This window comes from Pseudonocardia sp. 73-21 (assembly GCF_001899645.1).
GTDB lineage: Bacteria > Actinomycetota > Actinomycetes > Mycobacteriales > Pseudonocardiaceae > Pseudonocardia.
Window position 1 is genome coordinate 1 of the sequence record NZ_MKVV01000028.1, and the last position, 44,339, is coordinate 44,339.

At 74.4% G+C, this 44,339-nt stretch carries 49 protein-coding genes, 1 other RNA gene and 4 pseudogenes; 17 read left to right on the forward strand and 37 right to left on the reverse strand.

All coding sequences use genetic code 11. The features are described 5' to 3' along the window. Positions 1-256: chorismate-binding protein (locus BGP03_RS07050; protein WP_299735901.1), on the forward strand; the 256-nt coding region annotated here is incomplete at its 5' end. 30 nt (positions 257-286) lie between these two features. Here the strand turns inward: BGP03_RS07050 and BGP03_RS07055 are convergent. Beyond that, positions 287-1,204: an alpha/beta hydrolase gene (locus tag BGP03_RS07055; RefSeq protein ID WP_296375638.1), complete on the reverse strand. Its 918-nt coding sequence runs from the start codon at positions 1,202-1,204 to the stop codon at positions 287-289. Positions 1,205-1,262: 58 nt separating this feature from the next. Here BGP03_RS07055 and BGP03_RS07060 point away from each other — a divergent pair, with 58 nt between their 5' ends. Further along, the gene (locus BGP03_RS07060; protein WP_296375640.1) at positions 1,263-1,877 is read left to right on the forward strand and encodes a PaaI family thioesterase; all 615 of its coding nucleotides are present in this window, start codon (positions 1,263-1,265) and stop codon (positions 1,875-1,877) included. A gap of 32 nt (positions 1,878-1,909) precedes the next feature. After that, positions 1,910-2,317 carry an MmcQ/YjbR family DNA-binding protein gene (locus tag BGP03_RS07065; protein WP_296375641.1) on the forward strand — a complete coding sequence of 136 codons (408 nt, stop codon included), beginning with the start codon at positions 1,910-1,912 and terminating at the stop codon, positions 2,315-2,317. A 2-nt stretch (positions 2,318-2,319) separates the two neighbouring features. Here the strand turns inward: BGP03_RS07065 and BGP03_RS07070 are convergent, their stop codons facing one another. The 15 genes from BGP03_RS07070 to BGP03_RS07140 all read right to left on the reverse strand — a co-directional run bounded on the left by BGP03_RS07070 (position 2,320) and on the right by BGP03_RS07140 (position 12,773). After that, positions 2,320-2,892 carry a hypothetical protein gene (locus BGP03_RS07070; protein WP_296375643.1) on the reverse strand — a complete coding sequence of 191 codons (573 nt, stop codon included), beginning with the start codon at positions 2,890-2,892 and terminating at the stop codon, positions 2,320-2,322. A 27-nt stretch (positions 2,893-2,919) separates the two neighbouring features. Then, positions 2,920-3,837, reverse strand: coding sequence for a hypothetical protein (locus BGP03_RS07075; protein WP_299735904.1), 918 nt, complete (start codon positions 3,835-3,837; stop codon positions 2,920-2,922). Next, the gene (locus BGP03_RS07080) at positions 3,825-4,535 is read right to left on the reverse strand and encodes a hypothetical protein (RefSeq protein WP_298796670.1); all 711 of its coding nucleotides are present in this window, start codon (positions 4,533-4,535) and stop codon (positions 3,825-3,827) included. The genes BGP03_RS07075 and BGP03_RS07080 overlap by 13 nt, the downstream gene beginning before the upstream one ends. 160 nt (positions 4,536-4,695) lie before the next feature. Beyond that, positions 4,696-5,098: RNase P RNA component class A (gene rnpB / locus BGP03_RS07085), an RNA gene on the reverse strand. A 65-nt stretch (positions 5,099-5,163) separates the two neighbouring features. Continuing rightward, entirely contained in the window at positions 5,164-5,586 is a 423-nt protein-coding gene (locus BGP03_RS07090) for a Rieske (2Fe-2S) protein (protein ID WP_298796672.1), read from the reverse strand. Positions 5,587-5,596: 10 nt separating this feature from the next. Beyond that, on the reverse strand, positions 5,597-6,127 hold the full coding sequence (locus tag BGP03_RS07095) for a DUF6529 family protein (RefSeq protein WP_298796674.1): 531 nt from the start codon (positions 6,125-6,127) through the stop codon (positions 5,597-5,599). Positions 6,128-6,270: 143 nt separating this feature from the next. Next, positions 6,271-6,921, reverse strand: coding sequence for a hypothetical protein (locus BGP03_RS07100; RefSeq protein ID WP_296375650.1), 651 nt, complete (start codon positions 6,919-6,921; stop codon positions 6,271-6,273). Continuing rightward, positions 6,918-7,514, reverse strand: a complete 597-nt coding sequence (locus tag BGP03_RS07105) for a sigma-70 family RNA polymerase sigma factor (protein ID WP_298796676.1) — start codon at positions 7,512-7,514, stop codon at positions 6,918-6,920. The genes BGP03_RS07100 and BGP03_RS07105 overlap by 4 nt, the downstream gene beginning before the upstream one ends. A gap of 76 nt (positions 7,515-7,590) precedes the next feature. Continuing rightward, positions 7,591-9,693 (reverse strand): adenylate/guanylate cyclase domain-containing protein, encoded by a 2,103-nt coding sequence (locus BGP03_RS07110; RefSeq protein WP_298796678.1) that lies wholly within the window; start codon positions 9,691-9,693, stop codon positions 7,591-7,593. After that, positions 9,690-10,364 carry a Crp/Fnr family transcriptional regulator gene (locus BGP03_RS07115; protein ID WP_296375657.1) on the reverse strand — a complete coding sequence of 225 codons (675 nt, stop codon included), beginning with the start codon at positions 10,362-10,364 and terminating at the stop codon, positions 9,690-9,692. Before BGP03_RS07115 ends, BGP03_RS07110 begins: the two co-directional genes overlap by 4 nt. Before the next feature lie 249 nt (positions 10,365-10,613). Then, positions 10,614-10,952: a DNA polymerase ligase N-terminal domain-containing protein gene (locus BGP03_RS07120; RefSeq protein WP_298796680.1), complete on the reverse strand. Its 339-nt coding sequence runs from the start codon at positions 10,950-10,952 to the stop codon at positions 10,614-10,616. 223 nt (positions 10,953-11,175) lie between these two features. Continuing rightward, entirely contained in the window at positions 11,176-11,751 is a 576-nt protein-coding gene (locus tag BGP03_RS07125) for a TIGR03086 family metal-binding protein (protein ID WP_296375661.1), read from the reverse strand. Further along, positions 11,744-12,226 (reverse strand): SRPBCC family protein, encoded by a 483-nt coding sequence (locus BGP03_RS07130; protein ID WP_296375663.1) that lies wholly within the window; start codon positions 12,224-12,226, stop codon positions 11,744-11,746. Before BGP03_RS07130 ends, BGP03_RS07125 begins: the two co-directional genes overlap by 8 nt. Continuing rightward, entirely contained in the window at positions 12,223-12,573 is a 351-nt protein-coding gene (locus BGP03_RS07135) for a metalloregulator ArsR/SmtB family transcription factor (protein WP_296375664.1), read from the reverse strand. Before BGP03_RS07135 ends, BGP03_RS07130 begins: the two co-directional genes overlap by 4 nt. A gap of 2 nt (positions 12,574-12,575) precedes the next feature. Continuing rightward, positions 12,576-12,773, reverse strand: coding sequence for an amidohydrolase family protein (locus tag BGP03_RS07140; RefSeq protein WP_298796683.1), 198 nt, complete (start codon positions 12,771-12,773; stop codon positions 12,576-12,578). 379 nt (positions 12,774-13,152) lie between these two features. On the opposite strand from BGP03_RS07140, the gene BGP03_RS07145 reads away from it, so the two are divergent. Further along, entirely contained in the window at positions 13,153-13,914 is a 762-nt protein-coding gene (locus BGP03_RS07145; protein WP_298796685.1) for a sulfite exporter TauE/SafE family protein, read from the forward strand. A gap of 1 nt (position 13,915) precedes the next feature. After that, a complete protein-coding gene (locus BGP03_RS07150; RefSeq protein WP_298796688.1) occupies positions 13,916-15,142 on the forward strand; it encodes an SLC13 family permease in 1,227 nt (408 codons plus the stop codon). A 10-nt stretch (positions 15,143-15,152) separates the two neighbouring features. Here BGP03_RS07150 and BGP03_RS07155 read toward each other — a convergent pair. From BGP03_RS07155 to BGP03_RS07175, 5 genes and pseudogenes are all read right to left on the reverse strand, one after another. Further along, positions 15,153-16,294, reverse strand: a pseudogene (locus tag BGP03_RS07155) (bifunctional RNase H/acid phosphatase). Positions 16,295-16,296: 2 nt separating this feature from the next. Next, positions 16,297-17,034 (reverse strand): C4-type zinc ribbon domain-containing protein, encoded by a 738-nt coding sequence (locus tag BGP03_RS07160; protein WP_296375670.1) that lies wholly within the window; start codon positions 17,032-17,034, stop codon positions 16,297-16,299. After that, positions 17,034-18,161, reverse strand: coding sequence for a Nif3-like dinuclear metal center hexameric protein (locus tag BGP03_RS07165; RefSeq protein WP_296375672.1), 1,128 nt, complete (start codon positions 18,159-18,161; stop codon positions 17,034-17,036). Before BGP03_RS07165 ends, BGP03_RS07160 begins: the two co-directional genes overlap by 1 nt. Next, the gene (gene cobC, locus BGP03_RS07170; protein WP_296375673.1) at positions 18,158-19,261 is read right to left on the reverse strand and encodes an Rv2231c family pyridoxal phosphate-dependent protein CobC; all 1,104 of its coding nucleotides are present in this window, start codon (positions 19,259-19,261) and stop codon (positions 18,158-18,160) included. The genes BGP03_RS07165 and cobC overlap by 4 nt, the downstream gene beginning before the upstream one ends. A gap of 23 nt (positions 19,262-19,284) precedes the next feature. Beyond that, positions 19,285-20,370 carry a hypothetical protein gene (locus BGP03_RS07175; protein WP_296375675.1) on the reverse strand — a complete coding sequence of 362 codons (1,086 nt, stop codon included), beginning with the start codon at positions 20,368-20,370 and terminating at the stop codon, positions 19,285-19,287. A gap of 150 nt (positions 20,371-20,520) precedes the next feature. On the opposite strand from BGP03_RS07175, the gene BGP03_RS07180 reads away from it, so the two are divergent. Continuing rightward, positions 20,521-20,985, forward strand: a complete 465-nt coding sequence (locus BGP03_RS07180) for a low molecular weight protein-tyrosine-phosphatase (protein ID WP_296375677.1) — start codon at positions 20,521-20,523, stop codon at positions 20,983-20,985. Positions 20,986-20,993: 8 nt separating this feature from the next. Then, positions 20,994-21,740 carry a fructosamine kinase family protein gene (locus BGP03_RS07185; protein WP_296375737.1) on the forward strand — a complete coding sequence of 249 codons (747 nt, stop codon included), beginning with the start codon at positions 20,994-20,996 and terminating at the stop codon, positions 21,738-21,740. A gap of 153 nt (positions 21,741-21,893) precedes the next feature. On the opposite strand, the gene BGP03_RS07190 is transcribed toward BGP03_RS07185, so the two are convergent. The 4 genes from BGP03_RS07190 to BGP03_RS07205 all read right to left on the reverse strand — a co-directional run bounded on the left by BGP03_RS07190 (position 21,894) and on the right by BGP03_RS07205 (position 26,652). Further along, positions 21,894-22,556 carry a GNAT family N-acetyltransferase gene (locus BGP03_RS07190; protein ID WP_296375679.1) on the reverse strand — a complete coding sequence of 221 codons (663 nt, stop codon included), beginning with the start codon at positions 22,554-22,556 and terminating at the stop codon, positions 21,894-21,896. 72 nt (positions 22,557-22,628) lie between these two features. After that, on the reverse strand, positions 22,629-24,017 hold the full coding sequence (locus BGP03_RS07195; RefSeq protein WP_296375680.1) for a wax ester/triacylglycerol synthase family O-acyltransferase: 1,389 nt from the start codon (positions 24,015-24,017) through the stop codon (positions 22,629-22,631). 5 nt (positions 24,018-24,022) lie between these two features. Next, positions 24,023-25,255 (reverse strand): cyclopropane-fatty-acyl-phospholipid synthase family protein, encoded by a 1,233-nt coding sequence (locus BGP03_RS07200; RefSeq protein ID WP_296375682.1) that lies wholly within the window; start codon positions 25,253-25,255, stop codon positions 24,023-24,025. Then, positions 25,255-26,652, reverse strand: a complete 1,398-nt coding sequence (locus BGP03_RS07205) for an FAD-binding oxidoreductase (RefSeq protein WP_298796693.1) — start codon at positions 26,650-26,652, stop codon at positions 25,255-25,257. Before BGP03_RS07205 ends, BGP03_RS07200 begins: the two co-directional genes overlap by 1 nt. Before the next feature lie 149 nt (positions 26,653-26,801). Here BGP03_RS07205 and BGP03_RS07210 point away from each other — a divergent pair, with 149 nt between their 5' ends. Next, positions 26,802-27,500, forward strand: coding sequence for a dienelactone hydrolase family protein (locus tag BGP03_RS07210; protein WP_298796695.1), 699 nt, complete (start codon positions 26,802-26,804; stop codon positions 27,498-27,500). Between the two features lie 65 nt (positions 27,501-27,565). Here BGP03_RS07210 and BGP03_RS07215 read toward each other — a convergent pair whose 3' ends face one another. Both BGP03_RS07215 and BGP03_RS07220 read right to left on the reverse strand, forming a co-directional pair. Then, complete coding sequence (locus tag BGP03_RS07215) at positions 27,566-28,579, reverse strand: aldo/keto reductase (protein WP_296375687.1); 1,014 nt, start codon at positions 28,577-28,579, stop codon at positions 27,566-27,568. A gap of 82 nt (positions 28,580-28,661) precedes the next feature. Next, positions 28,662-29,699: an alpha/beta hydrolase gene (locus BGP03_RS07220; RefSeq protein WP_296375688.1), complete on the reverse strand. Its 1,038-nt coding sequence runs from the start codon at positions 29,697-29,699 to the stop codon at positions 28,662-28,664. A gap of 80 nt (positions 29,700-29,779) precedes the next feature. Here BGP03_RS07220 and BGP03_RS07225 point away from each other — a divergent pair, with 80 nt between their 5' ends. Further along, positions 29,780-30,925, forward strand: a complete 1,146-nt coding sequence (locus BGP03_RS07225; protein ID WP_296375689.1) for an acyl-CoA dehydrogenase family protein — start codon at positions 29,780-29,782, stop codon at positions 30,923-30,925. Positions 30,926-30,931: 6 nt separating this feature from the next. On the opposite strand, the gene BGP03_RS07230 is transcribed toward BGP03_RS07225, so the two are convergent. The 6 genes and pseudogenes from BGP03_RS07230 to BGP03_RS07255 form a co-directional block, all read right to left on the reverse strand. Beyond that, positions 30,932-31,387, reverse strand: coding sequence for a hypothetical protein (locus BGP03_RS07230; protein WP_298796696.1), 456 nt, complete (start codon positions 31,385-31,387; stop codon positions 30,932-30,934). Beyond that, a complete protein-coding gene (locus tag BGP03_RS07235; RefSeq protein WP_296375693.1) occupies positions 31,384-32,229 on the reverse strand; it encodes a PPK2 family polyphosphate kinase in 846 nt (281 codons plus the stop codon). The genes BGP03_RS07230 and BGP03_RS07235 overlap by 4 nt, the downstream gene beginning before the upstream one ends. Before the next feature lie 9 nt (positions 32,230-32,238). Next, complete coding sequence (locus BGP03_RS07240) at positions 32,239-32,853, reverse strand: Uma2 family endonuclease (RefSeq protein WP_298796697.1); 615 nt, start codon at positions 32,851-32,853, stop codon at positions 32,239-32,241. A 100-nt stretch (positions 32,854-32,953) separates the two neighbouring features. Continuing rightward, positions 32,954-33,337, reverse strand: a pseudogene (locus BGP03_RS07245) (ABC transporter ATP-binding protein); the annotation flags it as partial. A 59-nt stretch (positions 33,338-33,396) separates the two neighbouring features. Then, positions 33,397-33,927: pseudogene (locus BGP03_RS07250) on the reverse strand (iron chelate uptake ABC transporter family permease subunit); the annotation flags it as partial. Next, positions 33,927-34,948, reverse strand: a pseudogene (locus BGP03_RS07255) (iron ABC transporter permease). The pseudogenes BGP03_RS07255 and BGP03_RS07250, both read right to left, overlap by 1 nt. 96 nt (positions 34,949-35,044) lie before the next feature. On the opposite strand from BGP03_RS07255, the gene BGP03_RS07260 reads away from it, so the two are divergent. The 8 genes from BGP03_RS07260 (at position 35,045) to BGP03_RS07295 (ending at position 40,400) form a co-directional block, all read left to right on the forward strand. Continuing rightward, positions 35,045-35,758, forward strand: coding sequence for a pyrimidine reductase family protein (locus BGP03_RS07260; protein WP_298796699.1), 714 nt, complete (start codon positions 35,045-35,047; stop codon positions 35,756-35,758). A 76-nt stretch (positions 35,759-35,834) separates the two neighbouring features. Next, the gene (locus tag BGP03_RS07265) at positions 35,835-36,320 is read left to right on the forward strand and encodes an Asp23/Gls24 family envelope stress response protein (protein ID WP_296375698.1); all 486 of its coding nucleotides are present in this window, start codon (positions 35,835-35,837) and stop codon (positions 36,318-36,320) included. 38 nt (positions 36,321-36,358) lie between these two features. Further along, positions 36,359-36,718, forward strand: a complete 360-nt coding sequence (locus BGP03_RS07270) for a hypothetical protein (RefSeq protein WP_296375700.1) — start codon at positions 36,359-36,361, stop codon at positions 36,716-36,718. 277 nt (positions 36,719-36,995) lie between these two features. Continuing rightward, positions 36,996-37,175 carry a hypothetical protein gene (locus BGP03_RS07275; RefSeq protein ID WP_296375704.1) on the forward strand — a complete coding sequence of 60 codons (180 nt, stop codon included), beginning with the start codon at positions 36,996-36,998 and terminating at the stop codon, positions 37,173-37,175. Continuing rightward, positions 37,172-37,552 (forward strand): Asp23/Gls24 family envelope stress response protein, encoded by a 381-nt coding sequence (locus tag BGP03_RS07280; protein ID WP_296375705.1) that lies wholly within the window; start codon positions 37,172-37,174, stop codon positions 37,550-37,552. The genes BGP03_RS07275 and BGP03_RS07280 overlap by 4 nt, the downstream gene beginning before the upstream one ends. Before the next feature lie 27 nt (positions 37,553-37,579). Further along, entirely contained in the window at positions 37,580-38,119 is a 540-nt protein-coding gene (locus BGP03_RS07285; protein ID WP_298796704.1) for a DUF6286 domain-containing protein, read from the forward strand. Further along, on the forward strand, positions 38,116-38,781 hold the full coding sequence (gene amaP / locus BGP03_RS07290; RefSeq protein WP_298796706.1) for an alkaline shock response membrane anchor protein AmaP: 666 nt from the start codon (positions 38,116-38,118) through the stop codon (positions 38,779-38,781). The genes BGP03_RS07285 and amaP overlap by 4 nt, the downstream gene beginning before the upstream one ends. A 47-nt stretch (positions 38,782-38,828) precedes the next feature. Further along, positions 38,829-40,400, forward strand: a complete 1,572-nt coding sequence (locus tag BGP03_RS07295; RefSeq protein WP_298796708.1) for an alpha/beta hydrolase — start codon at positions 38,829-38,831, stop codon at positions 40,398-40,400. A gap of 1 nt (position 40,401) precedes the next feature. On the opposite strand, the gene BGP03_RS07300 is transcribed toward BGP03_RS07295, so the two are convergent. From BGP03_RS07300 to BGP03_RS07315, 4 genes are all read right to left on the reverse strand, one after another. Continuing rightward, positions 40,402-41,565: a DUF732 domain-containing protein gene (locus BGP03_RS07300; RefSeq protein ID WP_296375711.1), complete on the reverse strand. Its 1,164-nt coding sequence runs from the start codon at positions 41,563-41,565 to the stop codon at positions 40,402-40,404. Positions 41,566-41,680: 115 nt separating this feature from the next. Beyond that, complete coding sequence (locus tag BGP03_RS07305) at positions 41,681-42,850, reverse strand: geranylgeranyl reductase family protein (protein WP_296375713.1); 1,170 nt, start codon at positions 42,848-42,850, stop codon at positions 41,681-41,683. A 30-nt stretch (positions 42,851-42,880) separates the two neighbouring features. Next, complete coding sequence (locus BGP03_RS07310) at positions 42,881-43,336, reverse strand: helix-turn-helix transcriptional regulator (RefSeq protein ID WP_296375715.1); 456 nt, start codon at positions 43,334-43,336, stop codon at positions 42,881-42,883. After that, positions 43,333-44,250, reverse strand: a complete 918-nt coding sequence (locus BGP03_RS07315; protein ID WP_298796711.1) for a hypothetical protein — start codon at positions 44,248-44,250, stop codon at positions 43,333-43,335. Before BGP03_RS07315 ends, BGP03_RS07310 begins: the two co-directional genes overlap by 4 nt. Positions 44,251-44,339 lie beyond the last annotated feature (89 nt).

Below are 44,339 nucleotides of genomic sequence, written 5' to 3' on the forward strand. Positions count from 1 at the left end.
CGGCGCGCTGGGCTACCTGTCGCTCACCGGCTCGGTGGACCTCAGCATCGTCATCCGCACGTCCGTGGTGACGGGCGACGAGGTCCGGTTCGGCGTCGGCGGCGCGATCATCGCGCTGAGCGACCCCGACGGCGAGTTCGAGGAGACGCGGGTCAAGGCGCGCAACATGACGCGCCTGCTCGACAGCAGGCGCACGAGCTCGGTCTCGGAAGCCGAGCCGGCGCCCGCACCCACGAACACCTCGGTCACCGCCTGACGACCCGACGAGCGGCTCTCCCGTCGGCACCTATCCGACGAGGGTGCCGCTCGTCGGCGGGACCAGGGGCGTGGAGTGGCGCCAGTCGGCCAACAGCGTGCGCAGGCCCGTCACCAGAGCCAGCGGCTGGTCGAGCATGACGTGGTGCCCGGCCGCCGGGATCTCGACGACGGGCACCACGCGGCCCATCCGGTCGACGATCATGTCGCCCATCTCGGCCGGGACGAGCCCCTGCTCGGCACGGAACAACGCCACCCGGCAGTCGACGGTGGCCAGCTGCGCGGGCTCGAGGCCGATGCCGGCGAAGATCGCCGGGTCGAACTTCCACGCCCAGCCGCCCTCCACCTCCCGCACCGACGTGGCGGCGATGTGCTCCTGCACGAAGGGCAGGGCCCCCAGCTGCTCGGGGACGAGCCGGAAGTGGGCACAGGCCTGCTCGCGGGTCGGGTAGGTGCGCAGCGGGCCGAACGCGCGGCGGTCACGCGCCGCGCGTTCCTCCGGCGGCCGGGCCCGCACCGGGGAGTCGATGGCCACCACCCCGCGTAGGTGCCCGCCGAACCGGAGCGCGGCCGCGAGCGCCACCATGCCGCCCATGCTGTGCCCGACCACCACCGGTTCGTGGCCGATCCCGGTGTGCTCGACCACGGCCTGCACCTCGTCGGCCCAGACGCCGAGCCCGTAGGAGTCGCGGCGGCCGCTGTCGCCGTGCCCCGAGAGGTCGAGCGCCACCACCCGCGGCGCGTCGGTGAGCAGCAGCGGCGCGATGTGGTCCCACCAGCGGCTGTGGGCCGCGCCGCCGTGCACGAGGACGATGCCCTCGCTGCCGCTCCCCCAGGACCGGTAGGTGATCGGCACGCCCGCGATCTCGACCTCACCGACCTCCACCGGCGCGGCGAGCGCCGTCGTGAACCACCCCGGTGTTGCCGATGCCACGTCGTTCGATGCCACGCAGCGGAGGGTAGCCGCGTAGGTTCCGAAAGAAGTCGTCGACACTGGAGGAACGCGCGTGACGGCAGCAGCCGAAGGCGGACTGGCACAGGTCTGGGCGCAGCCCGACCTGGGCGACGACCTGCCCGCCTACCTCGACATGGTCGACGCCCTGCGCACGCTGCAGGAGCGGGTCGCCGTCGCGGCGCCCCCGGCCGCCCTCGTGGCCGACGTCACGGCCGTCGTCCGCGACCTCGCCGCCCGGCTGGAGCCCCACGCCGTTCCCGAGCGCGAACGCGTCTCCGGCCGCCTCGACGTGCCCGGCCGCGGCCAGACCCTCGTGCCGGCGTTCGACCTCCACGACGCGGGCGGGGGCCGGCTCCGCGGCACCACCCGGTTCGGCCAGCAGCACCTCGGCGGCAACGCCGCGGTGCACGGCGGCGTCATCCCGCTGATGTTCGACGAGGTGCTGGGCCGCCTCGCCGGGTCCGGGGACCGCTCCCCCTCGCGCACCGCCTACCTGCACGTCGACTACCGCAACGTCACGCCGCTCGACACCGACCTCGACGTCGAGGCGTGGTTCGTGAGCGAGGAGGGCCGCAAGCGCCTGCTGCGCGCCACGCTGCACCACGGCGACACCCTGTGCGCCGAGATCGAGGGCCTGTTCGTGGCGCTGCTCCCCGGCCAGCCCTGAGCCCCCGGCGCGGGGATCGCTACCCTGCCGTCATGACGGCCCGCCGCGCCCGGATCGAGGACGTGCACGAGCTCGCGCTGGCGATGCCGCACGTCACCGTCTGGCCCGGGTCGCAGGACCGCCCGATCTACCAGGTCGGCGGCAAGTCGTTCGTGTTCTTCCGCAACCCCCGGCCCGACGCCGTCGACCCCGACACCGGCGAGCGCTACGCCGACGTCATCGTGTTCTGGGTGGGGTCGGAGGACGACAAGCAGGCGCTCGTGCAGGACCCGGGCACGCCGTTCTTCACCACCGGGCACTTCGACGGCCACCCGTCGGTCCTGCTGCGGGCGAGTCGGGTCGGCGAGCTGAGCCGCGACGAGCTCGCCGAGATCGTCCAGGACGCCTGGCTCGCGCAGGCCTCCGCCCGGCGGGGAGCGGCCTGGCTCGCGACACGCTGAGCTCAGAGCCGACCCACCACGAGGGTCGCCGCCGTGCGCAGGGGATCGCGGTTCTCGGCCGGGTCGTTGAGCCGCACCAGCCGGACCGCCGCCCAGACGGCACCCTTGCGCACGAAGACGTTGCCGTCCTCCTCGTAGGCCTCGTCGCCGGTGCCCGGGAGCGGGGTGATGGTGTGGTCGAGCTGGCGGTCGATGTCGAGGATCTTCTTGGCGCCGTCGCCCACGTACACCTCCACCTGCGCCGTGGGCCCGGACGTGGGCGCGTTGTACTGGCACAGCGACACGGCCCCGCCCTGGCCCGCACCCGTCGCCGGGTCGAGCGCGGTGCCGGCGAGCGTGGTCGCCTCGGGCAACGTGAGCAGGGTGCAGGCGTCGGGCAAGGCCCCGGGCTGGGCGTCCGCCGGGGTCGCCGCCGCCGACGGGTCGGTCGACGGGTCGGTCGACGGGTCGGTGACGGCGCCGTCCGCGACGGCGGAGGGCCGCCCGGCGACCTGCGTCGAGCAGCCCGTCAGGGCGCCGGTGACGGCCAGGCCGAAGGCCACGGCCGCGACGACGAGCAGGCGGGTGGTGCTCACCGGGTGGTCTCCTTCGCTGCTCACGGTTCAGGCTCGGCACAGGGGCACGTCGGGGAGGACCTGCTCGCGGTGCAGGATCGTCGCGCTCGTCTCGACGCCGACGTCGAGCTTCGTGCCCGGCGGCAGGAAGCCCCGCAGGATCGGCACGACCGACGAGGAGATCGCGATGCCCGCTCCCCCGGCGCCCTTGAGGTCGAGGGTGGCGCCGCGGCAGCGGGCCAGCGCGGCGCCGAGCGCCGACCCGTTCGTGACGCCGACGGCGGCGGTCAGGCTGGTGTACGGCCCGGCGGACAGCGCCGGGGTGCCGAGCCCGACCATGGCCTTGAGACTGACCGCCGTCACGATCCCGCTGGGGCCGAGCGTGATGCCGCTGAGGCTGTCGATGATGCTCGAGACCACGCTGAACCTCGGCGTGGAGATCGTGCCGTCGGCGATGCCGATGGGACCGTCGAGGGCGTACTTTCCGCTGGCCAGCAGCGTGGAGTTCTTGCCGCTCAACGCGGTGGCGACGGAGAACTTGAACGCGAACTTGATGTTCAGCGGCAGGCCCGCGGTGGCCGGGGACGGCGGGATCGGCAGGTTGACCTCGACGGGCACCTCGACCTTCACCTTGGCGTTGTCCAGGGCCCCGTTCGCCGTGCCGGCCGCGATCGAGACGTTCAGCCCGGTGATGCCGGTGATGGTGAAGCCGGATCCGACCCGCCGCCCGGCGACGATCTTGTCGGTACCCCGGATGCGCAGGTCCTTCGTGGTGAACGTCAGTCCCAGGCCGACCTTGAGCGACGGGCTCGCCTTGTACTGGATGCCCAGCCCGAGCTCGCCGGGGCTGTTGGACGGCGTCACCGACCAGTCGCCGACCGGGATCGTGACGCTCTGCTTGGTCGCCGGCGGCAGCGCCCTGGGCGGCGGGGTGCCCTGGGCGGGCCGCAGCATCACGGCGGGCACGACGTAGGCCCCGGGGATCTCGCCCGACGGGGCGTCGGGTGCGGTGGTGGGCTCGGGCGCGGTGGTGGATTCGGGCGGGGCCGTTTCCGGAGCGGGCTGGCCACCCGGATCCGTGCCGGTGCCCCCCGTACCGCTGCCCCGGTGCCGCCGCCCCCCGTGCCGCCGCCCGCGCCCGGCAGTGGGATCGGCGGGTCGTCGGGCCCGGGTTCGGCGAGCGCGCCGGGCTGGTCGGGGATCTCCTGGTAGGCCGTCGCCGCGCTGTCCACGGCCGTGTCGATGTCGATGGTGCCGTCGGTGATCACCTCGGGCAGGTCGACCGGCGCCAGCCGCACCACACGGGTGTCGCCGTCGTCGCGCAGCTCGACGACGCGTCCGGCGGCCTGGCTGGTCAGCAGCATGATCCGGCCGACCGCGAGGTCCCCCGCCCCGCCCGCCGCGGCGTCGATGGTCCAGGTCATGCCGTCCGCGCTCACCGAGCGCACCGCCCCCGGCCCACCCGCGACCACCACCACGTCGGGCTGGTAGGGCACCGACCCCGCGGGCTGCGCCCCGTATCCGTAGTTCAGCACCGGCTGCGTCACCGGTCCGCCGGCGGCCGGATAGGCCGCACCCGTGACCGTCGACGAGCAGCCGACCAGCAGGAGCCCGGTGCACGTCAGAGCCAGGAGCCTCGGCAGCGACCGGCCCGGCACCAGCACGGGGACCTCCTGGGATCCAGACGGCGTAGGACGACGTCGCCGGTCCCGACCCCGGGCGGCCGCAATGATCGCAAGGGATCGGGCCGGGGACAAGGGGCCGCCGCGGCCCGGCCACCGGGCGCCGTACGAGCGGCTCCACAGGTGGCGGTTCGGAAGGGCGCGGACGAGCTGGCCTGTAAGCCGGATCCTGTTCCCGGGCGCCTCACGACGCACCGTTCGGCGACCATCCATCTAGGCCCGCCGTCACCGGCGGGCTCGAGCGGTCTACCCGCAGGCTCGGGCGGGCCGCCCTCGAACGCCTGCGCAGCCGGTCTCTCGACCGGCCTTTTGACCTTGCTCCGGGTGGGGTTTACCGAGCCACCCCGGTCACCCGGGGTGCTGGTGGTCTCTTACACCACCGTTTCACCCTTACCGCCCACTTGCGTGGGAGGCGGTTTGTTCTCTGTGGCACTGTCCCGCGGGTCACCCCGGGTTGCCGTTAGCGAACCACCCTGCCCTACGGAGTCCGGACTTTCCTCGGCGACGACCGATGAGGTCGTCGACGCGGTCGCCCGGCCAGCTCGTCCGCGGACCGAACCCTACGGCCGCGTGACGACCGCCCGCGCACCGCCCCGGCCGGGAACCGCGACTACGCGCCCCGGATCACCGTGCCGTCCACCTTCACCGAGCGTTCCGGCAGCGGCCTCGTCGCGGGGCCGGACACGACCGAGCCATCGGCGACGGCGAACGTGCTGCCGTGACACGGACAGTTGATGGTGCCGCCTGCGACCTCCGCGACCTGGCATCCCTGGTGGGTGCAGGTGCTACTGAAGGCCTTGAACGTCCCGGCGACGGGCTGGGTCAGCACGATCTGCCGGTCGGCCAGCACGACACCGCCGCCGACGGGGACCGACGACACCGGGGCCAGCCCGGGGTCCGGGGCCCCGGGCACCACCGGGACCGGGGCGGCGGCGGGCGCCGGGGTCACGGCGCCATAGGTGGCGCAGCCGCCGAGAGCGGCCGCGCATCCCGCGCCGCAGATCCCGGCCAGCACGATCCGTCGTTCCATCATGATCGACTCCTCAGAAGGTGAGGCCGGTGGTGGCGAAGAACCACACCGACGAGGTCAGCCAGAGTGCGACGAGCGCGGTGAACAGCACGCCGCCGAGCACGGGCAGGCTCCAGCGCGGAGCCCCGGGACGGGTCAGGGCGAGCATCTTCGCGACGAAGGTGCCGTAGAACAGGCAGCCCAGCAGGGAGTGCACGAGCACACGGGGCTGCCCGTACTGGAACCCCAGCGCGTACAGGCAGTGCAGCGCGACGGGGACGGTCAGCAGCACGGCGAGCCGTCCCGACCAGCGGTGCACCGGGCCCGCCCACGACGGAGCGGTGACCCCCGGCAGCCGCCCGTACATCGCCAGCGCGGTGACCAGCTGGACCAGCGCCAGCCCGACGGCCCCGCTGGCGAGCCACGCCTTCGCGGCGAGGCCGCTGGAGAAGCCCGCGACGTTGACGGCGAAGAACGTGGGCTCGTGGAGCCGGCCGTAGACGCCGAGCCCTACCGCGACCGCGGCGCCGGCCGCCAACGCGAACAGGATCCCGCTACGCCCCACCCGCCCCGGATCCACCGGTGCCGGCTGCGGCGCCACCGGATGCCCCGGCATCGTCGCGGGCGGCGGGGACACAGGCGGCGGGGACACAGGCGGCGGGGGCACCGGTGGGCCGACGGGGCGGGGCGGCCCCGGCCACGGCGCGCTCACGACGCCACCAGCTCGGTGCCGCTGCGGACGGTCACCGGGCTGCCGTCGACGACGACGCCGCCGGGGTTCGCGGCGTCGAGCACCGGGGCGGGCGCGACCACGCCGCCGCTGCGGCGCAGCCCCGTCTGCGTGCCCCCGACGACGATCCAGCCGATGCGGGTGGCCACGCCGCGGACGTCGGCGCGCCCCTCGTAGAGACCCTCGGGGGCCTGCACGCCCTTGGCCGTGTAGGGCCAGGACCTCCCGTCGGCCGCGATGGTTCCCGACGCGGTCGCCTCCGACGCCGTGCCGTCGATGCGTGCGCCGTTGGGGCCGGTCAGCGCGAGCTGGTCCCCGGTCAGGGTGCCCTGGAGCCAGGCCTCGACCTTCTTGCCGTCGCAGACGTAGGCGACGGCCCGGCCGCCCTTGACGGCGATGGCGACGGTGACCTCGCGGCCCGTCGAGCGGCCGGCCCAGACCTTCTCGGCCACCACCGGCGGCGGGGCCGGTTCGGGGGCGGCGGTGGTCGCGGGCGCCGCCGCCGCCACGATCGGCCGGGCCGCCGCGGGGGTCCCGGACGTGGGCGTGGCGGCGAGGTTCACCGCCAGCAGTCCGGCGCCGAGGACGACGACCGCCGCCAGCGTCACGACAGGGGCACGGAGCTTCATCGGGTCCTCCGATAGGCCGGGACGGTGCCGGGGCCCGGCGCCGTCAGGTGGGTGCGCATGCCGCGCAGGGCGTGGTGGACCCGGCTCTTGACCGTCCCCACCGGGACGTGCAGCTCGGCGGCGAGGTCCGCGTGGGGCCGGTCGCGCACCACCGCACCGACGAGCACGGCCCGGTGCGCGGTGGTCATCCCCGACAGGGCCTCCAGCAGGTCCACGCGGGTGACGACGGTGTCCGCCGCGTCCGGGGTGACCCGGTCGGCGGCCCGGTCATCCGCCGCGGCGGGGTGCAGCCCGGGACGCACGGCCCGCGCCCGGGCCTGGTCGATCACGACGCGGCGGGTGATCGTCGCCAGCCACGCCGAGACCGGGGGCCCGGCCGCCGGGTCGAACGAGGAGCACGCCGTCCAGGCCCTGGTGAGGACCTCCTGCACGACGTCCTCGGCCAGCTGCGGGTCGTCGAGCAGGCCGCGGGCCCGCGCCAGCAGCCGGGGCCGGTGCTCGCGGTAGGCGGACGCGAAGCCCTGCGGGGTGCAGAGGCCCGCGCACGGTGTGCCGCACGGGGTCGTGCGGGTGGGGTGGACCGCGGTGCTCATGGACGGCAACCGTGCCCGCCGGATGCACCCGGGAGGAGGTCGCCGTACCCGGCGCCAACCGGTAAATCGACACGTATCAGGGCTCGAGCGAACACAGCCGGAACGCCGCCACGGGTTCCTGCCTGCCCTTGAGCACCAGCGGGCCGAGCGCCTCGACGATCGCGTGCGGGGGCAGCCGTGCCCGGGTGGCCCCGCCGATGACGACCTGCCCGGGGCGGGCCTCGGTCTGCAGGCGGGCCGCCACGTTGACGGCGTCGCCCATCGCGTTGAAGTTGCGCAGCGCGGTGCTGCCGATGTTGCCGACGAGCGCGGGCCCGGTGTTGACACCGACCCGAAAGCGGGGCCATCCGGGCCGGTCGGCGGCCACCGTCTCGGCGTGGGTCTGCAGCGCCAGCGCGGCCCGGCCGGCGCGCAGAGGGTGGTCGGGTTGGCGGGCCGGGGCGTTGAACAGCGCCATCAGGGCGTCGCCGACGAACTGCACGACGGTGCCACCCTCCGCGAGGACCGCAGCGGTCGCCACCTCGAAGTAGCGGTTGAGCATCGTCACGATCTCCTCCGGGCTGGAGCGCTCGGAGAAGGTGGTGAACCCGCGCAGGTCGGCGAACACCGCGGTCACCTCCACGACCGCGCCTCCGAGCGCGGCCTGCTCGGGGTCGGCCAGCAGCGCCGTCGCGACGTCCGGCGACATGTACTGGTGGAAGAGCCCGTCGAGCTGGTGGTAGAGACGGGCGTTCTCCAGGCCCATCGACAGCTGGCTGGCCAGCGACGCGAGCAGCGACCGGTCGCGCTCGGAGAAGCCGCCGGGACGGTGGGCGAGCAGCACGCCCGCCGGCCGGTCCTTCACCGTCAGCGGGCAGGCCAACGTGTCGTGGTCGACCTCGGACGCGGCGAGCCCGTGCAGGTCGGCGGCACGCCGGGCGACGTCCGCGCCGACCGTCCAGCCCGGGACGGTGGACAGCTCCTCCGGGAAGTGCAACCGGCCGTCGTGCAGCAGACCGACGCGCACACCGTGCCCGTCGAAGCCGGCGGCGACGCGGCGGACGGCCCGGCGCAGCAGCACGTCCTCGCTCAGGCGCACGCGCGACTCGTGTCCGATCGCGACCAGTACACCGAGCCGGCCGATCTGTTCCCGGTCGGCCCGCAGCGCGGACGCGGCGCGACCGAGCACCGCGGTCTGGCCCTCGCTCAGGCCGAACCGGCCGGCCATCCCTGCGGTGATCAGCCCCATCTCGGACGCCGACAGCTCCCCGGCCTCCTGCCGCTGGACCGCGGTCACCAGCATCTCCAGCGCGGCGCCGTACTCCGCCCGCACGGCCTGCACCGTCTCCTCGGTGCCGATCGCGTCGAACAGGCCTGTCGTGGCGCCTTCGCGCTGGTAGGTGACGTAGACGCTGTAGGCGATGTAGCCGAAGGCGACGGCCATCAGCACGTGCCACAGCCACCAGGTGAGGTGCCAGGTCGTGCCCAGCGTCACCGCGATCATCGACTCGGCGAGCAGCGCGTTGGCCGTGATGATCGACAGCAGCATGACCGAGCGACGCCTGCGGTAGAGCTGCAGGTAGCGCAGGGCCACCACGACGTAGAGCACGACGGCCGTCACGGCCACCGCCACGAGTGGGCCGCTGAGCCGCTCCGCGAGCTGCGGGTCGGCCAGCGGGGGGATCCCCAGCATCGACACGACACCCCACACGGCGGCGACCGCGAGCAGCCCACTGCGCAGCCACGGCGCCAGGCGCAGCACCACGGCCGTGCGCGACGGCGGGAGGTCGGCGGCCGAGGCCGCCGTGAACAGCGCCCCCAGCGCCAGCCCGACGGGCGTGGCCAGCGCGAACCCGCCGTTGCGGCTGCCCAGCAGGACGCCCGGCGTCGCAAGGGCGTGCAGCCCCAGGAACACTGCGGCGGCCAGGAACCCCAGCCCGACCAGCAGCAGCCGGGCGTCCCGGCGGCGGCGGGCCGCCCGGGCCACCATCGTCGCGAGTCCGACGTTCACCGCGGCGCCGAGGAACACCAGCCAGAAGTGGGTGGGATCGTGCTCCAGCCGGACGTCGGCCGCGGGCACCCCGAGCAGCAGCCACAGCCCGGCCAGCGGCAGCGCCAGGTGCAGCACCCACACCGCCAGCCGCACCGGCACGCCCGGCGGGACCCGCACCGCGACCGGGCCCGCCCCGCCGGTGGTCACCGGCTCGCCCGGGCGCGCAGCCCGTCGAGGTCGAGGACCGTCATCGTCCGGCGACCGGTGGTGACGTAGCCGCGGTCGCGCAGCACCCGCAGCGCCTTCGCCACCGCCTCCCGCGAGGCCCCCACCCAGCCGGCCAGCTCGTCCTGCGAGAGAGCGACGTCGATCCGCACGCCCTCCTGCGCCGGTTCGCCGAACCGTTCGGCCAGCTCGACGAGCCGGGCCGCCACCCGGGCCGCGATGTCGAAGGCGCCGTACTCGACGCGCTTGCGATCGGCGTCACGCAACCGGGAGGTGACCAGCCGCAGCAGCGCGGTCGCCGCCCGGCCGTGGGTGCGCAGGAACTCCAGGAACGCGGGGACGGGTACGACGATCGCCGCCACCGGCTCGAGGGCGGCGACCGACGCCGACGCCTCCTGCCCGGACACCGCCGAGAGCTCACCGAGGATCGCACCCGGCCCGCGCAGCGCCAGCACGATCTCCTCGCCGTGCTCGGTGAGGGAGAACGCCTTGACCCGGCCGGAGACGACGAGGATGACGCTCGGCGCACGCTCGCCCTCCAGCAGCAGGGATGCGCCCGCCGGCCAGCGCCGGGGCCGGCCCCGCGCGACGAGCTCGTCCCGGTCGGCCGGGTCGAGCGTGGCCAGGAACTCCTCGGGTTCGCCGTGCTCCATGGTGCCCACCCGTCCCCTCGGGGCTCGGAGTGTAGAGCGACGGTGCGCCGTCCGGTATCGGCCGAACGTCCCATCGCGGACCGACTGCGTCCTCCTGCACACAGCGAGCGGACCTGCGGTGACATCGCGCCCACCTCGATCCCCAGGAGGTGGACGTCTGGACCAGTGCCGCAGCACGCAGTGCACCGTCACCAGCTCGACCGACCGAGCACGCGGTGGCCGAGGCGGTGCACGGGCCGGTGCCGGCGGTCACTGGTCCTTCACCCGGTGCAGCAGCCAGTCGCGATCGGTCCTGATCAGCGCGTACCGCACCGCGTCATCGCGGCCGTGCAGGGTGAACAGGATGCGGCGGTCGGTGCGGTCGTGCTCCTCCCACCACCCGGTGTCGGCGATCGACTTGTGCTCGTCGGTGTAGGTGAGGTGGTCGAGATCGTGGTCGGGCACGGCCACCGCGAGGCGGTTGCGACCGGGGTCGGTCGGCAGGCCCTGCGGCACGGCCCACGAGCGCAGCACCCCGTCCTCCTCGAGCCGCAGGTCGAAGTGGGGCCGGGGCTTGCGGTGGTCGTGCAGGACGAACCGCCCGTTCATGGGCGAAGGCTAGACATCCCCGTCGTCACCGTCACGCCGTGGCACTCCGTCGGTACCTGGCCGCCGAGGTCGCCCTCGACCTGCTCAGGTTCTGTTTCGGCGGCGACCGCGGCCGGGCCGACCCGCGGGATCGTCACCGTGCCCGGCGTCGGCCAGGCGTTCTTCACCGACACCGGCCCCCGCTTCGACGCCGCAGCGGCCGCGCCGACCTGCGACCGGGTGCTCAGCTGGTTCGGGACCCACCTGGCCTGGCCCACTGCGGGTCGCGGCCGATGAAGCCGATCAGCCGGTCCTGCGGGCTCGCGTCGTCGGGAACCGGTACGCGCGGGCCGTACTGGCCCGACGAGCGGAGGACCTCGTCCATCTGCTCCATGCCGCCGAGCAGCTGGGCGCAGAACTCCGGGTCGAGCCGGTCGTCGAGGCCGCCGGCGCGGGCCAGGTCCCAGGTGTGCATGAACACGTCGGAGACGTAGATGTTGGTGATCGCGTCCGGCAGGGGCATCTCGCCGATGTGCGGGTTGCGCAGCACGACACCGGCGGTGGCCGGGTCGTCGAGCAGCTTCTGCACGGCGGCGGTCTGGGCCGTCCAGTCCGCGGCGGGGTCGTCACCGGCGCCGGGGGTCAGCTCGATGCCGGTGCCGGAGGCGAGGAACGCCGGGAACCACGACGTCAGGTGCCCGACGACGTCGCGGGCCCGCCAGCCGTCCACGGGCGCCGGGGCGTCCCAGTCGGTGGTGTCGCGCACGCGGCCGGTGAACGCGTCGGCGACCTTCCGGTGCCACTCCCCCGCGTCAGACATGGCCGCCGGCCACGAGCGCCTCGAGCTTCGCGTAGCCCTGGTCGACGCCGACCTCCATGCCGCTGCGCAGCCAGGCGTCGCGGCCCTCGATGCTCTCCACCAGCGACTGCGTGCGCAGGCGGCTGCGGCCGTCGCCGAGGTCCTCGAACAGCAGCGTCTCCAGCGCGACCCCGTCCGGCTCGCCGTCGAAGGTGAAGGTCTGGACGATCCGGTCGGGGCGCACCTCGTGGAACGTGCCGTGGAAGCCGTACTCCTGCCCGTCCCGGGCGGCGACGTAGCTCCAGGCGCCACCGCTGCGGGCGTCCCAGTGCCGGATGCGGGTGGCCATCCCGTCGGGGCCGACCCAGCGGGCGAACAGGTCCGGGTCGGTGTGGGCGCGGAACAGCTGCATCGGGGTGGCCGCGAAGTCGCGGACGATCCGGATGACGGGGAGCGTGGGATCGGCCTCGATCCGGGCTCCGGTGGACGTGGTCATGCTGTGTCGTCCTCTCGTTCGTCGTTCATCTCGGCGAGCAGCGCATCCAGACGCCGGTAGCGCTCCTCCGCCTTCTTCCGGTACCGCTCGATCCAGGCCGTGGCCATGTCGAACACCTCCGCGTCGAGACTCACCGGCCGCCGGTGCGACGTGCCGTCGCGGCGGACCAGCCCGGCGTCGGCCAGCACCTTGATGTGCTTGGAGACGGCCTGCACCGAGACGTCGTAGGGGGCCGCGAGCTGGCCGACCGTGGCGTCGCCCACCGAGAGCCGGGCGACGAGGTCGCGCCGGGTGGGGTCGGCCAGAGCGGCGAACACCTTGGACAGCGGGTCGGTCACGGGATCCATCCTCAACCATCCGGTTGATAATTGTCAACCGTTCGGTTGAGAAGCCGGTGGTTCACCGGTGGTCGGGTCGCGGTGGTCCACCACACGACGTCGGCGTACGTGCCCACCTCGAGGCTCCCGATCCGGTCGGCGACGCCGAGCGCCTCCGCGGAGCCGAGCGTGTGCATCCGCGGGACGTCATAGGCCTGGGCGCGCCCCATCGTCTCGTCGGGGGCGACACCGTGCGGCGCTCCGCGATCACGTCCGACAAGCACTCCCGGCGGGAGGCGGCCCCACGACGACGGCAGCGCGGGCCCGCACGGTGGGGATGACCGCCTCGCAGATCCGGGTGCTGTTCGCGGCGGCTCTCCGGTGGCGCAGCCTGTCAGCGGTCACCGCATGTCGGGGCGGGCGACCCGTCGGGATCGCCCTCGGACCGGGCCGTGCCGCAGCGCCAGCACCGATCGGGTGCGTCCTCCGTCGGCATCGCACCGCACTCCGGGCACAGCTGCCCCAGCCAGCACACCGGGTCTCCGGACATGTGACCAGCATCCGCCCTCGGATCGAGCCGGGGAACCCGCGTCGGGATAGCGTGCCCCGGTGATCTCCGCTTCGCCCGGTGGGCTGGTGTTCCTGCTGCTGGCGGGACTGGTGGCCGGCGCCGTCAACGCCGTGGCCGGTGGGGGCTCGCTGCTCGTGTTCCCGGCCCTGCTGGCCGTCGGGCTGCCACCGCTGCAGGCCAACGTCACGAACTCGGTGGCGCAGTGGCCCGGCTACGCCGGGAACGTGGCCGGCAACCGGGAGGAGCTGCGCGGGCAGCGCCGCCGGATCCTCATGACCTCGGCCGTCGCCGTGGTCGGATCCGCCGTCGGGTGCGTGCTGCTGCTGACGCTCCCGGGTGCGGTGTTCGACGCGGTGGTGCCGGTCCTGGTACTGGCGGCGAGCGCGCTGATGGCCGTGTCGCCGCAGATCAAGCGGTGGATCGGCACCCCGGAACCCGGCGCACCCGACCGGGTGGCCGTGCTGCTGCCCGCGGTGTTCCTCGCATCGGTCTACGGCGGCTACTTCGGTGGGGCACTGGGCGTCATCCTCGTCGCGACCCTCTCGCTGTGCGCCCACGACACCCTCGTGCGGCTCAACGCGCTGAAGGGGCTGCTGTCGCTGGTGGTCGCCAGCGTGACCGTCGTGGTCTTCTCGCTCAACGCGCCGGTGGACTGGCTCGCCGTCGCGCTGCTCGCCCCCACCACGCTGATCGGTGGGTTCCTCGGTGCGAAGGTGGCGCGGCGGCTGCCGGAGAACGTGCTGCGCTGGTCGGTGGTGGTCCTCGGGTTCGCGGTGGGCATCTACCTGCTGGTGAAGTGACGTGAGCGTTCTCCTCGCGGCCGTGCTGCTGGCCGCCGTGCTCGTCACGGCCGTGGCCCGGCCGTGGGGCATCCCCGAGGCCGCCGTCGCGATTCCGGCCGCGGTGCTCGCCGTCGTGCTCGGGCTGGTGTCGTTCCCGGCCGCGCTGGCCGAGGTGGCGGACCTCGGGCCCACCGTCGGCTTCCTCGCCGCGATCCTGCTGCTCGGGCACCTCGCCGACGTCGAGGGGGTGTTCGCGTGGCTCGGGATCCGGCTGGCCGCCGCCTCCCGGGGACGGCCGCAGCGCCTGCTGCTGCTGGTGTTCGCGGCCGCGGCCGGGACCACCGCGGTCCTGAGCCTCGACGCGACGGTCGTGCTGCTGACGCCCGTCGTCCTCGCCACGGCCGCGCGCGTAAGGCTGCCCGAGCGACCGCACGTCTACGCGTGCGGGCACCTGTCGAACTCGGCGTCGACGCTGCTGCCGGTCTCGAACCTCACCAACCTGCTGGCGTTCGCGGCGTCCGGGCTGACGTTCCTGGGCTTCACCGCGCTGATGGTGCTGCCGTGGCTCATGGGCATCGCGGTGGAGTACCTGGTGCTGCGCTGGTGGTTCCGCGCCGACCTGCGCGAGCCCGCTCCCCCGGCCGCCCCCGGCGGCCGCCCCGCCCCCGTGGTCGCGCTGGTGGTGCTCGGGCTGACGCTCGTCGGGTTCGGGGTGTCGTCGCCGCTCGGGGTGGAGCCGGTGTGGGTGGCGGCGGTCGGGGCGCTGGTGCTGGCCGTGCGCGCGCTGGTCCGGCGGGAGATCACACCGCTCGGGGTGGTGAACGCCCTGTCGATCCCGTTCTGCCTGTTCGTGCTGGCCCTGGGCGTGGTGGTGGCGGCGCTGGGCGCGAGCGGGCTGACCGCCGCCCTGCGCACCGTCACCCCCGACGCACCGACGCTGCCGGGGCTGCTGGCCATGGCGGCGATCGCGGCGGTGCTGGCCAACGTGGTGAACAACCTGCCCGCCACGCTCGTACTGCTCCAGGTGCTCGGCGACCACCCGTCGCCCGGGCTGGTGCTGGCCGTGCTGCTCGGGGTCAACATCGGCCCGAACCTGACCTACGTCGGCAGCCTCGCCACGCTGCTCTGGCGGCAGGTGTTGGGCAGGAACCGCGCGCCGAGCCTCAAGGAGTTCACGGCGCTCGGCGTGCTGACGGTGCCCCCGGCGCTGGCGGCGTCGGTGCTGGCGCTGTGGCTGGTGCTGTGACGCGCAGCCGTCAGGGGTGGTGGTGCGTGTCGTTCACCAGCCGGACGCTGGCGCCGCCGTCGGGGTAGAGGTTGACCTCCGAGAGGCTCGCCAGGTCCAGGTGCAGCCGGTAGAGGATCTCCGGGCCGCCCGCCAGCGCGTGGCGCAGCACCATCTTGATCGGCGTGACGTGGCTGACCAGCACGACCGTCTGCCCCGGGTACGCCGCCACGATCTCCTCGAGCTCCGCCGCGATGCGGGCACCGACGTCGGCGAAGCTCTCCCCGCCGGGCGGGGCCACGTCCTCGGAGCCGAGCCAGCGGGCGTGCAGCTCGGGGTCGCGCTCGCGGGCCTCGCCGAACGTCAGCCCCTCCCAGGAGCCGAAGTCGGTCTCGATCAGCCGGTCGCGCACCACCAGCGGGGCCTCGGTGGTCTCCGCGACCGCGGCGGCGGTCTGGCGGGCGCGGCGCAGCGGGGAGGACAGGATCGCGGCGATGTCCGGGACCTCGCGGAGCCGGATCGCGGCCCCCGCGGCCTGCTGGTGGCCCAGAGCGGTGAGCTCGGGATCGCCGTGGCCGGAGTAGCGGCGGCCGACCGACAGCTCGGTCTGGCCGTGGCGCAGCAGCAGGATGCGGGTGGGGGCGCCGACCTGGCCGGACCACGCCGCAGAGGCCGCGGGGTCCGGGGTGGCGGGCGCGGGGCCCGGCGGCACCGGTTCGGGACCGATCACCGGCTCACGCTGCGCTGATGATCCGCTCACAGGCTCGCTCATCGGACGGCCTGCGCGTCCATGGCCTGGTTGGCCAGGGCGTCGGCCCGGGCGTTGCGGGCCCGCGGGATCCAGCCGAACCGGACCGACCCCAGCTCCGCCACCAGCTCACCGGCCTCGCGCGCCAGCGGCTGCATCGCCGGGTGCTTGACCTTCCACCGCCCGGCCATCTGCTCGACGACGAGCTTGGAGTCCATCCGCACCTCGACGTCGTCGGCGCCGAGGTCCAACGCGGCCCGCAGTCCGGCGATCAGGCCCCGGTACTCGGCGACGTTGTTGGTGGTGACGCCCAGCCCCTCGGAGCGCTCGGCGAGCACCTCCTCGGTGGCGGCGTCGAGCACGACGGCGCCGTAACCGGCCGGGCCGGGGTTGCCGCGCGAGCCACCGTCCGCCTCGATGATCACCTTCACAGGCCGGACTCCGCCGTGCGCACCAGGATCACGCCGCACTCCTCGCAGTGCACGACCTCGTCGGCGGGGGCGGCCTTCAGCTCGGAGAGCGCGGTGCGGTCGAGCTCCAGGCGGCAGGCCTGGCAGCGGCGGGCCTGCAGCAGCGCGGCGCCCACCCCCTGCGACGCGCGGCGCTTGTCGTAGGCGGTGAGCAGCTCCTCCGGGAAGCCCTTCGCGGCCTCCTCGCGGGCGCGGCGGCGGCCGGCCTCGGCCGCGTCGATGTCGGCGATGGCGGTGTCGCGCCGCTCGGTGATCTCCGCGACGAGCTTCTCCGCGGCGTCGACGACGGTGCGGGAGTGGTCGACGTCCAGCCCGACGGCCTCGCGCTGCTCCATGATCTCCAGCTGCTCGTCCTCGAGCACGCCCTGGCGGCGCTTGAGCGTCTCCAGCTCGTGCTGCAGGTCGGCGGCCTGCTTCGCGGCGATGCCCGAACCGGCGAGCATCTGGTTGTCGCGCTCGGTGCGGGTGCGGACGCCCTCGACGTCGCGTTCGATGCGGCGGATGTCGCGGTCCAGGTCGCCGGCCTGCGTCTCCACCTCCACGAGCTTGTCCTTGGCGGTGCGCACGGCCGCCTCGGCCTCGGCCAGCTCCGCCACCTCGGGCAGCGTGCGGCGACGGTGGGCGAGCCGCGACAGCTCGGCGTCGACCTCGGCGAGATCCAGCAGCCGCCGTTGGACGGCGGGGTCGGCCTTCATCAGATGGTCCTTCCGATACTCCAGGGATCCGTGCGCAACCGCGAGACGCGGACCTCGACGCTACCGCCCAGGGCCGAACGCACGACGCCCGCCGCCTGCTCGCACCACGGCCACTCCGACGCCCAGTGCGCGACGTCGACGAGCGCGGGCGATCCGGGGAGCAGGACGTGCTCGGACGCGGGGTGGTGGCGCAGGTCGGCGGTGACGTAGACGTCGACGCCGGCCGCCGTGGCCGCGCCGAGCGCCGAGTCGCCGGCCCCGCCGCAGACGGCGACGCGGGAGATCATGCGGTCGGGCTCGCCCGCGGCCCGCACGCCCCACACCGTCTCGGGCAGAGCGGCGGCGACGCGCGCGGTGAACGCCGACAGCGGCTCGGGCGCGGCGAGGGTGCCGATCCGCCCCAGCCCCTGCGACGACGGCAGCTCGGCCAGCTCCAGCACGTCGAACGCGGGCTCCTCGTAGGGGTGCGACGCCCGCAGCGCGGCCACGACGGCCGCGCGCTTCCCACGGGGCAGCACCATCTCCAGGCGGGTCTCCGCGACGCGCTCGAGGCGTCCGACCTCGCCGATCACCGGGTTCGCGCCGGTCAGCGGCTTGAACTGGCCCGTGCCGGCCGTCGCGAAGGAGCAGTGGCTGTAGTCGCCGATCGCGCCGGCGCCCGCGGCCGACAGCGCGTCGTGCACGGCGGTGATCGACGGCCCCACCGGGATGAACGTGACGATCTTGTCCAGCGCCGGCATCGGGGCGCCCTGCAGCGGGCCCTCGACGGTGAGACCGAGCGCCGCGGCCAGCGCATCGGACACGCCGGGGTCGGCGGAGTCGGCGTTGGTGTGGGCGGTGAACAGGGCCGTGCCCGAGCGGATCAGCCGGTGCACCAGCGCGCCCTTGGGCGTGTCGGCGCCGACGCCGTGGACGCCGCGCAGCAGCAGCGGATGGTGGGTGACCAGCAGCTGGTCCCCCGCCGCCTCGGCCACGGTCTCGGGCACCGGGTCGACGGCGACGAGCACGGACGACACGGGCTCGTCGGGGTCGCCGCAGACGAGCCCGACGGCGTCCCAGTCGGCGGCGAGCGCGGGCGGGTAGGCGGCCTCGAGGACGGCGATCACGTCGCCGACCCGGGCACTCACTGCGCCGTCCCGGTCGTGAGCGGATAACAGTGTTCGGGCACTGGTTTCCGCGCACGAGCGTCGCCGACGCCCCCCAGGGCGTCGGCGATCGCACCCGTGAGCCGAAGAACCAACTCAGCCGGACGCACAGCGACCCGCAGGTGGTCGGGACCGAGCCCGGGAAACGTGTCGCACCGCCGCACGGCGATCCCCGCCGCACGCAGCGAAGCCCGCACCCGCTCCCCGTCGCCGGAAGGCACCTTCAGCAGCAGGTACGGCGCCCGCCCCGGCAGCACCTCCACCCCGGGCACGGCGGCCAGCGCCGCGGCCTGCTCGGCGCGGGCGACCACGAGGCGCCGGGCGGCCTCCTGCGCCTGCTCCACCGCCGCCGGCTCGCAGCACGCGATCACGCCCTCCAGGGCGAGGGTCGACACCGGCCACGGCGGGCGGGGCGCCGCCAGCCGCGCGAGCAGGTCGGGTTCACCGAGTGCGTAGCCGGCGCGCAGGCCGGCCAGCGCCCACGTCTTCGTCAGGCTGCGGAACACCAGCAGGCCCGGAATCCGTTGCGCCGCAAGGGACTCCGCCTCGCCGGGGATGGCGTCGGCGAACGCCTCGTCCACCAGCAGCACCCGGCCGGGTGCGGCGAGCGCGGCGACGTCGGCCGCGGGGTGCAGCACGCCCGTGGGGTTGGTGGGGTTGCCGACGACGACCAGATCGGCCTCGGCCGGTACCTCGGCGGGGTGCAGGCGGTGCCCGTCGTCGGCCCGGGTGAGCACCCGCACGACCGGCACCCCGGCCTCACGCAGCGCCGCCTCGGGCTCGGTGAACCCGGGGTGCACCACGGCGGCGAGCCGCGGGCGCAGGGCCGGGAGCAGCGCGAACCCCTCGGCGCTGCCCGCCAGCACCAGCACCTCGTCGGGGGTGCGACCGTGGCGGGCGGCGACGGTGGACCGGGCGCGGGCGTCATGGGCCGCGGACGGGTAGCGGCCGAGGCCGTCCAGCACGGCGACGAGCCGGTCGCGCAACCACCCCGGGGGGCCGTCGCCCTGCACGTTCACCGCGAAGTCGAGCAGTCCCGGCTCGGCGTCGATGTCGCCGTGATGGCGCAGGCCGTGATCCATACAGGCACCCTACGGTGGGGGCGTCAGCTCTCCTGGCAGGTCCACGTCACGAACGGCGCCCACGGCCGTCCGGGGGCCGAGGGGCCGCGGTAGGTCAGCGGTTCCAGGTGGATCCCGGCGCCGGCCTCGTTGCGCGTGCCGAGCCACAGGTCGATGAACTCGTAGGGCTGGTCGTCGAGCGTGACGACCGTGCGGCTCTGGCCGCCGCACGAGGTCCCCGAGATCACGCGGTGCCCGGACGCCGGCGCGCCGAACCCGATGGTGGTCGGCGAGCTCCACGGCCCGTTGACGCTGTTGGCGGTGGCGTAGCTCGTGCCGGTGCCGTTGCAGTAGCCGCAGTTCTGCTCGTTGAACGTCAGCACCCAGATGCCGGACGGGTCGCGGTAGGCGCCGGGGGCCTCGGTGTTGGTCATGCCGGCGAGCTTCGCGGCCCCCTCGCCGTTGCCGCTGGTGCCGGTCGCGGTGAGGCGCTCGGAGCTGAGCGTCTGGTCGGGCATCGTGCACAGCATCATCGGCGGCCGTGGCAGGTCGATGACCAGCGAGAAGTCGCCGTTGCCGCCGCAGCGGTAGAGCGCGGGCTTGATCGTGGCGCCCCCGCTCTCCTGACCGCACGGGCCGGCGGGGCCCTGGCAGGTCAGCGCGTAGTAGGCGTTGGCACGCGAGCGGGAGTAGTCCGTCGGCGCGTTGAACCAGAGGATCCACGCGCCGTCGTCGAGGCCCCAGCCGCTGCGCTGGATCATCCGGGGGTTGAAGCAGCCCTGACCCGGGTCGCCGCAGAGCCCCTGCCAGGTCGACTTCGCGAACGGGCTGGACGCGGTGGGCGAGAACAACTGCCGCGGCGGGCTCCACGGGCCGCCCGGTGAGGCGGCGGTGGACACCCCGAAGCCGCAGAACGGCGTCGTCTTCACCGTCCACTCGAACCCGCAGCCGTACTGGGTGCCGTAGAGGTAGTACGTCGACCCGGACCTCAGCATCATGCCGTCGTGCAGGTCCACCCCGGTGATCGTGATCGGGTCGACCGACGGCGTCGCCGCCGCCGCGGGCAGCGCCGTCACCAGGCCGGCCAGGAGCGTCGCCACCACCGTCAGAACCACCCGGATCACCCGCATCGGACATGGATAGTCCGAACTGCCCCCGCAGCGCCCTCGGTGCGTCCACGTGTACCCGGAGTGGTGAACTCGGACGGGGAACCTGTGACGTGGTCGGCCCGGGGCGGGCCGGAGTGTCACGAATGCGACCGATCGGCCAGACTCGGGCGGGTGAGCCTTCACGTGACGTTCGTCTGCACCGGCAACATCTGTCGCTCCCCCATCGCCGAGAAGGTGTTCGCCACCGAGCTGGAGCGCGCCGGGCTCGCCGACGGCGTGCGCGTCACGAGCGCGGGCACCGGGGGCTGGCACGTCGGCTCCCCCGCGGACGACCGCGCGGCGGCCCTGCTCCGGTCCGAGGGCTACCCCACCGAGCACCGGGCGCGCCAGATCGACTCCGACCTGCTCTCGGCCGACCTCATCGTCGCCCTCGACAACACCCACCGCCGCGCCCTGCAGTCCAAGGTGCCCGAGCCCGAGCGCGTGCGGCTGCTGCGCTCGTTCGATCCGGCCGCCCCGAGCGGCGCCGACGTGCCCGACCCCTACTACGGCGACGACGACGGCTTCGCCGAGGTGCTCGACATGATCCGGGCCGCCGTGCCCGGCATGATCGACTGGGTGCGCACCCAGCGGTGACCCCCGGCGTGGAACGGGCCGAGCTCGCCGACGGCCGGACGGTCGTGGTGAAGTCCGGTGACCCGGCCGCGGAGGCCGCCGGGCTGCGCTGGCTCGCGGTCCCCGGCGGCCCGCCGGTGCCGGAGGTGCTCGACACCGGGCCCGACCGCCTGGTCACGACCTACATCCCGCCGGGGCGACCCGACCGCGCCGCTGCCGTGGACCTCGGGCGACGTCTGGCCGTGCTGCACGCCGCGGGAGCCCCGGCGTTCGGTTCGCCCCCGCCCGGCGGCCCGCGCGTCGCCACGATCGGGCTCGCCCCGATGACCAACGACCCGGCCCCGGAGTGGGCCCTCTGGTACGCCACCGACCGGGTGCTGCCCTACCTGCGCACGGCCCGGGACGCGGGCGCGGTCTCGGCCGCCGACGCGGCCAGCGTCGAGCGGGCGTGCGGGCGGCTCCCCCGGCTCGACGCGCCGCCGGCCCGGCTGCACGGCGACCTGTGGGCGGGCAACGTGCTGTGGTCGACCGACGGCGCCTGGCTGATCGACCCGGCCGCCCACGGCGGGCACCGCGAGACCGACCTGGCCATGCTGGCCCTGTTCGGCTGCCCCCACCTCGACGCCGTGCTCGGCGCCTACGACGAGGTCACACCGCTCGCCGACGGCTGGCGCGAGCGGGTGCCGCTGCACCAGCTGTTCCCGCTGCTGGTGCACGCCGCCCTGTTCGGCGGCGGCTACGGCGCGCAGGCGGCCGCGGCGGCCGCGACCGTTTAGGGCCTGTCTGACGGATCCATGCCGAGCGAGGGCCGCGCAGCCGGCTGGAGATCCGTCAGACCGGCCCTGAGCAGCCACATGGTCACCTGAGGCTGCCGGGACGGCCCGCCGGACCACCGCACGTGACCACGTGGCGGGCGCGGGCCGGGTCGGTCAGCCCACGCCCAGGATCGACCAGCCCCGGTCCGGGAAGCCCGAGGCCTCCGCGACCTTCGCCGAGCCGATGTTGCTGTGCGCGTGCAGGTAGGTCGGGATCGCACCCTCGTCCAGGACGCGGCGGGCGGCCTGCGCCACCAGGCGCCGCGCGAGGCCCTTGCCCTGCGCCGCCTCCGCGGTGACGACGGCCAGCTCGTGGCCGTACCCGTCGTGCCGCTTGATCCCGACGCCCGCGAGGTGCTCGCCGGTGTCGGGGTCCACCGCCACCAGCACGTCGTGGCCGAAGGGCCGCAGCCACTCGGGCACCGACGGGTCGACTGCCGGCACCCACACGCCCGCGTCCGGCAACGGGGTGGGCGCGGTGCTCCAGCGGAACACCCCGCGGAAGAAGCCGCCGTCGATCTTCGCGGCCGCGGGCACCCCGGGCCCGTCGTCGCCGGCGGCCACCACCGCGGCCACGGCGTCGGCCGCGAGCGGCGGCACCGACAGCACGCCGCCCTCGGTCGACTCGACGCCGAGCACGGGATGCACGAGCCCGTCCCAGCCCGGCTCGACTCGCTTGGCCGAGCCCACGACGGTGAGGCCCGGTCCCGTGCCGGGCCAGCGGCCCAGCCACGTCTGCAGGTGTGCGGTGAGCCGCTGGTCGTCCACGTCGTCCACGTACCGGAGTAGATCACGCGGCCGATCGGGACCGATCGGCGAACTCGCCGGGGTGGGATGGCGAACTCGCGGTCATGTCGTGGCCAGCAGCTCGGCCAGCGACTCCGCCAGCGCGTCGGCCAGGACGTCGACGTCGTACATCGCGTCGCGGTCGGCGGTGAGGCCGTAGTGCACGCCGCCGTCGTAGGAGGTGATGCCGATCGCCACGGCCTGACCGCCGGCCAGCGGCACCACCGGGTACATGTCGAGCATCCGGGCACCCATCGCGTACAGGGGGCGGGGCGGCCCGGGCACGTTCGTGACGAGCACGTTGTAGAGCTGGCTGGAGTACTGGCTGGCCAGCCGCGCACCGATGCTGTGCAGCACCGGCGGGGCCAGCCCCACCAGCCGCACCAGCGCGGACGCACCGACCGCCCGGCCGCTGCGCTTGTGGCCCTCCATCGCGTCCCGCAGCGACGTCAGCCGCGCCGCGGGGTCGTCCTCGGCGACGGGCAGGTCGACGAGGTAGGCCGAGATCGCGTTCCCGCTGCCGCCCGAGCGGGCCCGCACGCTCACGGGGACCAGCGCCCGCACGGCCGTACCCTCGGTCAACGGCTCCCCGCGCGAGATCAGCCACCGCCGCAGCCCGCCCGCGACCACCGCGAGCACGACGTCGTTGACGGTGCCGCCGTGCGCCTTGCGGACGGTCCGATGATCGGCCAGCGACGTGCGCACCATGCCGTAGCGCCGCTGGGCCCCGGTGGCCGCGTTCAGGGCCGGTACCGGGCGGGAGGAGGCGGCCCCGCGCCCGGTGGACACCAGCCCGCCGACGGCGCGCCCCACCGCGGCCGTCGTCTCCCGCGCGTCACGGACCGCCCGGCTCGCGACACCCAGCACCAGCCGCCGCGGGCGCAGCAGCGCGTCCACGCCCGCCCGGGCCGCCAGCTCGACGCCGTAGGGCTCGCGCGCGGGCTCCCAGTGGTCGGGCTCGGTCTCCCGCGGCTGCGGCGTGAGGTCGAGCAGGGCGGCGCCGATGTCCATCGACGCCAGCCCGTCGACCATCGCGTGGTGGGTCTTGGTGACCACCGCCAGCCGCCCGTCGGCCAGCCCCTCGACGACGTAGACCTCCCACAGCGGACGCGACCGGTCGAGCCGGCGGGCCAGCAGCCGGCCCACCAGCTCGCGCAGGACGTCCTCGGTGCCCGGCGCGGCGAGCGCGGCGTGGCGGACGTGGAAGTCGATGTCGAAGTCCGCGTCGTCCACCCACACGGGCAGGCCCAGCCCGCCCGGCACCTCCCGCACCTTCTGCCGGTAGCGCGGCACGAGCGGCAGCCGGTGCTCGATCAGCGCCGTGAACGCGGCCACGTCGAACGGCCCGTCCTCGGGCGGGGCGAACGTCATCACCGCCCCGACGTGCATCGCGGCCGTGCGGTGCTCCGCGTACAGGAACGACGCGTCGAGCGCCGAGAGCCGATCCGGCAAGCCGCCTACCTCCACCCCCTCCAGGGGAAGCCGGAACGGCCCCGCTCCTCGAGCTTGACCCCGAGCACCTGGTGCAGCTGGATGTTGTCACGCTCGAAGCCCAGACGGCAGGCCGCCATGTAGAGCCGCCACACCCGGGCCCGGCCGATGCCCACGTCGGCGACGGCCTCCTCCCAGTGCTCCTCCAGGTTGTCGCCCCACGCCTGCAGCGTCTTGGCGTAGTGCTCCCGGAAGTTCTCCTCGTGGCGGATCTCGAACCCGGCCTCGTTCATCTCCCAGACGAGCTGGCCGATGGGCTCCAGCTGGCCGTCGGGGAAGACGTAGCGGGCGATGAACGGGTCGAGCTTCTTCTTCGGCGGCTTGTGCGGCTGGGTGATGCAGTGGTTGAGCAGCCGCCCGCCCGGGCGCAGCCGCGCGTGCAGGGACCCGAAGTAGGACGCGAGCTGGTCCTTGCCGATGTGCTCGGTGAGGCCGATCGAGCTGATCGCGTCGAACTCCGACTCGGGCGCGTCGCGGTAGTCCATGTGGCGGACCTCCGCGAGGTGACCCAGGCCCCGGCGCTCGATCTCCGCCTGCGCCCACTCCGCCTGGTTGCGCGACAGCGTCACGCCCAGCGCCTTGACGCCGTGCTCCGCCGCCGCGTGCATCACCATGCCGCCCCAGCCGCAGCCCACGTCGAGCAGGCGCATGCCCGGCTCGAGCGCGAGCTTCTGCGCCACCAGCTCGAACTTGGTGGCCTGGGCCTCCTCGAGCGTGGTGGTGTCGGAGTCGTAGACGGCGCACGTGTACGCCATCGACGGGCCCAGCACCCACTCGTAGAACTGGTTGGAGACGTCGTAGTGGTGCGAGATGGCCTTGCTGTCGCGCGACTTGGAGTGCAGCCGGCCCGGCGGGCGGTACTCCAGTGCCGGCGGGGGCTGGCGGTGGCGCAGCCACAGCGGCACCATCTTGCGCGCCAGCCGGAGCTGGTCGGCCCTCGTGATGTCGTGCAACGTGATGTCGGCCATCGCGTCGAGGACGTCGTACAGCTCGCCCTCCACCTCGATCTCGCCCTCCACGTACGCCCGGGCCAGCCCGAGCGTGCCCGGGGCCGTGGCCAGCCGGGCCATGGCCCGGGGCGAGACGATCCGCAGGGCCACCTCCGAGCTGTCCGGCCCCGCCTTGCTGCCGTCGTAGGCGATCACCCGTACCGGGATGTCGGTTCCGACGACACCCGCGATGACATCAGCGACCTGCATCATGCCCTCCCTGATCCGGTCACCTTCGTATAGAGATCGGGCAGCCGTCCGTGCGGGTCGTAGCGCCCCTTCAACGCACGGTAGGCGGGCCCGTTGTAGTGCTCCCAGAACTCACGCTCGTCGTAGTGGACGGTGGAGTAAAGGGACTTGTGACCCCCGAGCTCGGCCACGAGCTCCTCGATCCGCCGGTTGTGGGCGTCGGGCTGCCCCGGCACCTCCTCGACGGACGACCAGAAACCGACGTTGACGTAGAGCTCGTCGGCCTTCATCGGGTACAGCGGCCAGGTGGTCTGTCCCCGCAACCGCAAGGGGCACAACCAGAAGGGCGCGATCCCGATGTCGCGGTGGAACGCCTCCAGGAACTCGGCCAGCCGTTCGACCGGGATCTCCACGTCCTGGACGACGAGCTCCTCCTGCGGCTTGCCGAACAGCCCACGGATGCGCCCGGAGAAGCGGTAGCGGCGGTCCAGCGACACCAGCCGGCGGTAGACGTCGGAGCGGCGGTAGCGGCGCGGCCAGAACAGCCGGACCACCGGGTTCTGGGCACCCAGCGCGCGCGAGCACCAGAACCAGTCGGTGTCCCAGCGCCAGATGTAGTCGTGGACGGTCAGCACGTCGGTGGGGAGCCGGTCGATGGACCGCCAGAAGATCTTCTGCCCGGTGTAGTCGCTGGGGCCCGCCGGGCCGGGCTCGTCGGTGAACCAGCCCAGCGTCAGGTACTGCTCGCCCTCGGCCAGGACGCTGGCGTCGACGAAGTCCGGGCCGTCGGCCACGTCCAGGTCGCAGACCTGCGTGATCTGCTTCTCCAGGTCGGCGGTGTCGACGCGGTGGTGCTCGATGCGGACGTAGGGCTTGACGGGCTGCACGTCGATCACCAACCGCAGCGCGTAACCCAGCGTGCCGTAGGAGTTGGGGAACCCGCGGTAGAGGTCGGCGTGCTCGTTGTCCGGCGTGACGGTGATGACGTCGCCGTCGGCGGTGAGGATGTCCATCTCGCGCACCGACTCGTGCGGCAGCCCGTGCCGGAACGACGTGGACTCGATGCCCAGGCCGGTGACCGCCCCGCCGAGCGTGATCGTCTTGAGCTGCGGCACGACCAGCGGCATCACGCCGTACGGGAGGGTGGCCGCCACGAGGTCCTCGTAGGTGGTCATGCCCTGCACCTCGGCGGTGAGGCCGACGGGGTCCACCGAGATCACCCCGGTGAGGTCGCTCGTGTCGAGCCGGTCGGTGATCTGCTCGCGCCCGCCGAAGCGGAACAGGTTGGACGACTTCTTCCCCAGCCGCATCCGCGTGCCCGCCGGCAGCGCCCGGAACCGTCGCAACAGATCGGCGACGGCCGCGGCGTGCGTGGCGGGTGAGACCAGGGGTGGTGCGTCCAGGGGTGCCACGCTCATGAAGGGGAACGCTAGTCCGACGGGGACGGCGAACCCAACCTCTCGGTCAGGCCCTTTCGTCACACCGGCCGGTGGTCGCCGGTTTCGTCCCGTTTGGCGCCGGATCGATCATCGAGCGGGACCGGTCCTCCCATGGTCTGATGCGTGTCGTGTCCGACACGAATCCCCATCAGAACGTCACGTTTCCCTCGACCAGCGGTACCGCCCACGGTTACCTGGCCGTCCCCGAGTCCGGCAGCGGCCCCGGCCTGATCGTCATCCAGGAGTGGTGGGGCCTCACCGACCACATCGCCGACGTCACCAACCGCTTCGCCGCGGAGGGCTTCGTCGCCCTCGCCCCCGACCTCTACGGCGGGAAGACCACCCACGACGCGGACGAGGCCGGGAAACTGATGGGCGAGCTGCCCGTCGACCAGGCCGCCACCGACCTCGTCGGCGCCGTCGACTTCCTGCTCGCCCACGACGCCGTCACCTCCTCGACGGTCGGCGCCGTCGGGTTCTGCATGGGCGGCGGCTTCGTGCTCGTCCTCGCCGCGCAGCAGGGCGACCGGATCGGTGCCGCGGTGCCGTTCTACGGCGTGCTCAAGGAGGAGTTCCCCAGCTTCGCGAACCTCACCGCGCCGCTGCAGGGCCACTTCGGCGAGACCGACCAGATGGCCGACCCCGCGTCGGTCGCGGCCCTGGCCGAGCGGATCGAGTCCGAGTCCGGGGTGACCCCGCAGTTCTTCACCTACCCGGCGGGCCACGCGTTCTTCAACGACGAGAACCACATGGGCACCTACGACAAGGCCCAGGGCGAGATCGCCTGGAACCGCACGCTGGAGTTCCTCCGCGCGAACCTGCGCTGACCAGCGCTGACGCGCCCGTGCGCGGATAACAGTGTCGGAACACTGTTGTCCGCGCACGACCCCCGTCAGGTGCGGGTGAGGCGCCCCCGCACCAGGCTCGGCAGGGCCGACATGCCCGTCGTCGGCCGGAAGGCCTCCGCCGCCGCCGTCAGGGCCTGGTGCTGGTCCTCGGTGAGCGCGATGTCGGCCGCCGCGGCATTGCTCTCCACCTGCGCCACGCTCGACGCGCCGGGGATCGCCACCACGTTGGGCAGGTGCACCAGCCAGGCGAGGGCGATCTGGGCCGGTGACGCGTCGTGGGCGGAGGCGATGTCGCGCAGCAGGTCCAGCAGCGGGCGGGCGGCGTCGAGGTTCTCCGGCAGGAACAGCGCGTTGGCCGCGCGGACGCCGCCCGAGGGCTTGTTCGTCGACGTGTAGCGCCCCGACAGCAGCCCCTGCCCGAGCGGGCTCCACGCGAGGATGACGTGCCCGGTGCGCTGGGCCCACGGCAGCATCTCGGCCAGCGGCTCGCGCGCCACCAGGCTGAACTGCACCTGGTTCGACAGCACCCTCGACCCGGGGTGCCCCGCAGTACCGATGCTCGCGCCCGCAAGCGACGCTTCGGCACGCTTCCAGCGGTCCAGCGAGTAGTTCGAGACGCCCACCTCGTCGACCACACCCACGTCGTGCAGGGCCTTCATGCCCCGCATCGTGGTGCCGTCCTTGATCACCGGGTTGGGCTGGTGCACCTGGTAGAGGTCGATCTCCCGGACGCCGAGGCGCTGCGCGCTCGCCACCCCGCGCTGCTGCACGACCGGCGCCGTCGGCCAGACCGGGAAGACCTTGGACGCCACCACGACGTCGTCGGTGCCGCCGGAGGCCGCGAGCGCGCGCCCGAGGATCCGCTCACTGCGTCCGAAGCCGTAGACCTCCGCGGTGTCGAACACCGTGACGCCCAACTCCCGCGCACGGGCGACGATCCGGGCCGCCTCGCCCTCGTCGTAGTCGGCGCCGTAGCCCCACTCCCGGGACCCGAACTGCCACGTGCCCAGGCCGATGACGGAGTACCGCTTGGCGGTGTCCAGTTCCAGATAGCGCATGGGTACCAGCATGGCCCGACCGCGGCCGTGGCGCCCACCGCTGCCGTCCGGAGGACGGACGGGGTGCGCCGGGCCGAGCCGGCTAGCCGTGGTCGGTGAGGAAGGTGTCCAGGTGGAACCACGTGGTGGTGCGGGCGTCACGGCCGGTCAGGACGCCGAGGTGGCCGCCCGGCGCGGTCTCGAACCGCACCTCCGGCGCCCCGGTCAGCAGCTCCACCACCTTCGCGACAGCGGCCATCGGGGCGATCACGTCGGTGCGCCCGGCCACCACGAGCACCGGTACCTCGATGGCGGCGAGCGGGATGGTCCGCCCGGCCAGCGCGAGCTGTCCGTCGGAGAGGTCGTTGCTGCGCAGCAGGAGGTGGTAGAGCTGCCCGAACACGCGGCCCGGGTAGCCGTGCATGTTGTTCATCATGTGGTCGACGGCCTCGATCTGGGCGAGGCAGTCGCGGTCGTCGAGCCGCGAGAGCAGCGTCAACGGCTTGGTCACGAGCTTCTCGAACGCCGTGAGCTGGAACGCGGCGCTGACGATGGGCGCGGGGAAGCTGCCGACGGCCTGGTGGACCCACGGGAGCCCGCGCCCGCCCATCGCCACGACGAGGGGCCGCAGCGGGGCCACCAGCGGCACGGCCGCGATGTCGACGGGGCTGCCGATCACCGTCAGGGACCGGACGGGGAGCGAGTCCCACGCCGCCACCGTCAGCATCGAGAAGATCCCGCCCAGCGACCAGCCCAGCAGGTGCAGGTCGTCGGCCCCGGCGTGCGCGACGGTCTCCCGCACCGCCCACGGCACCACCTCGTCCACCCAGTGCTCCATGCCGAGGCCCCGCTCCGCGAAGCGGATGGCGCCGTAGTCCACCAGGTAGACGGTGCGGCCCTCGGCCAGCAGGTGCTCCACGAGCGAGCAGCCGCGGCGCAGGTCGTAGGCGAAGTCGGGCGCACCGAGCGGCGGTACGAGCAGCACCGGCGCTCCCCCGACGTCCGGGGCGCCGACGTCCGGGCGGTAGCGGTGGAGCACCGCACCGTTCTCCGCGACGACGTCGCGGGGCATGCGCCGCAGATCGGCCACGCCGCCACGGAGCTTGCCCGCCAGGTTGACCGCCGCGGCACCGAGATCCATCTGATCAACCTAGCGGGTCGTGCGAAACAGTCGGCCCCGACTGCTTCCCGGTTACCCGTCGGTATGTGAGACTCCGGAGCATGCAGAGGGACATCTTCGACGCCGAGCACGACGCCTTCCGCGACCTCGTGCGCACCTTCCTGACGAAAGAGGTCGTCCCCTTCCACGAGCAGTGGGAGAACGACGGCCAGGTCGACCGCGCGATCTGGAAGGCCGCCGGCGCGGCGGGCCTGCTCGGCACCGACGTGCCCGAGGAGTTCGGCGGCGGCGGGGTCGACGACTTCCGCTACAACGCCATCGTCACCGAGGAGATCTCGGCGGCCGGCACGAGCGGTCTGGGCTTCCCGCTGCAGAACGACGTGATCGCCCCCTACCTGCTGCGCCTCGCCAACGACGAGCAGAAGCAGCGCTGGCTGCCCGGGTTCTGCTCCGGCGAGATCATCACCGCGATCGCGATGACGGAGCCCGGCACCGGGTCGGACCTGCAGGGCATCACGACCAACGCCCACCAGGACGGCAACGGCGACTGGATCCTCAACGGCTCCAAGACCTTCATCACCAACGGCATCCTCGCCGACCTGGTGATCGTCGTCGCGAAGACCGACCCGGAGGCCGGCAGCCGCGGCTTCAGCCTGCTGGTCGTCGAGCGCGGGATGGAGGGCTTCGAGCGCGGCCGCCGTCTCAAGAAGGTCGGCATGAAGGCGCAGGACACCGCGGAGCTGTCGTTCACCGACGTCCGGGTGCCCGCCGCCAACGTGCTGGGCGAGCTCGGCCAGGGCTTCGTCTACCTGATGCAGAACCTCGCGCAGGAGCGGCTGTCCATCGCGGTCGGCTCCATCGCCGGCGCCGCCCAGGCGTTGAAGTGGACGCTCGACTACACCAAGGACCGCAAGGCCTTCGGCAAGCCGGTGGCCACCTTCCAGAACACCCGCTTCGAGCTGGCCGAGATGGACACCGAGATCACGGTCACCCAGGTGTTCGTGGACAAGTGCATCAGCGAGCACGTGGCCGGCAGGCTCTCCATCGCCGACGCCGCGAAGGCGAAGTGGTGGGCCTCCGACGTGCTCAAGCGCGTGGTGGACCGCTGCGTGCAGCTGCACGGCGGCTACGGCTACATGATGGAGTACCCGATCGCCAAGGCGTTCGTGGACTCACGTGTGCAGTCGATCTACGGCGGCACCAACGAGATCATGAAGGAGATCATCGGCCGCTCGCTGGTGGGCTGATCGGGGTCACCGGCTCGCGCATGCCCTCTCGAACCCGGCCGTCGCCACCATCAGGCGCTTGGTGTCGTACTGGATCGGCTTCTCCATCGTGGGCTCGGCGGCGGTGCTGCCGGCCTTCGACTGGGCGTCCAGGTCGTCGATGGCCGCCACCAGCTCGGTGGAGGCCTGGCCCAGGGCGGGACTGATGATCCCGCCCTGCGCGGCCATCTGGCGGCTGGCCAGGAACAGCAGCGGGATGGCGGCCGGGAGCACCGGGCCGATGTCGAGGATGTGGGCCGCGTTGCGGATGTTCGTCGCCAGCTCGGCCGATCTGCCGCACAGCTGGTCGTCGGAGGTGGGCGCGGCCGACGTGGGGGCGGCCGCGGACGTGGGCGTGGGGGCGGGGGCCGGGGACGGGGACGGGGCGCTGCACCCGCCCAGCACGACGGCCAGCAGGGCCGCCCCGGCGACGGTGCGCTTCATGCCACCACGCTCGCCAGTACGCGGGCGCGCTCGGCGTCGACGTCGATGTCGGTCTCCGGGAACTGCGGCTCCATCTCGCCGAGGGTCTCCGCGAGCAGCGCGGCCACCGCCCAGTTGCGGTACCACTTGCGGTCCGACGGCACGACGTACCAGGGCGCGGTGTCGGTGTCGCAGAACCGCAGCGCGTCGGTGTAGGCCTCCTGGTACGCAGGCCACTCCGACCGCGAGTCGAGGTCGGCCGGGTTGTACTTCCAGTGCTTGAGCGGGTCGTCGAGCCGGGCCAGCAGGCGCTCCTGCTGGGCCTGCGGCGAGATGTGCAGCATCACCTTCAACACCGTGACGTCCTGCGCGGCCAGCTCGGCCTCGAACACGTTGATCTCGTCGTAGCGGCCCCGCCAGACCTCCTCGGGCACCAGCGCGTCGACGCGGGCGATCAGCACGTCCTCGTAGTGGGAGCGGTCGAACACGCCGATCTGGCCGGGCTGCGGCGTCTCCTTGCGGATCCGCCACAGGAAGTGGTGGGCGCGCTCCTCGGGCGTCGGCTTCTTGAACGACGCGATGTGCAGCCCCTGGGGGTTGACCAGGCCCGCGACGTGCCGGATCACACCGCCCTTGCCGGAGGTGTCCATGCCCTGCAGCACCAGCAGCACCGAGCGGGTGCCCTCCACGGTGGCCTCCGCGTACAGGGCGTCCTGCAACCCCTCCAGGCGCGCGGCCAGGTCGTTCATGTCCGCGGCGGCGGCGCTCTTGTCCTTGGGCCCGACAGGCCGGGACCGCGGGTCGATCGCGGACAGGTCGAGCTCGGGCGACACCCGGAACGTGGCACGTACGGACTTGGGCACGTGTCGAACCTACTTGCTCGCTGAGCCGCCCGCGGGCACCACGTCCTGCTCCTCGGGCTCGCGGTCCCGACCACCGGCCGCCGCGAGGTCGATCTCCAGGGCGAACGGCTCCTCCACCCGGAGCGCCTCGTGCGCGCTCGCCTGGGCGTACTCGTGGTAGCGGCCGCTGATGATCATGTTGGCGACGGCGAAGGGCACGTCGTGGTCCACGAGCAGCGAGTACGGGATGCGGCTGCGGGCGTAGAGCTGCGGCTTGAACGAACGGTCGAGCGCGCCGTGGTCGGCGCCCACCACCTCGATCACCATCAGGGCGTCGGCGGCGTCGAGCACGGGGTCGGCGGGCTCGTCGTCGTCGGCGGTCCGCGTCACCACCAGGTCAGGGACCAGCACGCAGTCGGTGCCCAGCCGCAGCGGCACCGGTCCGACGACGCGCAGCCCGTCCGGCAGCGCGGTCGTGACGGTGTCCCGGACCGCGGCGACGACACGCACCCGCTCGGGCGTGGCCCCGGGCCCGACGACCAGCGCCCCGTCCACCAGCTCGACGCGGCCGTCCCCCGGCACCGACAGGCCCAGGTAGGCGTCCTCGGTCCAGGGCCCCTCGTGATCGAACACGGAATGGTCCACCGCCGCACCTCGCCCTCTCGAGACTGACTCACCGACATGGTGACACGGTGACGCGGACGACAGGACACGGCGACGGAACGTCACGGCCGGGAGCACCGGATCAGGTGACCCTCCGGCCGCCGATCGGGACGACGAGCGGCGATCCCGCCACCGGGTCCTCGATCACCCGGGCGGCCAGCCCGAAGACCTCGGCGAGCAGCTCCTCGGTGATCACCTCGGCCGGCGCGCCCGCCGCGACGATCCGGCCGTCGCGCAGGGCGACGAGGCGGTCGGCGTAGCGGGCGGCCAGGTTCAGGTCGTGCAGCACCATCACGACCGTACGCCCGGCCTCGGCGGGCAGCCGGCGCACGAGCTCCAGGACGTCGACCTGGTGGGCGAGGTCGAGGAACGTGGTGGGCTCGTCGAGCAGGAGCAGGTCGGTGCCCTGCGCCAGCGCCATGGAGATCCACGCCCGCTGCCGCTGCCCGCCCGAGAGCTCGTCGACGGCATCGCGTTGATCCCGATGCCGATCAGCACCAGCCGGAACCCCTGCACCCCGTCCCGCCAGGCCAGCCCGTAGATCGCGAACGCGGTGGCGAGGCTGCCGGCCAGTGCGGCCAGCGGGACGCCGGCCGCAGCGAGCAGGCCGCCGAGGGTGCCGAACCCGCCGCCCAGCACGATCACGAACACCGCGGCCGCGCTCGCACCCGCGGTGAAGCCGATGACGTCGGGGCTGGCCAGCGGGTTGCGGGCGACGGTCTGCGTGAGCGCGCCGGACACCGCCAGCGCCGCGCCGACCAGCGCCCCGGTGAGCGAGCGCGGCAGCCGCAGCTCCAGCACGATGAACTGCTGGCCCGCGTCGCCGCCGCCGGCCAGCACCGCCAGCACCTCGCCGACGCCGATGGGGTACTCGCCGCGCCCGACGTTCAGCGCGACACCGAGCAGCAGCACCACCGCCGTCACGGTCAGCACGACGACGGTGCGCGGCCGCCACACCACCGACGCCGGGCCGACGCGCAGGGCGGGGCGGCCGGGCACTGCCGGACGCGCGGCCGGAACGGGAACCGTGATGGCGGTCGGCGAGGTCATCGGCATCACGTCCCCACCATCTTCCGGCGCCGCACCAGCCACACGAAGAACGGCCCGCCGACGAGCGCCAGCACGATGCCGACCTGCAGCTCACCGGGCCGGGCCACGACCCGGCCCACGACGTCGGCGGCCACGAGCAGCACCGCCCCCGCCAGCGCGGAGGTGGGCAGCAGCCACCGGTGGTCGGGGCCGGTGAACGCCCGCACGACGTGCGGCACGACGAGCCCGACGAACGCGATCGGGCCGCAGGCGGCGGTGGCGCCTCCCGCGAGCAGGGTGATCGCCAGGATGCCGACGACCCGGGTGCGCAGGACCGGGTGCCCGAGCGAGCGGGCCACGTCGTCGCCCAGCGCCAGCGCGTCGAGCGCGGGGGCACCGGCGAGAGCGACGAGCGCGCCGGCGGCGAGGACCACACGACCTGGCCGGTGACGTCGCCGTCCCGGCCGGCCAGCGAGCCGACGGACCAGAAGCGGTAGGCGTCGAGCGTGCGGACGTCGACGAGGATGACGGCCGAGGTCAGGGCCGACAGCAGGGCCGTGACGGCGGCCCCGGCCAGCGCGAGCGTCACCGGCGTGGGGCCACCGCGCCCGGTGGAGCCGAGCACGACGACCGCGACGGCCGCCACGAGCGCGCCCGCGAAGGCGAACCAGACGTAGCCGAGGAGGCTGGTGACGCCGAACGCGTAGATCCCGATCACCACGGCCAGCGCGGCACCGGCGTTGACGCCGAGCAGGCCGGGGTCGGCGAGCGGGTTGCGGGTGTGGCCCTGGATCAGCGCCCCGGCCAGGCCGAGCGCCGCGCCCACCAGCACCCCGAGCAGGGTGCGCGGGATCCGCAGCGACCGCACGACGATGTCGTCCTCGGTGCCGGTGGGGGCGACGAGCGCCTGCCAGACGTGGTCGAGCGGGTCGGCCTTGGCCCCGACCGCGACGCCGGCCACGCAGGCGACGACCAGCAGCGCGCCCAGCCCCAGCAGCCCGAGCAGCCGGCGGTGGCGCACGTCCGCCACGGCGCTCGTCACCACCATCGACGTCTCCTGCGATCGGTGAGGATGTGCTCGCCTCATCATAGGTGAGGCTGTCTTTGCAACACAGACCCGGCCCCAACGTGCTGGGATGGGCCGGTGATCACCCTGCTGCCGGTCGACGGCACGTCCGAACTGGCTGAGCACTACGCCTACCCCGACGACCTGACGGCGCCGTGGGTGCGGGTGAACTTCGTGGCCAGCGCCGACGGGGCCGCCTCGGTGGACGGCACCTCCGGCGGCCTGGGCTCCGACGCCGACAAGCAGGTGTTCGGGGTGCTGCGTGAGCTGGCCGAGGTGGTGCTGGTCGGGGCGGGCACGGTGCGCGCGGAGGACTACCGGGGGGCACGCCGGAACACCGCGGGCCGCGACACCCCGCCACCCATCGCCGTCGTCACGGGATCGGCCGACCTCGACCCCGGCAGCAAGCTGCTCATCGACACCCGCGTCCCGCCCATCGTGCTGACGCTCGGCTCGGCCCCCGCGGACCGCCGCGGCCGGCTCACCGCCGCCGGCGCCGACGTCGTCGTCCTCGACGACCTGGAGCCCGCGACCCTGCTCGCCGAGCTCGGCCGCCGCGGCCTGCACCGGGTGCTGTGCGAGGGCGGCCCGTCGCTGTTCGGCGACCTCGTGGCCGCCGGGGCGGTCGACGAGCTGTGCCTGACCGTCGCCCCGCTGCTGGCCGGGGGCACGGCGGGCCGCATCGCCCGCGGCCCCGAGGGCTCGCCCGCGCAGCCGTTGACGCTGGTCGGCGCGCTGGAGGCCGACGGCACGCTCCTGCTGCGCTATCGCCGCGTTACTCCGATAGGGTGACCTGGCGGGAGGATCGACCGGGTACTCGCGTCCTACAGACGAACAACGAAGAACGCGAAACCTCAAAGGAGCAGCGATGACCACCCCCACGGCCGCTACGACCACCATCAAGTCCCCCACGGGCACCGGTGGAAGCCCGGCCCGGCTGGCCGACGACACGGCGCAGGGCAAGACCACGATCGCCGCGTCCGTCGTCCAGAAGATCGCCGGCATCGCCGCCCGCGAGATCTCCGGCGTCCACTCGATGGGCGGTGGCCTCTCCCGCACGTTCGGCGCCATCCGGGAGCGCATCCCCGGCGGCGGCACCGGCGCGTCCAACATCGCGGGCGTCCAGGTCGAGGTCGGCGAGAAGCAGGCCGCCGTGGACCTCGACCTCGTCGTCGAGTACGGCGCGTCGATCGTCGAGCTGGCGCGCGCCGTGCGCCGCAACGTGATCACCGCGGTCGAGCGCATGACCGGCCTCGAGGTCATCGAGGTCAACATCGCGGTCAACGACATCCACCTCCCCGACGAGGAGGACGACACCCCGGCCCCCGCGCCGGCCGTCGCCCGGGTCGAGTAGTCCACCCCCCTTCCTCCGTCGTGAACCGGGAGCAAGCCGTGACCGTCACCGTCGTACCCGAGCCCACCGCCGTTCCGCTCGCGGAGCAGATCGCGGCCGTGGTCACCGCGCATCCGGCCGTCGCCGGACTGCACGGGGGGATCTTCGGTGCGGTCGCCACCTACCTGCCGGGCCGCCGCCTCACCGGCGTGCGGGTCGGCGAGGGTGACGAGCCCGTCGAGCTGGCCGTGGTGCTGCACCTCGACCAGCCCATCCCGGGCGTCGTCCGTGACCTGCGCCACGTGGTCTCCGGGCTGTGCGGCGGGGCGGCGGTGGACATCACCGTCGCCGACGTCGCCGTCCCCGCCCGGTACGCCGCCGAGCTCGCCGGCGACGGGCTGGTCGACACCCGCCCATGAACGAGCAGGAACGAGCGGCCTTCCGCGCGTTCGTCCGTGACAACCACCCGGACCGCGGCGGTGATCCCGACGTCTTCGTCGCGGGTCTCGCCCGGTTCCGGAGTGGGCCGGAGCGCGTCTCTCCGTCCCCGCCGGCGTCGGGGGCCGGCGGGGACGGTGACGCACGCTCCGACCCCGCTGACCGCCGATGCGGGTGGCCGTGGCCCTGATCCGGACGTGGCACTGGCACCGCCGGCGCCGCGTGCAGTAACCGAGAACCACCCTTTACGGAGAGCCCATGAACGCCACCCGGACCGGCCTGCTGGCAGGCCTCATCCTCGGCGCCGCCGGTTCCATCGGCGGCTTCGGAGCCTTTCTCATCACCCTGATCGTCGGGATCGTCGGGTTGCTCGTCGGCATGGTGCTCGATGGCAGCCTCGACGTCAGCGGCGTCCTGGGCCGGGGCAAGGACCGGTGAGTACCGCCGACCCGGCCCTCGACGACGGGCCCGGCAGCCTGGACATCGCGCCGATCGTGCTCAGGAAGATCGTCGAGCACGCGGCCGACCAGGTCCCGGGCACGCTGCGCAACGAGCGCCGCCTCGCCGGCATCGACGTCGGCGAGTCCGGCTCCCACGCCAAGATCGCCACCGGTTCCGGTGACCCGTCGGCCGTGGACGTGCGCCTCGAGCTCACGCTGCAGTACCCGGCCTCCGTGCGCACCGTCGTGGACGCCGTGCGGCTCAAGGTCGGCGACGAGCTCACCCGCATCGCCGGCGCCCACGTGCGGAGCCTCACCGTCACCGTGTCCGGCCTGCGCGGCGCCTCCGTCACCGCCGCCCCCCGCATCCAGTAGCCCCTCCCCCTCAGAAGGAATGTCGGCATGCGCGTACTGCTCCGCATCCTCGCCCCGCTGCTCGGGCTCGCACTGGCCGCGGCCGGCGTGCTGTTCGTCATCGAGGTCGTCGCGGCGTGGGTCCGCCCCGACGCCACCACCGGTCTCGTCGTGCCATGGCCCGACTGGCGGGCCACGCTCGAGGGCCTGACCTGGGCCAACACGCCGGTGCCCGCCATCGCCATCACCGTGGCCGTCGTCGGCCTGCTGCTCGTGCTCGTCGCGATAGCGGCCCGCCGCTCCGACGTCCACCTCGACGCGCCGAGCCCCGAGATCGCCGTCACCACCGCCCCGCGCGTGCTGGCCCGGCTCGTGGGCACCCGCGTCCGCGCCACCGACGACGTCGCCGGCGCCAGCGTCACGGCGTCGGCGCGCAAGGTGAGCGTCTCCGCCCAGTCCTGGAACGACTCCACGCCCGAACTGCGCAGCACCGTCACCTCACGGGTCGACGACCTGCTCGCCGAGCTGCCCCTGCGCCGCCGCCCCCGCGTGTCGGTGTCGGTGCAGGAACGAAAGGGACCCCGATGACCGCCCCCGCCGCTCCCACCGACCGCGCCCCGGCCCCGGCCCCGGCCCCGGCCCCGGCCAAGCTGCGCCGCCGTTCGCGGTCGGCCGTGGCCCGCTCCGCGGGCGGCGACCGCTGGACGATGGTGATCGTCGGGCTGGTCCTGCTGGCCGCGGGCGTGCTCGTGGCCCTGCTGTCCTACGGCGTGTTCGGTGCCGCCCGCGCGGGCCGTCCGCTGCTCGATCCGATGATTGTCGACACGCTGCGTGCGCAGCCGCTCGTCTCGCGGATCGTGGCGATCGTCGCGGGCGTGGTCCTGGCCCTGCTCGGGCTGGTCTGGGCGTCCAACTCGGTGCGCCCGGAGCGCCGCCCGGACCTGCTGATCGACGGCGGCCCGGACACGTCCATCGTCGTCAGCTCGGCCGCGGCCGCCGACGCGGTGGCCAGCCAGGCCGGTGGCCTCCCCGGTGTCGGCCGGGCGAAGGCGCGCCTGGTCGGCGACGAGAGCGCCCCCGCCCTGCGGGTGACGCTGTGGCTGGCCGACGACGCCGACGTGCGCGACGTGCTGCGCCGGCTCGACAGCCACGTGCTGACCACCGCCCGGGAGTCCCTGGGGCTGTCGGCGCTGCCGGTGGCCGTCCGGCTGGAGCTGGACCGCTCGCACCCCACCTCGCGCGTCGCCTGATCCACCCGCTTACGGGAGCCACACCGCCCCTGCGGCAGGGTCCACGGGTGCGCTCGCGGTACCGGCAGGTGTGGCTCGTCTCGGCCGTCTCCATCGCCCTCGTCGTCGCGGGGTGCTCCGTGGGGCCGTCGCAGCGTCCGCCGGTGGCCGTCCGCGGCGACGCGATGCCCGCCGCGCCGGTGGCCCCGGGCAGCGCCGCCCCCGCCCCCGACACGGTGCCCGACCTCGAACCCCAGAACGCGTCGATCCCCTTCGCCGACTGCACGGACGACACGGTGAGCACGCTGCGCGAGCCGCCGTCCCGTCCGCTGCGGTTCGAGTGCGGGGAGCTGACGGTGCCCGCCGATCCCGCCGCCCCGCAGCTCGGCACGGTGTCGCTGGGCGTGCTGCGGGCCGGGCTCGCCGACGCGCCGGAGACCCGGCCGCCGCTGCTCGTCGTCGGGGACAGCGCCGGCGACGCGTCCGCGCGGGTGGCCGCGCTGCTGGCCGAGCAGGTTTCACCCGACCTCCTCGCGCAGTTCACGCTGATCGGGCTGGACCGGCGCGGGGCCGGCGCCGACCGCCTCGACTGCGCACCCGCCGACGCGCGCGCCGCCCTCGTCGACGCCGACCCCGCGCGGTCCTCGACCGCGGACCTGGCCAAGATCCTGGAGGAGGCCCGGGCGGTGGTCCAGGAGTGCAACCTGACCCTCGACAGCACGCTGAGCACGGTCCGCAGCGCCGCCACCGCCTCGGACGTCGAGCTGCTGCGCTCGGCGCTCGGGGTCAGCCGCCTCTCGGCGATCGGCACCGGTGACGGCGCCGGCGCGCTGGCCACCTGGGCGGGCACGGCTCCGCAGGCCGTCGGCCGCCTCGTACTCGACGGGCCCCCGCAGCCCGGCCTCGACGACCCCGACCGCGGCGAGGCGCGGGCCAAGGCCGCCGAGACGGCGTTCGACGCGTTCGCCGTCTCCTGCACCTCCCGGCCCGGCTGCGCCCTCGGGGCGGCGCCGCGCACCACCGTCACCGGCCTCCTGAAGGCCCTGGGCGCGCGTCCCCTCGCCGCCGTCGACGGGCGCAGGCTCACGGCGGGCTCCGCCGTCACGGCGATCCGGGCCACGCTCGGGGAGCCCCGGGACTGGCCGGCCCTGACCGCGGCGATCGCCGCCGCGGGCACCGGCAACCCGGCGCCGCTGCTGAACCTGCTGGACCCGCTCGCCGGGCCCCGCGGGCGCTTCGACGGCGCGCTCGCCACCGGCTGCAACGACGCCCGCAACCGGCTCTCCCCGGCCCAGATCTCCGAGCTCGCCACGCGCTGGACCAGCGCGTACCCGCTGTTCGGTGGCGAGGCCGCGCTCGGGCTGGTGGACTGCGCGCCCTGGCCCACCGGCGGCCCGGCGCCGACCCCGGCGTCCGCGGACGGGGCGCCGCCGATCCTGGTGCTGGGCACCGCGGGCGACCCGCGCGATCCGCTCGACGGCTCCCGCCGGGCGGCCGACGCCCTGCCCGACGCCCGCTTCCTGAGCTGGCAGGGCGCGGGCACCGGCGCCTACCCGCGCACCCCGTGCGTGACGGGGGTGGTGGACGCGATGCTCGTCGACGGCGTGGTGCCGCGGGCGGGCACGCTCTGTCCCCCGTAGATCAGGAGCAGTAGTCCTTCTGCGCGATCGAGACCACGCTCTTCGCCTGCTTGCTGTTCACCGTGGGCAGCACCGCGGGCAGGGCGCGCACCAGGTCGGCCGCGTCGGCGCCGTTGGCCAGCTGCTGGCAGATCACCTCGGCCGCCTCGGTCTCGGACCGGCCCGAGTCGCTCGTGGGGACGTCGGCGGCCCGCAGCGCCTTGAGGTAGGCGACCGCCCTCGTGCTCGTGGGGTCGACGGCCGCGTCAGGGCCCCCCGCGGCCGACGTGGGTGCGGCGGCCTCGGCCGAGGTCGGGGCTTCCTGCACCACCGCGGCGGTGGACGCCCCGCGCGAGCCGCCGACCAGCCCGGCGACCACCGCGGCCACCAGGATGAAGCCGCCCACCGCGGCCGCGACCAGCACCATCCGGCCGCCCGGCAGACCCCGGACGCGGCCGAGCAGGGCCGTCAGGGGGTGGCCGTCGTCGTCGGACCGGGCGCGGCGGCGGCGGGGCGACACGGTGGTCTCCCCGACGGCGGCCTCCGGCTCCCGGTCGACGGTGAACACGTGGGTGTCGGGATCGCGGTTGGCCTCGCGGGCCACGGCGGCCGCCGCGGCCGCGGCCTCCTGGGCACGCCGGCGCGCCGCCCGACCCCCGGTGGCCGGGACCTCGCGACCCGCGGGGGAAGCCTCGCGGAGCGGGACGGCCGGGATCGTCATAGTGGCGGCCCGGGCCACGGCCGACTCGTCGGGCGGCAGGGCCTGCCCCGGAACGGCCACCTGGTGCCGTGAGGGCCGGGACCCGTTCGTCGCCGGCACCGGGGCCAGCGCGACGCTCGTGGTCTCGTTGGCGCTGACGGCGCTGATGGCGTGGGCCCGCTCGACGGCCCGGCGCTCGGCCGCGGCAGCGGACTCCGCGTCGGCGGCCGCACGGGCGGCGAGATCGGCGGCGCTCTCCGCCTCGGCGGCGGCCGTGGCCGCGGCGGCGATGGCGGCGGAGGCCCGCGCGGCCGCGTCCACCGCGGCGGCCTCGGCGGCGTCGGCGGCGGCCTCCGCGGCGCGGCGGCGGCGGCGCTGCTCGTCGACGAGTCCGTCGGGGTGGGTGGAGCCGGGGCGCTCCTCGGTCAGCACGCCGTCCGGGGTCCCGTCCCCTGACTGCCACCCGTTCATCGACTCACCGACCATCGTGCGCTCCCCCGGTCACGGCGGCCATCGTCGGCCGAACCCTTGCCCGTCCAACGATCCACCTGCGGCGAAGGCGCGGTCCGGGCTTGGACAAGCACCGTAAGTGTGATGTCGATCACGCAGTACGGCCCAGCGTTTGACGCTCCGCTCCCGGGCTGCGACCCAGCGTCATGTAGCTCTGGGCCACTCGGAGCAACGTGTACCGGCTGGCGGTGCCGCGGCCGAGCCCGAGATCCACGGCGGCGTCGAACACCGGCTGGTGCCGGTCGGCCGCGGCCACGGCGGCGTCGAGGAAGCGGCCGTGCGGCACGAGCCGCGCCAGCACCGCGAGATGGCCCTGGTGGCGTCCGAACGTGCGGCGCATGGCGGCGCGGTGGGCGCCCCCGGCCCCGGACCCCAGCAGCGCGGCGCGCCCGGCCAGCACCCCCGACGCCACGGCGTCGAAGATCCCCTCGCCGGTGAGCGGGTTGACCATCGACGCCGCGTCGCCGACCAGCAGCACCCGCCCGTCGGGGTGGTGGCGCGGCGCGGTGGAGAGCGGCAGGTGGTGGCCGCGCACGGTCGCGGGGTCGGGCACCTGACCCGGAAGCAGCGCGTCGAGCTGGTCGAGGAGCTCCTGCCGCGATCCCCCGCCGCGCCGGTCGAACACCCCGAACCCGACGTTGGAACCGCCCCCGAGCAGCGGGAACGACCAGGCGTACGCCGGGTAGCGCCCGCGGGCGAACTCGATGAGCAGCGCGTCCGGTTCGAGCGCGGTGGGGGCGTAGCCGCGGATGGCGACGGCGGTGCCGTTCGGCGGGGTGCGGGGCGCGCCGAGGAGCCGACGCACCACCGAGTTCGCGCCGTCGGCGCCGATCACGACGCGCGCCGCGATGTCGCCGTCGAGGACGACGTGGTCACCGCGGACGTCGATCGCCCGGACGCGGTGGCGGCGCAGCTCGGCCCCGCGGTCGACGGCCGCCGCCACCAGCCGCTCGTCGAACACGGCGCGCGGGATCACCCGGTTCGGGCGCGCGCAGGTGCGGGCCACCACCCGCCCGCCCGGGCTGCGCAGCCGCAGGCGCGGCACCTCGGGGCCCAGAGGCGTCAGGTCGGGTACCCCCAGCGCGTCGAGCAGGTCCAGGACGTGGGCCGCGATGCCGTCGCCGCAGGTCTTGTCCCGGGGGAAGGCCGCGGCGTCCAGCAGCAGGACCCGGGCGTCGGGGCGGAGCTGGAGCACCCGCAGCGCGGCCGCGCTGCCGGCCGGGCCCGCCCCGACCACGGCCACGTCGACGATCTCGTTCACGTCATGGGTGTACCCCACGCGCGTGGCGCGTCAGACGACCACCCCGGTGCGCAGCGCCAGGACGAGCAGCCCCGCGCGGTCGGGCTCGCCCAGCTTGCGGGCGATGCGGTGGATCGTGGTGCGGACCGTGCGCTCGGGCACGTCGAGCGCCGCGGCGATCTCGTCGTCGTCGCGGCCCTCGGCGGCCATCTGCAGGAACTGCCGCTCCTTCGGGGTCACGGCGCACGAGGTGCCGCGCGCGCCGTGCAGGCTGCGGCGCCCCCGCGTGGCGGGCGCCTCCCGGCCGTCGGCGTGCTCGCGGCGGGCCAGCTCGGCCAGCGACCGCAGCGAACACGGCCAGGCGGTGCTGGTGGTGCCGGAGCAGGCCCGGCAGCGGTCCTGGGGATCGGGAAGGTGCTCGGTGAGGATCCGGAACCAGACCTCGACCATCGGGGCGAGTGCGGTGGCGGCGTCGGTGGCGGCGTCGGTGGCGGCGTCGGTGCTCACTGGACCGTGATCCGCACCGAGTCGATGGCCGGCGTCTGGTTCGCGCGCTGCATCATCGGCACCCGGTGCGAGCCGTCGCCGGCCCAGACGGTGCACTGGGCCTCGCCCTTGGGCAGACCGGTGACGTTGACGACCACCGTGTCGGGCGTGGAGCCGCCGCCGTTGTCCTGGGTGGCGACGAAGAACGCGGGCACCGGCGCGGCGTCCGGGGCCACGTCGCCGGAGGGCAGGATCCGGCACGCGGTGTGGAAGTGGCCGCGCTGCAGGCCGTTCGGGTCGAGGAACGAGCTCTCGAGGTAGTAGCCGCCCGCCGCGGCGCCCAGGAAGCGGTCGCGGACGAGGTTGCGGGTGCTCACCGAGATCGAGAACGGCGCGTCGGCCCGGACGGTGCGCGGGGCCTTCGTGATGAGCAGCGACGGGTTCTTGTCCGGCGCGGAGACCTCGCCGAACTCGGTGGAGACGCACGCCGGGGCGATCTGGAAGCCGGTGTGGGGCTGGAGCTTGCTGGTGGAGCAGTCGCGGCCGAGCACGTCGAGGCCGTTGGCCCCGCCGGCGGGCGGGGCGGGCGCCGCCGACGTCGTCGGTGCGGTGGTGGCGGTCGGATCGGCAGCGGGGTCGCCGGTCCGGGCCGCGGTGGGGCCGGCGGTCGGGTCCGTCGGGTCGTCGGCGGGCTCGTCGGCGGGCTCGTCGGTGGGCTCGTCGGTGGGCTCGGTGGCCGCCGGGGCCGTGGCGGTGCCGCCGTGCTGGTGCCCGGGTGCCGTGGTGCCCGTGGGGCCCTTCGTGCTGGTCGGTCGCTGGGCCGGGCTGGCACTCGCGTAGTCGCACGCGGCCGGCACGAAGCAGGCCAGGGCCGCGACGGTGGCGATCGTGATCCGCCGGCCGACGGCGGGGGCGGGTTCGGGTGAGGTGGGCATCGGGGGGAGCTCCGATCGGGAAGGGTCGTCGGGCTGGGGAGGACCCGTCGTGGTGTCCGGCTAGCGCCGGACGGAGTGGCGGGGACCGG

Coding starts and splice junctions, on each gene's coding strand:
- BGP03_RS07215 (WP_296375687.1), bottom strand. CDS start 28,579: ATGCGCTATCTGGAACTGGACACCGCCAAGCGGTACTCCGTCATCGGC.
- BGP03_RS07065 (WP_296375641.1), top strand. CDS start 1,910: ATGACGGCCCGCCGCGCCCGGATCGAGGACGTGCACGAGCTCGCGCTG.
- BGP03_RS07285 (WP_298796704.1), top strand. CDS start 37,580: ATGCGCGTACTGCTCCGCATCCTCGCCCCGCTGCTCGGGCTCGCACTG.
- BGP03_RS07220 (WP_296375688.1), bottom strand. CDS start 29,699: ATGGATCTCGGTGCCGCGGCGGTCAACCTGGCGGGCAAGCTCCGTGGC.
- BGP03_RS07230 (WP_298796696.1), bottom strand. CDS start 31,387: ATGAAGCGCACCGTCGCCGGGGCGGCCCTGCTGGCCGTCGTGCTGGGC.
- BGP03_RS07275 (WP_296375704.1), top strand. CDS start 36,996: ATGAACGCCACCCGGACCGGCCTGCTGGCAGGCCTCATCCTCGGCGCC.
- BGP03_RS07315 (WP_298796711.1), bottom strand. CDS start 44,250: ATGCCCACCTCACCCGAACCCGCCCCCGCCGTCGGCCGGCGGATCACG.
- BGP03_RS07100 (WP_296375650.1), bottom strand. CDS start 6,921: ATGAAGCTCCGTGCCCCTGTCGTGACGCTGGCGGCGGTCGTCGTCCTC.
- BGP03_RS07120 (WP_298796680.1), bottom strand. CDS start 10,952: ATGAACGGGCGGTTCGTCCTGCACGACCACCGCAAGCCCCGGCCCCAC.
- amaP (WP_298796706.1), top strand. CDS start 38,116: ATGACCGCCCCCGCCGCTCCCACCGACCGCGCCCCGGCCCCGGCCCCG.
- BGP03_RS07265 (WP_296375698.1), top strand. CDS start 35,835: ATGACCACCCCCACGGCCGCTACGACCACCATCAAGTCCCCCACGGGC.
- BGP03_RS07160 (WP_296375670.1), bottom strand. CDS start 17,034: ATGAAGGCCGACCCCGCCGTCCAACGGCGGCTGCTGGATCTCGCCGAG.
- BGP03_RS07175 (WP_296375675.1), bottom strand. CDS start 20,370: ATGCGGGTGATCCGGGTGGTTCTGACGGTGGTGGCGACGCTCCTGGCC.
- BGP03_RS07300 (WP_296375711.1), bottom strand. CDS start 41,565: ATGGTCGGTGAGTCGATGAACGGGTGGCAGTCAGGGGACGGGACCCCG.
- BGP03_RS07105 (WP_298796676.1), bottom strand. CDS start 7,514: ATGAGCACCGCGGTCCACCCCACCCGCACGACCCCGTGCGGCACACCG.
- BGP03_RS07115 (WP_296375657.1), bottom strand. CDS start 10,364: ATGGAGCACGGCGAACCCGAGGAGTTCCTGGCCACGCTCGACCCGGCC.
- BGP03_RS07125 (WP_296375661.1), bottom strand. CDS start 11,751: ATGTCTGACGCGGGGGAGTGGCACCGGAAGGTCGCCGACGCGTTCACC.
- cobC (WP_296375673.1), bottom strand. CDS start 19,261: ATGGATCACGGCCTGCGCCATCACGGCGACATCGACGCCGAGCCGGGA.
- BGP03_RS07205 (WP_298796693.1), bottom strand. CDS start 26,652: ATGAGCGTGGCACCCCTGGACGCACCACCCCTGGTCTCACCCGCCACG.
- BGP03_RS07090 (WP_298796672.1), bottom strand. CDS start 5,586: ATGATGGAACGACGGATCGTGCTGGCCGGGATCTGCGGCGCGGGATGC.
- BGP03_RS07140 (WP_298796683.1), bottom strand. CDS start 12,773: ATGGGGCGCGCCCAGGCCTATGACGTCCCGCGGATGCACACGCTCGGC.
- BGP03_RS07135 (WP_296375664.1), bottom strand. CDS start 12,573: ATGGATCCCGTGACCGACCCGCTGTCCAAGGTGTTCGCCGCTCTGGCC.
- BGP03_RS07130 (WP_296375663.1), bottom strand. CDS start 12,226: ATGACCACGTCCACCGGAGCCCGGATCGAGGCCGATCCCACGCTCCCC.
- BGP03_RS07200 (WP_296375682.1), bottom strand. CDS start 25,255: ATGCAGGTCGCTGATGTCATCGCGGGTGTCGTCGGAACCGACATCCCG.
- BGP03_RS07225 (WP_296375689.1), top strand. CDS start 29,780: ATGCAGAGGGACATCTTCGACGCCGAGCACGACGCCTTCCGCGACCTC.